Genomic DNA, 46,347 nt, shown 5'->3' with positions numbered 1-46,347 from the left:
GTAAATCATGGGATCCAAGGGTTTAAGACCCTTGGCGGATGGGGTTTGGGGAAGGTTTGAGCGTGAACCCAGGGAGGGCCTTGCCCTCCCCGGACCCCTCCCACCAGGGGTCAGGGACCCCTGGACCGCCATTGAGTAAATCATGGGATCCAAGGGTTTAAGACCCTTGGCGGATGGGGTTTGGGGAAGGCAGAGCCTTCCCCAAGGCCGCGCCCTTACCCCGCCAGCATGGCCTTCAGCAGTTCATTCACCGCCGCCGGGTTACCCTTGCCCGCCATGGCCTTCATCACCTGCCCCACGAAGAAGCCAAAGAGCTTTTCCTTGCCCGAGCGGTATTCCGCCAGTTTGTCGGCATTGGCCTCCATCACGGCGCGGATGGCGGCCTCGATGGCGCCGGTATCGGTCACCTGTTTGAGGCCGCGGGCTTCGACGATGGCGGCGGGCGCGCCCTCGCCGGAGAGCATGTGCTCAAAGACTTGCTTGGCGATGGTGCCGGAGAGCGTCTTATCGGCGATCAGGTCGAGCAATTCGCCCATGTGTTCGGCGCTGACCGGGGGGTCGGCGATGTCGCGCTTGAGGCGGTTAAGGGCGGCAAAGTAATCGCCGGTGAGCCAATTGGCGGCCAGCTTGGCATCGCGGCCGCGGGCCATGGTCTCGAAGAACACCGCCGTCTCACGGTCGAGTGTGAGCACATGCGCGTCATAGGGGGTGAGGCCCATGGCGACGTAGCGGGCGCGGCGGGCGTCGGGCAGTTCGGGCAGGCTGGCTTTGAGTTGCTCCACCCAGCCGGCATCGAGCACCAGGGGGGGGAGGTCGGGGTCGGGGAAGTAGCGGTAATCATGCGCGTCTTCTTTCGAGCGCATGGAGCGGGTGACGCCGCGGGCGGTGTCGAAGAGGCGGGTTTCCTGATGGACTTCCTTGCCGGATTCCCAGACGTCGATTTGGCGTCGCGCTTCGACCTCGACGGCCTGCATGACGAATTTGACCGAGTTGACGTTCTTGATTTCGCAGCGGGTGCGGAAGCCCTCGCCGGGTTTGCGGACGGAGACATTGACGTCGGCGCGCATCGAGCCTTCGTCCATATTGCCATCGCAAGTGCCGAGATAGCGCAGGATTTGCCGCAGTTTGGCGACATAGGCGCCGGCCTCTTCGGGGCTGCGCATATCGGGTTCGGAGACGATCTCCATGAGCGCCACGCCGGAGCGGTTGAGGTCGATGAAGGATTTGCTCGGGTGCTGGTCGTGCTGCGACTTGCCGGCATCCTGTTCGAGATGCAGGCGGGTGATGCCGATGGTTTTCTTCGTGCCATCATCGAGGGTGATCTCGATTTCGCCGGTGCCCACGATGGGGTGGGCGAATTGGCTGATCTGATAGCCCTGCGGCAGGTCGGCGTAGAAATAGTTCTTTCGGTCGAAGCGCGACCAGAGGTTGATCTGGGCGTTCAGGCCGAGGCCGGTGCGCACGGCCTGGGCCACGCATTCGGCGTTGATTGAGGGCAGCATGCCGGGGAAGCCGGCATCGATGAACGACACCTGGGAATTGGGCGAGGCGCCGAAGGCGGTGGCGGCGCCCGAGAAGAGCTTTGCCTGTGACGTCACCTGGGCATGGACTTCCAGGCCGATGACGAGTTCCCAGTCTCCGATCATATAGGTCATGCGATCACCCCTGGACGTGCCGAAAAGCCGGCCGCGCGCTCCACCGCGCCGGCCACTGCGAAAACGCCTTCCTCATCGAAGGGCTGGCCGATGATCTGCAGGCCGAGCGGCAGGCCCTGGCCGTCGAGCCCGGCCGGCACCGCCATGCCGGGCAGGCCGGCCAGATTGGCGGTCACGGTGAAGACGTCGTTCAGATACATCGCCACAGGGTCATCCTGTTTCTCATCCAACCCGAAGGCGGCGGAGGGCGTGGCGGGCGTTAGCAGCGCGTCGCATTGCGCCCAGGCCAGGTCGAAATCGCGCTTGATCAGGGCGCGAACCTGCTGCGCCTTGAGGTAATAGGCGTCGTAATAACCAGCACTCAGCACATAGGTGCCGATCATGATGCGGCGCTGCACCTCGGCGCCGAAGCCGGCGGCGCGGGTTTTTTCGTAAAGCTCCGTCAGGTCTGCACCGGGCACCCGGGCGCCGAAGCGCACGCCATCATAGCGGGCGAGGTTGGAGGAGGCCTCGGCCGGCGCTACGATATAATAGGTTGGCAGCGCGTATTTGGTGTGCGGCAGCGAGACATCGACGATGCTCGCCCCCGCATCGCGCAGCCAGGCGATGCCCTGCTGCCAGAGCGCCTCGATCTCGGCCGGCATGCCCGCCATGCGGTATTCCCGCGGGATGCCAATGCGCATGCCGCGCACCCCACGGCCCACGGCGGCGGCGAAATCGGGCACTGCCATATCGACGCTGGTGCTGTCCTGCGGGTCGAAGCCGCTCATGGAGCGCAGCAGAACGGCGCAATCCATCACATCGCGGGCGATTGGCCCGGCCTGGTCGAGCGAGGAGGCGAAGGCGACCACGCCAAAGCGCGAGCAGCGGCCATAGGTCGGCTTGATGCCGGCCACGCCGCAAAACGCTGCGGGCTGGCGGATGGAGCCGCCGGTATCGGTCGCCGTGGCGCCGAGCGCGAGGCGCGCCGCCACCGCCGCGGCCGAACCGCCGGAGGAGCCGCCGGGCACCAGACGGGTATCGGGGTCATTGCGGCGCGACCAGGGGTTTTCCACCGGCCCGAAGGCGGAGGTGGCGTTGGACGACCCCATGGCGAATTCATCGAGGTTCAGCTTGCCCAGAAACACCGCGCCATCGCGCAGCAACTGCCGGGTGATGGTGCTCTCATAGGGCGGGGTGAAATCGCCCAGAATGCGGCTGGCCGCCGTGGTGCGGGTGCCTGCCGTGCAGAATAAATCCTTGATGCCGAGGGGAATGCCCTCCAGCGGCCCGCCCTGGCCGGCCGCCAGTTTCTGGTCGGCGGCATCGGCGGCGGTGAGCGCGGCTTCGGCGGTGACGGTGATGTATGCGTTCAGGCGCGGATTGAGTGCGGCGATGGCATCCAGATAGGCCTGGGTCAGCTCGCGCGCAGAAATTTGCCGGGCATCGAGTGCCAGGCGGGCCTGGGCGAGGGAAAGATCGGTCGGGCGCATTATTCGACCACCTTCGGCACGCCGAAATACTCGCCCTCGCGGTCCGGCGCATTGGCCAGGACGGCTTCGGCCTGGCCGCCATCGGTCACCACATCATCACGCCAGCGCAAAGCCGTGGCCCCGCCGCCGGCCATGGGCTCCACGCCCGTGGTATCGACCTCGGATAATTGCTCGATCCAGCCCAGGATGGCGTTGATTTCCTGCGCCAGGCCGGGCAGCGCCGCAGGCTCGACATGGATGCGGCTTAAAGTGGCGACGCGTTTGATGGTGGCGATATCCACGCTCATGACAGTGCGGTGTCCTCAGGGCATAAGCTCAAGCATGGCCTTGTTCACCATGCTGCAACTGCGTGCAAGCCTGAAGCGCGATGCGCGGATTCTGGGGCTCGACCCTGGCTCGAAGACCATTGGCCTGGCGCTGAGCGATGTCTCGCTGATGCTGGCCTCGCCCTATGGCGCGATTGCGCGGGGAAAACTGGCGAGCAATGCGGCGGAGGTGGCGAAAATCGCCGCCAAAGAGGGGGTGGGCGGGCTGCTGGTGGGCCTGCCGCTGGGGATGGATGGCAGTTTTGGCCCGGCGGCGCAGGCGGCGAAGGATTGGGCCATGGCCATGGGCGGGGCCTGCGGCCTGCCGGTGGCTTTGTGGGATGAGCGGCTTTCCTCCAGCGCGGTGAACCGCATGCTGGTGCAGGAGATGGATATGACCAGGGCGCGGCGGGCGCAGGTGGTGGATGCCGCGGCGGCGGCCTATACGTTGCAGGCCGCGCTGGATGCCACGCGGGCCTCTGAGCAGCCCTGAGGATTTCAGGCGGCGGCCCGGCCTTCCTTCGTCGCCCGGCGCAGGCTAGGCTCGCGCCTTGTGAGCTTCTCCTATCCCATCCTCCCCGGCGGCCATCTCCTTGCGATTGAGGGGCTTGAGGCGCCACATATCGCGGCTCTTCTTGATTTGGCCGAGAGCTATGCCCTGCTCAACCGCCAGGGCAAGACCCAGCGCGACCTGTTGCGCGGCCGCACTCTGATCAACCTCTTCTTCGAGGACAGCACCCGCACCCGCACCAGTTTCGAGATCGCCGGCAAGCGGCTGGGCGCTGATGTCATTAATATGTCGGTGTCGAATTCGAGCGTGAACAAGGGCGAGACCCTGCTGGACACCGCCAGCACCCTCAACGCCATGAACACCGATTTGCTGGTGGTGCGCCACGGCCAATCCGGCGCGCCGGCGCTGCTGGCGCAGAAGGTGAGTGCCGCGGTGATCAATGCGGGTGATGGCACGCATGAACACCCCACCCAGGCGCTGCTCGATGCGCTGACGATTCGCCGCCACAAGGGTGATTTGCGCAATCTTGTGGTCGCCATTTGCGGCGATATCAGCCATTCCCGCGTGGCGCGCTCGAATATCCACCTGCTCAGCGCCATGGGGGCCGAGGTGCGGCTGGTGGCCCCGCCCACCTTGCTGCCGGCCGAGGTGGGGCGGCTGGGGGTCAGCGTGTTCCATGACATGCGCAAGGGCCTGGCGGGTGCGGATGTGGTGATGATGCTGCGGTTGCAGCGCGAGCGCATGGCCGCGGGCGGCCTAGTGCCGAGTGCGCGTGAATTTTTTCGGTTCTATGGCCTTGATGCCGAGAAGCTGAGCTTTGCCAAGCCGGATTCCATCGTGATGCATCCGGGGCCGATGAATCGCGGCATCGAGATCGATAGCGCCATTGCCGATCATCCGACGCGCTCGGTGATCGGCGAACAGGTGGAAATGGGTGTGGCCTTGCGCATGGCGGTGCTGGATGTGCTGGCCCGTGGGCTGAGGCGCAACGGTTGAGCCTGCGGCCGGCCCGGCCTGGGGATGCGGCCACCCTGCGCGCCCTGGTTCGCGCCGCCTATGCCCATTACGTGCCTCGCATGGGCCGCGAACCGGCGCCGATGGGCGATGATTACGAAGCGCGAATCGCCGCCGGCCAGGCCTGGCTGCTGGAGCAGGATAGCGTGGCCATGGGCGCTTTGGTGCTGGAGGACACGGCAGAGGGGCTGTTGCTCGACAATATCGCCGTGGCTGAAGCCGCGCGTGGCAAGGGCCATGGCCGCGCCATGATCGGTTTTGCCGAGGCCGAGACGCTTCGGCGCGGGCAAACCCGCCTTTGGCTCTATACCAACGAAAAAATGGTCGAGAATATCGCGCTCTATACGCGGCTGGGCTTTCGCGAGACGCATCGCGAGCAACAGGCTGGGTTTGCGCGGGTCTTTATGGAAAAGCTGCTGGCGGGGAAGGCAGGGTAACCCTGCTGGTCAATAGGCTGCCGCCATGACACCTTACGGGTCATGATTCCTGCGCCACTGCTCATCCACAATGCCCGGCTGATCGACCCCGCCTCAGGGCTCGATAGCCTGGGCGCGCTGTTGATCGAGAATGGCCGGATTGCCTCCTTGACCGGCGGCGCGGCCGATGGCGCCGAGAGGCTCGATGCCGGTGGCCAATGCCTCGCCCCCGGGCTGATCGATATGCGCGCCGCCCTGGGTGAACCGGGGGCGGAGCATCGGGAGACCATTGCCTCCGCCGCGCTGGCGGCGGCGGCGGGCGGCATCACCACCATTTGCGCGCTGCCCGATACCCAGCCGGTGCTGGACGACCCCGCTTTGGTCGAATTCATCGCCCGACGCGGCGAGGCGACCGGCAGCCTGACCATCCTGCCCTATGCCGCCGCCACGCGCGGGCTCAAGGGCATGGAGCTTTCCGAATTCGGCCTGCTGCGCGAGGCGGGGGCGGTGGCTTTCACCGATGGCGCCCATGCCATTGCCTCGGCGCGGACCATGCGCCTCGCCCTCAGCTATGCCCGCGCCTTTGGCACCTTCATTGTGCAGCATCCGGAGGAGCCGAGCCTGGCGCATGGCGCGGCCACCGAGGGCGAATTGGCCACCCGCCTGGGCCTGCCCGGCATTCCGATGGCGGCGGAGGCGATGATGGTGGCGCGCGATATCGCCCTGGCGCGGCTGAGCGGCGGGCATGTGCATTTTTCGCGCGTTTCCACCGCTGCGGCGCTGGGGTTGATCCGGGCTGCAAAGGCGGAGGGCCTTGCGGTCACCTGCGACACCGCGCCGCCCTATTTCGACCTGAACGAGAACGCCATCACCGGCTATCGCAGCTATGCCAAGCTCAGCCCGCCGCTGCGGCCGGAGGAGGAGCGCCGCGCCGTGGTGGCGGGCCTGACGGATGGCACGATCGATGCCATCGTCTCCGACCATCAGCCGCGCGATGCCGATGATAAGCGCCTGCCCTTTGCCCAGGCCGAGGCCGGCGGCGCGGGGCTGGCCACGCTGTTGGCGGTGACGCTGGCGCGGGTGCATGCGGGCGATATCGCCCTGCTGCCGGCGCTGGCCATGCTGACCTGCCGCCCCGCGGCGCTGCTGGGGATTGCGGCTGGGCGGCTGGCGGTCGGCACCCCGGCGGATCTAGTGCTGTTTGACCTGGACCGTGCCTGGCAGGTGAAGGATGGCCAATTGCCGGGCAAGGCGCAGAATTCCCCCTTTGATGGCCGGGCCCTCGAAGGCCGGGTGAGCGCCACTTTCAAAGCCGGCCGAAAGGTGTTTTCCGCATGATTCTCGAAGCCATCATGGCGGCGATTTTCGGGTTGCTGCTGGGCTCCATCCCCTTTGGCCTGCTGCTGACGCGCGCGGCGGGGCTGGGCGATATAAGGCAGATCGGTTCGGGCAATATCGGCGCCACCAATGTGCTGCGCACCGGCAATAAGGCGCTGGCCGCAGCCACCTTGCTGTTGGATGGGCTGAAGGGCCTGGTTGCGGTTTGGGCTGCCGGGGCGCTGCTGGGGCCGGGGCCGGATGTCGTTGCCGGCGTGGCGGCGGTGGTTGGGCATTGCTTTCCACCCTGGCTGGGTTTTCGCGGCGGCAAGGGCGTGGCCACGGCCTTGGGGGTGTTTCTGGCCCTGGCTTGGCCGGTCTTTGTGATCGCCATCGCGGTCTGGCTGGCCGTGGCGAAGATCTGGAAAATCTCCTCGCTGGGCGCGCTCTCGGCCATGGGGGCCTCGGTGATTGCCTCGGTGGTGGTCACCCCTGGGCCGGTGGGGATTGGCATTCTGGTCATCGCCGCCTTTGTGGCGATGCGCCACCAGGCGAATATCGAGCGGCTGGTGAAGGGCACCGAGCCGCGGATCGGCGAGGGCAAATGAGCGAGACGCTGGCCCGGCTTCGGCTGGCGCGCAGCGAGGGCGTCGGCCCGACCTATTATCGGAGGCTGCTGGAGCGTTTTGGCTCGGCCCGGGCTGCCATTGCCGCGCTGTCGCGCCATCCCGAGCGGTTCCGGGCTGCGTCAGAGGCCGATTGCGCCCGGGAAATGGCCGCCACCGCCGAGATGGGCGGGCGCTTCCTGTTTCTCGGCGAGCCCGATTATCCTCCGCTGATGGCGCTGCTGCCCGATGCGCCGCCGGTGCTCCTCACCCTGGGCGACCACGCGGCACTGGCGCCGCGGGCGGTGGCCATTGTCGGCGCGCGCAACGCCTCTGCCGCTGGGCGCCGGGTGGCTGAGGACCTGGCCGATGAGCTGGCGGGCATGGGGATTGTGGTGATCTCGGGCATGGCGCGCGGCATCGACGCCGCCGCGCATCAGGGCGCGCTCAACGCCAAGGGGCGGACCATTGCCGCCATCGCCGGTGGGCTCGACATCGCCTATCCGCCGGAGAACGCCATGCTGCAGGCGCGTATTGCCGATCAGGGCGGGTTGTTGATCACCGAGGCGCCGCTGGGCACCGCGCCTCAGGCCCGGCACTTCCCCCGCCGCAACCGTATTATTGCCGGCCTCGCACTGGGCGTGGTGGTGGTGGAGGCGATGGAAAAATCGGGCACGCTGATCACGGCGCGACTCGCGCTCGATTATGGCCGTGAGCTGTATGCCGTGCCCGGCAGCCCGGCCGATCCGCGCGCGCGTGGCTCCAATGACCTCATCCGCCAGGGCGCGCATTTATGTGAAAATGCAGCCGATGTGCTGGAATTTTTGCCCCAGGCACCGGCAGCGGCGCCGCTGTTTCGGCCCCGGCCCAAACCGGCAGAACACCCCGAGCCGCCGCCCGAAGCGCCGGAAGAGGCCGGTTCGGATGCCGCTCAAGTGCTTGAATTGCTTAGCACGACACCAATCTCTGTTGACGAGCTAGCCCGGCGCTGCCAGCTATCTGCCCCAAGCCTGCGCGCCATCCTGTTCGATTTCGAGTTGGAGGGGCGCGTCCAAACCCTGCCGGGTGACCGGGTGGCGCTCTCCTGACGGGGCCGCCCGAGCCCCTTTCTGGAATGCCGATGCCCGACGTCCTCGTCGTCGAAAGCCCTGCCAAGGCCAAGACCATCAACAAGTATCTGGGTGATGGTTTCACCGTGCTGGCCAGTTTCGGCCATGTGCGCGACCTGCCGCCCAAGGATGGCTCCGTCCGCCCGGACGAGGATTTCGCCATGGATTGGGAGGCCGATGAGCGCGGCCAGAAGCAGGTGCGCGCCATCGCCTCGGCGCTGCGCGGCGCCAAGCGGCTCTACCTCGCCACTGACCCTGACCGCGAGGGTGAGGCGATTTCCTGGCATGTGAAGGATATGCTGGCCCGCGCTGGCGCGCTTAAGGGCGTGCAGGTCAGCCGCATCACCTTCAATGAGATCACCAAGCGCGCCGTGCAATTCGCCGTGGCTCATCCGCGGGAGTTGGATACGCCGCTGATCGAGGCCTATCTGGCGCGGCGCGCGCTGGATTATCTGGTGGGGTTCTCGCTCTCGCCGGTGCTGTGGCGCAAGCTGCCCGGCAGCCGCTCGGCCGGGCGGGTGCAGAGTGTCGCGCTGCGGCTGATCTGCGAGCGCGAGGCCGAGATCGAGGTGTTCAAGGCGCGGGAATATTGGACGGTGGAGGGCCGCTTTCTCACCGCCATCGGCGCCCCCTTCCCGGCCCGGCTGACGCATCACGAGGGCAAGAAGCTCGACCAGTTTGACCTCAATACCGAGGCGCTGGCCGAGGCGGCGAAGCGCGCGGTGGAAGCGGCGCGCTTCGCCGTGGGCTCGGTGGAGAAGAAGCGCAGCCGGCGCAACCCGCCTGCACCCTTCACCACCTCCACCCTGCAGCAGGAAGCCTCGCGCAAGCTGGGCATGGGCGCGCAGGCCACCATGCGCCTGGCGCAGCAGCTTTATGAGGGTGTGGAGATTGCCGGCGAGACGGTGGGCCTGATCACCTATATGCGAACCGATGGCGTGCAGATGTCGCGCGATGCGATCATGGCCATTCGCGACCATGTGAAGAGCGAGTTCGGGCCGGATTACCTGCCCGGCGCCGCGCGTGAATACGCGACAAAGGCCAAGAATGCGCAGGAGGCGCATGAGGCGGTGCGCCCCACCGATGTGGGCCTGCGCCCGCAGGATGCGGCGCAGTATATCTCCGGGCCCCAGCTGCGGCTCTACGAGCTGATCTGGAAGCGGGCGGTGGCCAGCCAGATGCAGAGCGCCGAGCTGGACCAGACTGTGGTCGAGTTGGTTGAGCCCAGCGGCAAGACCCGCCTGCGCGCCAATGGCAGCGTCATTGCCTTTGATGGTTTCCTCAAACTCTACCGCGAGGATACCGATGACAGCGAGGCCGACCGCCGCGCCGGCGTGGCCAGCGCAGCCGCCAGTGCCGAGGATGATGACAACCGCACCCTGCCGCCGATGCGCCAGGGCGAGGCGGTGAAGACCCGCGATGTCAGCACCACCCAGCACTTCACCCAGCCGCCGCCGCGCTATTCCGAGGCCAGCCTGGTCAAGCGCATGGAGGAGTTGGGGATTGGTCGGCCCTCCACCTATGCCTCCATCCTGCAGGTGCTGCAGGACCGCGAATATGTGAAGCTGGACAAGCGCCGCTTCGTGCCCGAGGACCGTGGCAGGCTGGTCACCGCCTTCCTGGTCAGTTTTTTCGAGCGCTATGTCGACCCGGGCTTTACCTCGGGGCTGGAAGAGCAGCTCGACGATATCTCCGGTGGCCGGGCGGAATGGCGCGCGGTGATGCGCGCCTTCTGGGAGCATTTTTCCAAGGCGATCGAGGCGACCAAGGAGCTGAAAATCTCCGAGGTGATCGATCGGCTGGATGAGGATCTCGGCTCGCATTTCTTCCCCGCCGCCGATGACGGCAAGGACCCCAGGCTCTGCCCCGCCTGTTCGGCTGGCCGGCTGGGGCTGCGGCTGGGGCGCACGGGGGCCTTTATTGGCTGCTCGAATTATCCGGAATGCCGCTACACAAGGCCGCTGGCGGTGCCCGGGGCCGAGGGCGAGGGCGAGGGCGGCGGCGGTGATTTTGCCGATGGCCAGCGCAACCTGGGCGTGGACCCGACCTCCGGCAAGGAGATCACCATGCGGCGCGGGCCCTATGGCATTTACGTCCAACTGGGCGAGCCGGGCATCGATGAGAAGGGCAAGCCGACAAAACCGCGCCGGGCCAGCCTGCTGCGCGGGATGGACCCCGAGGGGATCACGCTGGAGCGCGCGCTGGCGCTGCTCTCCATGCCGCGCATCGTGGGTCTGCACCCGGAAAAGGGCGAGGAAATTATGGCCCATCTCGGCCGCTTTGGGCCTTATATCACCATGGGCGCGCTGTCGAAGACGCTCGATAAGGATGATGATGTGCTGAGCCTGGGCCTCAACCGTGCGGTGGCGCTGCTGGCCGATGCCAAGCCGCGCGGCTTGGTGGTGGGGATGCACCCCAAAGATGGCGAGAAGGTGGAGGTGCGGCGCGGCCGCTTCGGCCCCTTCCTGATGCATGGCAAGCGCGTGGCCAATCTGCCGCGCGGCACCGAGATGGAGGCCGTGACCTTGGATGAGGCGGTGAGCCTGCTGGCCGAGAAGGGCAAGGAATTGCCGCCGCTGAAGGGTGCCAAGGGCAAGGTGGCGAAAGCCAAGCCCGCCCGCGCCAAGCCGGTGGCCGAGGATGCGGAGGCGAAGGCCCCCGCCAAGAAAGCCGCCCCCAAGAAGGCCCCCGCCAAAAAGGCCCCGGCGAAAAAGCCCACGGCGCGCAAGGCGCCCGCGACAGCAAAAGCGGCAAAGGCGTGAAGCGCCCGGGGCCGCCGCCAAAGGGCAAGAAACCCTATACCGGCACCAAGCCGGCCAAGGGCCAGGAGCGCGATCCGCATGCCGGGCGCCGCAAGAAGACCGGCAGCACCGGCTATCCCCGCCCGCCGGAGGAGGCCGCCCAGGCCCGCGCCGCAGCACCCGAGGCCAAGCCAGCCCGCCCGCCGCGCGACCGGCGCGAGACCGGCTTTGAAACGGTGCAAAAGCCGATACCCGTCCGGGGCCGCAAGGCCGCCATCGCCGCCGCCGCTGAGGCCCCGCGCGCGCCGCGGCCCGCCAAGGCCCGGCCACCACGCCCGGTGCGCGAGACGCTCAGGGTGGTGGAGGATACCCATGCCCCCGCGCCGCTGCCGCCGCGGGAAAAACCCTCACGCAGCCAACGCCGGGGCGAGACCGGCGGGGCCGAGCCACGGCCGATGCCCAGCATCGCGCAATTGCAGGTCTTTCTCGGCGGCGCCCGAGCCAAGGTTGGCCGCAATGAAATCGCCCGGCATTTTGGCCTGACCAGCGAGCAGCGCCCGGCCTTGCGCGCGCTGCTGGCCAGCATGCAGGAGGCCGGCATTGCCGCGCCCGCTGGCAAGCGCCGCCCGGCCAACCCCGAAGGCCGACCAGTGGGTCGACCCGAGGCGAAACCCACCACCCGCCCAGGCGGGCGGCCAGAGGGGTGGCCAGAGGGGCGGCCAGAGAGGCGGCATGAGGGGCGGCATGAGGCCCTGCCGGAGATGCTGCCGGTGGAGGTGTTCGGCACCGATGCCGATGGCGAGCCCCTGGCCCGGCCGCTGAACTGGCAGGGCGAAGGCCGCCCGCCGCTGATCTATATGCGCCCCGAAGCCGCCGGCCAGCCGGCGCTGGCACCGGGCGAGCGCGTGCTGGCGCGTTTGAAACCCGTGGGCGGTGGCAAATATGAGGGGCGCAGCTTCAAGCGCCTTGGCGGGCCGGAGGATGCGCCGGCGCGCATTCTGGGCATCGTGCAAAACGGCCAGATCGTACCCACCGACAAGAAGCAAAAAGGCCATTGGCAGGTGGTGGGCGGCGAAGCGCGGGAGGGCGATATCGTTCTGGCCGAGCCGACGCCACAGGGCGCTGGCCGGCATTTTGGCCCCAAACCCGCCCGCGTGACCGAGGTGCTGGGGCGGATGGGCGAGGCAAAATCGGTCTCGCTGATCTGCATCCACGCCCATGGCATCCCCACGGAATTCCCTCCCGAGGCGGTGGCACAGGCCGAAGCGGCGCGCGGCACCGCGCTCGGCAAGCGCACCGATCTGCGCGCCACAGCGCTGGTGACCATTGATGGCGAGGATGCGCGCGATTTTGACGATGCGGTTTTTGCCGAGGAGGATGGCGGCGGCTGGCGCATCATCGTCGCCATTGCCGATGTGGCGCATTATGTCCGCCCCAGCACGGCACTGGACCTTGAGGCGCGGCGCCGCGGCAATAGCGTGTATTTTCCTGACCGCGTGGTGCCCATGCTGCCCGAGGCGCTGTCCAATGGCTGGTGCAGCCTGCGGCCGCGGGAGGATCGCGGTTGCCTCTTCGTCGAGATGCGGTTTACCGCGGATGGCGAGAAGATCGGCCATCGCTTCGGCCGCGGCCTGATGCGCTCGGTTGCGCGGCTGACCTATGAGGAGTTGCAGGCGGCGCGGGATGAGGCGCGCGAGCCGCAGGATTTGCAGCCGGGCCACACCGCCCGGCTCTATGGCGCCTTCGAGGCGCTGCTGGGGGCGAGGACCCGGCGCGGCACGCTGGAGCTTGATATTCCCGAAAGGCGGGTGGTTCTTAGCCCCGAGGGCCAGGTGCTGGGCGTCGCCCCCCGTCCGCGCCTGGACAGCCATAAGCTGATCGAGGAATTCATGGTCGCCGCCAATGTCTGCGCGGCGGAGGAACTGGAGCGGCTGGTGCAGCCCACCATGTACCGCATCCATGACCGCCCCTCGGACCAGAAGCTGGAAGGGCTGCGGCAATTCCTGCAGCAATTCGCCATCAATATGCCGCCGGGCAACCAGCTGCATCCGCGCAATTTCTCCCATGTGCTGGCGATGGTGAAGGGTGCGCCGCATGAGCGGCTGGTGAATGAGACGGTGCTGCGCAGCCAATCCCAGGCCGCCTATGCGCCGGATAATATCGGCCATTTCGGCCTGGCGCTGGCGCGCTACGCGCATTTCACCAGCCCCATCCGCCGCTATGCCGATCTGATGATCCATCGCGCGCTGATCCGTGGCCTCAAGCTTGGTGCCGATGGGCTGACCGAGGCCGAGGCCACAGAGATGCCCGCCATTGCCGATGCCATCACCAGCACCGAACGCCGGGCGGCGGCGGCGGAGCGCGATGCGGTGGACCGCTACCTCGCTGCCTTCATGAGCAGCCGGGTGGGCGAGACCTTCTCGGCGCGGATTTCCGGCGTCACCCGTTTTGGCATGTTCGTGGCGGTGGATGAGACGGGCGCCCAGGGCATGGTGCCGTTCTCCGCCATGCCGGAGGATCGTTGGGAGGAAGACCCCGCGACGCAATCGCTGGTTGGCCGGCGCACCGGGCTGCGCTTCACGCTTGGCGATGCGGTGGAGGTGGCGCTCCGCGAGGCCAATGCGATGACGGGGGCGATGCAGTTCCAATTGCGGCAGGGGGTGCCGCGGGCAGCGGGGGGTGGCCCCGGCGCTGCCAAGGGGCCGCACCGGCATAGGGGCAAGCCCGCGCGCGGGCGCCGGGGGTGAGAGAAACCACGCTTGCGGCAGAACCCGCTTGACCCCGCCGGCCCATCCGCTATGCATGGGCCCTTGTTCCGTGGGTGACCGCCCGCGGCTATACCCTTTTCCGTAGAGACGAGCATCATGGCCAAGTCCAACACCATTCAGATCAAGCTGATCTCCAGCGCCGAGACCGGCCATTTCTATGTGACGAAGAAGAACACCCGCACCGCCACCGGCAAGCTCGAACTGAAGAAGTACGACCCGGTGGTGCGCAAGCACGTCGTCTACAAAGAAGGCAAGATCAAGTAAGCCTGACAGGGCATCGGCCGGCGCAGGCCGGCTGAATATGCTGGGCCGCGCCCCAGGACGGCCTCTGCCGATGGCGTGCTGCTGAGGCGCCTGGGCGTGCTGAGATGGCTGGCCGTGGGTGGCTGATATGGGAGGCGGCTGGGTTCCAGGCGCCGTTAAAATCCACCGGCCTTTGGGTGCCGTTCATGGTCGCGCCTTGCGGCTTAGGCATGCTGAGCAAATTATACGGCATATCGCGTGGCGATTAATGCCAAGGATCATGACAACCAGAAGAATTGTGCTCGCGAAGGCGCTCGTGGCCCGCCGCAGGGCTTCCGCGCGACCATGTGCCGGCGCTAGGTCGTCTCCTTCACCCTGAAGCTGCGCCCCAGGGCAATCTCGGTTTCGCGGTGATGTTATCGACCATCGGGATGCGAGCCGCCACGCGCGCATCCCTCCCAACCGGCCGGCATTCCGCCGCCGGTCGCAGCAAGGATTACGGCATGTCGGCAAGCATCGGCGAGCACAGCGAGACCGCCAATAAATCGCTCTTCTTCAAGCGGTGGCTCGCCAATCCGCTGCAGATGGGCAGCATCATTCCCTCCTCGGCCACTTTCAGCCGGATGATCGCCGAGCGTGCGGTGCGCGGGCCGGATGAGGTGGTGGTGGAATTGGGTGCCGGCACCGGGGTGATCACCCGCGCCCTGCTGGCCGCCGGCGTGCCGGCCGAGAAACTCGTGGTGATCGAGATCGTGCCCGATATGGCCGCCCATCTGCGCCGCGCCCTGCCCGGTGTGCAGGTGATTTGCGGTGATGGCTTCGAACTGCCCAAGGTGCTGGAGCAGGCCAAGGCCGGCCGGGTGGGTGACGTGATCTGCGGCATTCCGCTGGTGATGCTGCCTTTCGAAGCGCAGCAGAAAATCGTCTCCGCCATGCTGGCGGCCAGCCCGGTGCGGGGCTTTCTGCATCTGAGCTACTGCATCACTTCACCGCTGCCCTCAGCCAAGCTGGGGCTGACGGGGCGCCGGCAGGCCTGGACGATCAAGAACTTCCCGCCCGGTGGCGTCTGGCGCTACGCGCCCATCAACCCCGCCAAAGCGGGCTGAGGGTTGGCCGGGGAGGGGCGCATCCCTCCCCGCAAAAGGACCGGTTATTCCGGCTCAATCCCCGCGGCGCGGATCGCCTGGGTCCATTTTACCGTCTCGCTGGCGGCGAAGGCGGTGGCCTGTTCGGGCGTGCCGGTGATGAGCGCCATGCCGAGATTTTCGCTGAGGCGTGATCGCAGCTCGGCATTTTGCGCCGCGGCGCGCACGGCGGCGTTCAGCCGGGCGATAATGGGTGCCGGCGTGCCGGCCGGGGCGGCCAGGATGAACCAGGCGAAGAGCTCATAATTCGGCAGATTGGCTGCCTCGGCCACCGTGGGCACATCGGGCAATTGTGCGCTGCGGCTGCGGGTGGTGACCGCCAGCACCCGGGCGCGGCCGGATTGGCTGGCCGGTAGGATCACCGCCTGATCGGCCACGAACATGTCCACCCGGCCGGCCAGCAGGTCCTGAATGGCGGCACCGGCGGCGCGATAGGGCACATGCAGCAGCCGCACCCCGGCCATGGAGGCCAGCATCTCGGAGGCGACGCGCTGGGAGGCGGAGGTGGAGGCATAGGTCACCGCCTCCGGCCGGGCGCGGGCGGCGGCCAGCAGGTCATTGAGGGTGCGATGGGGGCTGGCTTCGGGCACCGCCACCAGCAGCGGCACCGAGGCCAGCGTCGAGATCGGCGCAAAATCGCGCTCCATGTCGAAGGGAACCCGGCGGAACAGCGCATTGGCCGCGGCATTGGTGGAATTGGTGCCAAAGAGCAGGGTCATGCCATCGGCGGGCGCGCGGGCCACCGTCTCGGCACCGATCAGGCCAGAGGCGCCGGCACGGTTTTCGATCACCACCGGCTGGCCCAGCGTGTCGCGCATGCGCTCGGCAAAGAGGCGGGCGACGGTGTCGGTCGCGCTGCCGGGGGCGAAGGGGACAATGGCGCGAATGGGGCCGGTGGGCCATTCCTGCGCCAGGGCCAAGCCAGGGCTGGCCAATGTGGCCGCCAAAAATCCACGACGTTGCATATGCGCCTCCCGGTTGCAGCTTTGCTCGCGCATAGGACGCGCCGCGCGCCGGGGCAAGGCTTATCGGGCGGCGCGCTTCTTTCGTCGGGGTGCCGCCAGCGCGCCGTGCCGGGCCAGGATGGGGCCGAGGAAGCGGCCGGTATGGCTCTCCGGCGTGGCCGCCACATCCTCGGGCGTGCCCTGCGCCACGATGCGCCCGCCCCCCTCGCCACCCTCGGGGCCGAGGTCGAGCACCCAATCGGCGGTCTTGATGACCTCCAGATTATGCTCGATCACCAGCACGGTATTGCCGGTCTCCACCAGCGCGTGCAGCACCTCGAGCAGCTTGCGCACATCCTCGAAATGCAGGCCGGTGGTAGGCTCGTCGAGGATATAGAGGGTGCGGCCGGTGGCGCGGCGGGAGAGTTCCTTGGACAGTTTGATCCGTTGTGCCTCACCGCCCGAGAGGGTGGTGGCCTGCTGGCCGAGATGGATATAGCCCAGGCCCACTTCCTCCAGCGTTTTCAGCTTGTCATGGATGGCCGGCACGGCGGCGAAGAATTCGCGCCCCTCGGTCACCGTCATGTCCAGCACATCGGCGATGGACTTGCCGCGGAATTTTACCTCAAGCGTCTCACGATTGTAGCGCTTGCCTTTGCAGGTGTCGCAGGTGACGTAGACGTCGGGCAGGAAGTGCATCTCAATTTTGATGAGACCATCGCCCTGGCAGGCCTCGCAGCGGCCGCCCTTGACGTTGAAGCTGAAACGGCCGGGTTTGTAGCCACGGGCCCGGGCATCGGGCAGTTCGGCGAACCAGTCGCGGATCGGGGCGAAAAGCCCGGTATAGGTGGCGGGGTTGGAGCGCGGCGTACGGCCGATGGGCGATTGGTCGATGTCGATGATCTTGTCGAGATATTCCAGACCCTCGAGTTTTTCGTAAGGGGAGGGCACGGTGCCGGCCCCCATCAGGCGGCGGGCGACGGCATTGTACAGCGTCTCGATGATCAGGGTGGATTTGCCGCCGCCGGAGACGCCGGCGACGCAGCAGAAGGTGCCCAGCGGGATTTCGGCGGTGACGTTCTTCAGGTTGTTGCCGGTGGCACCGATCAGCCGCAGCATTTTCTTCTTGTCGAAGGGCCGGCGGGCGGCAGGCATGGGCACGCTGCGCCGGCCGGAGAGATAGGCGCCGGTGACGCTGTCGGGATGCGCCTCGACCTCGGCTGGGGTGCCCTGGGCGATGATGCGCCCGCCCCCGGCGCCGGCGGCGGGGCCGATATCGATCAGATGATCGGCCTGGCGGATCGCATCCTCATCATGCTCGACGACGAGGACGGTGTTGCCGATATCGCGCAGGCGCCTGAGCGTGCCCAGCAGGCGCTCATTGTCGCGCTGATGCAGGCCGATGGAGGGCTCGTCGAGCACATAGAGCACGCCGGTGAGGCCAGAGCCGATTTGCGAGGCCAGGCGGATGCGCTGCGATTCGCCGCCCGAGAGCGTGGCCGAAGCGCGGCCGAGCGAGAGGTAGTTCAGCCCGACATCGACGAGGAATTGCAGCCGCTCCTCAATCTCCTTGAGGATGCGACGGGCGATATCGGCGCGCTGCGGTGTCAGCGTGTCATTGACGGTGGCAAACCATTGCCGTGCATCGCTGATCGAGAGTTCGCAGACCTCGCCGACATGGCGCGCCGCGACCCTCACGGAGAGTGATTCCGGCTTGAGGCGGTAACCCTGGCAGATCTTGCAGGCTTTTTTCGCCTGATAGCGGGAGAGATCCTCGCGCACCCAGGGGTTGTCGGTCTCGCGGAAGCGCCGCTCCAGGTTCGGGATCACGCCCTCGAAGGGTTTTTCAACCTCATAGGCGCGCAGGCCATCCTTATAGCGCAGCGTCACCGCCTCCTTGCCCGTGCCATGCAGAATGGCGGTGCGGAAGGCTTCGGGCAGTTCGCCCCAGGCGGTGTCCATGCGCAGGCGAAAATGCTTGGCCAGGCTGTCCAGCGTCTGGTCGTAATAGGGTGAATTGGCGTTGACCCAGGCGGCGACGGCGCCGTCGCGCAGCGCCTTATTGTCATCGGGCACCACCAGGGCGGGGTCGAAAAACGTCTCGGTGCCCAGGCCGTCACAGGATGGGCAGGCGCCCTGGGGCGAGTTGAAGGAGAAGAGCCGCGGCTCGATTTCCTCGATGGTGAAGCCGCTCACCGGGCAGGCGAATTTCTGCGAGAAGACGGTACGGGCACCGGTTTCGGCATCCTCGACATAGGCAATGCCTTCGGCCAGGGCGAGCGCGGTCTCGAAGCTATCGGCCAGGCGCTGCGCCATGCCGTCGCGCACCACCACGCGGTCCACCACCACTTCGATATCGTGCTTGAGTTTCTTGTCGAGTTTTGGGGCATCGGCGATCTGGTAGAGCGTGCCATTCACCTTCACGCGCTCAAAACCCCGGCGCTGGAAATCCTGCAGCTCCTTGCGGTATTCGCCCTTCTTGTCGCGCACCACGGGGGCGAGCAGCAGAAGGCGCGTGCCCTCGGGCATGGCCGCCACCCGGTCCACCATCTGCGCCACGCTTTGCGCCTCGATGGGCAGGCCGGTGGCGGGCGAATAGGGCACGCCCACCCGCGCCCAGAGCAGGCGCATGTAATCGTAGATTTCCGTCACCGTGCCGACGGTGGAGCGCGGGTTGTGGCTGGTGGTCTTCTGCTCGATGGAAATGGCGGGGGAGAGGCCCTCGATGCTGTCCACATCGGGCTTTTGCATCAGTTGCAGGAATTGCCGCGCATAGGCGCTGAGCGATTCGACGTAACGGCGCTGGCCCTCGGCATAGATCGTATCGAAGGCGAGCGAGGATTTGCCCGAGCCGGACAGGCCGGTGATGACCGTCAGGCTGTCCTTGGGGATATCGACGTCGAGATTCTTCAGATTGTGTTCGCGCGCGCCGCGAATGCGGATGAATTTGCCATCCGGCTTCCCCTCGGGCCTGTCTCGCGGCATCGATTACTTCCAGAATGTTCGCGTTGCGTTCGCTTTAGGATATGGCAGAGCCACCGCCCAGAAGCTAGACTGGGATTCAGAATTGCAAGGAGTGACGTCATGGCAGGCAGTGTGAACAAGGTGATCCTGATCGGTCGCCTCGGTCGGGACCCCGAGGTCCGGAACTTCCAGAATGGCGGGAAGGTGGTCAATCTGCGCCTCGCCACCGGCGAGCGCTACAAGGACCGCGAAGGCAATATGCAGGAGCGCACCGAGTGGCACTCGGTTGCCATCTTCAATGAAAAATTGGGCGAAATCGCCGAGCGCTATTTGAAGAAGGGCAGCCAGGTCTATCTCGAAGGCCAGTTGGAAACCCGCAAATGGCAGGACCAGAGCGGCGCCGAGAAATACTCGACCGAGGTGGTGCTGCGCAATTTCCGTGGTGAATTGACCCTGCTGGATAGCCGCGGTGCCGGCGGCGGCGGTGCCTCGGATGATGATATGGGCGGCGGCGGCTATGGCGGTGGTGGTGGTGGTGCGCCGCCGGCCCGCTCGGGTGGCTATGGTGGCGGCGCGGCCAAGCCGGCCCCGGCGCGCGGTGGCTGGGACAATAACAAGAAGAGCGATCTGGACGACGATATTCCGTTCTAACAGGTCGCTGAAAAGCTCTGAGGGCGGAGATAAAGAGCGAAAGGGCTTTGCCCCTCGATCCTATTGTTTCTCGCCGTTCGTTTTCAGCAGCCTGGTGTCCCGCATCTGAACTGCGTTGCGACGTGCAGCGCTGACCCGCAATTCTCCGCAAAGACCCACCCCCCGCAACTTTCTAATAGGCCAAGGGTTTGATGGGTGTGGCGCAAGGCCACGATTTTGAGGAGAAATCAGAAGATGCGGCCTATCACTCTCAGCTTGGCATTGCTGGCATTGCCCGCCGTGGCGATCGCCCAGATCACGCCGCCTGCCATTGTGACCCCGCCCACCGCAACGGTGGCGCCGACGCTGCAGCCAGGCACGCCGCCTTCGGCAGCCACCGAAGCGGCGTTGCGCGGCGGCCTGCGCATGAGCAAGATTATCGGCTCCAATGTCCACAACGAAGCGGATGAGGATGTTGGCAAGGTGGACGAGATTATCCTTCCCACCGGCGGAGCACCAACCGCGATCTTGGCTGTCGGTGGCTTCCTGGGAATAGGGAGCCACTATGTTGCGGTCCCGCTCAGCCGCCTGCGCATGGGCCCGCGTGATCGCTGGGTGATGCAGGGGGCGACGAAGGAATACCTGCGCACGTTACCGCCCTTTACCTACGCAGCCGCAGCCCAGCGCTGAGGCCAACCAATAGCTTGCCCTGGAACCTCTTGGGGCTTGGCTTCCAAGCCGGCAGCGTCCCATGGGCGTCCCAGCGCATAACAAGTTGAAGTTAAACCCGACATATCCTGGACGACGTCGTCGTGCTTGCCGCAATGCAGGCGACTTCGCCCAGGCCAAGAGCCTGCCATGTCACACGGACAGGTAGGCTTGCCGCGCGGCCGTATCCGCCATCAGCGCCGCCATGCTGCCGGTCCAGCGTATCTGGCCGCGCTCGATGATGCTGGCGCGGTCGCTCACCGCCTGGGCGAGAAAGAGATTCTGTTCGGACAGCAGCACGCTCAGCCCCTCAGCCTTCAGAACGCGAATGGCCGCTGCCATGCGTTCGACGATCACCGGCGCTAAGCCCTCACTGGGTTCATCGAGCATGATCAGCTGCGGATTGCCCATCAGGCTGCGGCCGATGGTGAGCATTTGCTGTTCGCCCCCGCTCATCCGCCCGCCGGGGCGGCGGCGCATGGCGGCGAGGCTGGGGAAGAGTTCGTAAACCCGCTCCACACTCCAAGGGCGCAGGCCCGGGCGGGGCTTTTGCCGGCCGGTCTCCAGGTTTTCCTCCACCGTGAGTTCGGCGAAAATCCGCCGCTCCTCAGGCACATAGCCCAACCCGGCGCGGGCGATCTCGAAGGGTTCTCGGCCGGTGATATCCTGGCCGAGAAACTCCACCCGCCCGGCGCTGGGCGGCACCAGGCCCATAATGGCCTTCATGGTGGTGGATTTGCCGGCTCCATTGCGGCCGAGCAGCACATGCACCTGCCCCGCATGCACCGTAAGCGTCACGCCATGCAGGATATGCGCGCGGCCATAATGCGCGTGCAGGGCTTCGACATGCAGCATCAATGCCGCCCCTCATGGCCGAGATAGACCTCGCGCACGGCGGGGTTGGCGCGCACATCCTCGGGGCTACCCTCGGCCAGCATGCGGCCGCGGTCCAGCACCAGCAGCCTATCGGCATGGGTGAAGACCACATCCATGTCATGCTCGGTGAAGAGCACGGCAATGCCGCTCTCACGCGCGATGCGGGCGGTGAGCGCCATCAGCGCCACACGCTCGGCGGGTGCCATGCCGGCGGTGGGCTCGTCCATCAGCAGCAGGCGGGGGTTATTGGCGAGGGCGATGGCCAGTTCCACCCGCTTGAGGTCGCCATAGGCCAGCACGCCGCAGGGGCGCGCGGCCTGCTCCGCCATGCCCAGGCGCTCCAGCAGGGCCAGGGCCGGGGTCGGGTCCTCGGCGCTGAGCGGCGCCCAGAGACGCATCAGCCGCCGCTGATGGGAGAGCAGCGCCATTTGCACATTTTCCAGCACCGAGAGACTGGCGAAGGTTGCGGTGATCTGAAAGGTGCGGCCCACACCCAGGCGCCAGATGGCGCGCGGGGCGAGGCCGGTGATGTCCTGCCCAGCCAGCGTCACCCGCCCGGCATCGGGGCGGATCTGGCCATTGAGCATATTGAAGCAGGTGGATTTGCCGGCGCCATTGGGGCCGATCAGGGCCAAAAGCTCGCCCGCCGCCACGGCCAAGCTGACGCCCTGCACCGCCTTCACACCGCCGAAGGATTTATGCAGCCCCTCCACACGCAGCAGGCTCATGCGCGCGGCCCCATCCCAGCGAGGCCGCGGGGGAAGAACAGCACAAGGCCGATGATGATGGCGCCCAGCGCCGCGCGCCAGAATTGCGTCACGCGCAGCAATTGCTCATGCAGCCCGGTATAGGCCAGCGCGCCGATCAGAGGGCCCATCACCGTCTGCACCCCGCCCAGCAGCACCATCAGCAGCGCATCCACGCTGCGCGGAATGGCCATGGCGGTGGGGAAGACGCTGCCCTTGCCGAAGGCGAACACCGCCCCCGCCAGCCCGGCAAAACCCGCGGCGATGGCAAAGGCAAGCCAGCGCACCCGGAAGGCATCAATGCCAATCGCCTCGGCCCGCAGCGGGCTGTCACGCTGCGCGCGCATGGCGTAGCCGAGCGGGGCGAAAATGGCGCGGCGCAACAGCAGCGCCCCACCCAGGCACAGCGCCAACGACAGATAGGCATAGGCCAGCTTTGGCACAGCCCAGGCGCTGGGCCAGACGCCCAGAATGCCGTTATCGCCACCCGTCACCTCCACCCATTGAAACGCGGTGGACCAGGCGATCTGGGCAAAGGCCAGGGTAAGCATGGCGGCATATACCCCCGAAAGCCGCACGCAGAACCAGCCAAACACCAGCCCCAGCAGCCCTGCGGCAAAGGGCGCGGCCAAGAGCCCCAACTCCATCGGCGCGGCAAAATGCTTCACCAGCAGGGCGGCGGCATAGGCGCCGGCACCAAAATAGGCGGCGTGGCCAAAGCTCGCCATGCCGCCCGGCCCCATGATGAAATGCAGGCTGGCGGCAAACAGCACGGCAATGGCCAATTCGCTCAGCACCACCAGGGCGTAATCGCCCAGAAAGGGCGGCAGGGCGATGGCCAACAGCAGGGCCGCCAGCGCCACCGCGCGGCCTTTTGGCGAGAGTGCCCGCAAGGGCGGCTCGGGCGGCAGCACAATGGCTGCGGCATTCGCGCGCCCCAGCAAGCCATAGGGCCGCAGCACCAGCACCACCGCCATCACCAGGAACACCAGCACCAGGGTGATGCGCGGAAACAGCACAATGCCAAAGGCCTGCATCTGGCCGATGAGCAAGGCCGCCAGCGCCGCCCCCGGCAGTGAGCCCAGGCCGCCCACCACCACGACGACAAAGGCCTCGGAAATAATGGCCATGTCCATGTGCAGATTGACGCTCTCGCGCGGCAGTTGCAGCGCCCCGGCCAATCCCGCCAGCGCCGAACCCAGGAAGAAAACCCCGGTGAACAATCGCCGCTGATTGACCCCCAGCGCGCCCAGCATCTCGCGGTCCGCCGTGGCGGCGCGCACCAGCACACCAAAGCGGCTGCGCTGGAACAATAGCCACAACAGCAGCAGGATGGCCCCGCCAATGGCTATCAACACAAGGTCGTAGAGCGGGAAGCGCTCGCCCATCACATCCACCGCGCCGCGCAGGCCGGGTGCCCTGGGCCCCAGCAGATCCTGCGCCCCCCAGACCGCCAGGGCCACATCCTGCACCACCAGCACCACGCCGAAAGTGGCCAGCAACTGGAACAATTCGGGCGCCTTGTAGATGCGCCGCAGCACCAGCACCTCCACCACCACACCAATCAACCCCACCGCCAGTGCCGCCGCCAGGACACCGCCCCAGAAAGGGAAATGCCCGCGCGGCAACCAGGTGACCAGGCTGTAGGCGATATAGGCGCCCAGCATATAGAGGCTGCCATGGGCGAAATTGACGATGCGGGTGACGCCGAAAATGACCGTCAGCCCGGCGGCGACCAGGAAGAGCGAGGCGGCGCTGGCGAGGCCGGATAGGCTTTGGACGAGAATTTGGGTCATTTAGGTTTGCCCGGGGCAGGGCTTTGCCCTCCCCCGATACCCCCGGGTTCCAAGGGCCTCTCGGCCCTTGGTGGGGAGGGGCAAAGCCCCTCTCCGGGCAACCAGCCCCACCCCCTACCCCTGCGGCCTGAGCGTGCGCACCACCTCATCCGACGGCAGATAGGCCCTGCCATCCGCATAACGCCAATCCACCATCACCCCGCGGTTCCCCCGCAATGCCGTGCGCCCAATATAGGCGCCCAGGGTGGATTGATGGTCGATGGCGCGAAACTCCACCTCGTTTTCGCCAAAGGCGGTGGGGAATTTCAACCCGCGCATGGTCTGCACCATCGCGTCGGTCCCGGTGGAGCCGGCGGCTTTGAGCATGGTGGCGATGGCGGTCACCGTATCATAGGCCACGACCGAGCCCAGCTTCGGCGCCTCGCGGAAGCGGGCGGTATAGGCGGCGCGGAAGCGGCTGTGATGGGGGTTGTTGATATCGGCGGCGGGATAGCCGGAGACGATCCAATTCTCCGGCGCCTCATCGCCCAATGGGTCAAGATATTCCGGCTCGCCGGTCAGCATGGAGACCACGCGGCGGCGTTCGAATAACCCGCGGGTTGAGCCTTGGCGGACGAAATTCGTCAGGTCCGCGCCGAAGGTGACGTTGAAGATGGCTTCGGGGTTGGCGCCGGCCAGGGCCTGGACGGTGGCGCCGGCATCGATGCGGCCGAGTGCGGGGAATTGTTCGGCGACGAAACTGGTGCCGGGCACGGCCCGGGTGAGCAGTTCCTTGAACCAGCGCACGGCGGATTGGCCGTATTCATAATTTGGCGCGACGGTGGCCCAGCGGCGGGCCGGCAGTTTCGCCGCCTCCTCCACCAGCATCGCGCATTGCATGTAGGTGCTGGGGCGCAGGCGGAAGGTGAAGGGGTTGCCCCGGGCCCAGACCAGCGCATCGGTCAGCGGTTCGGAGGCGACGAAGAGCCTGCGATTCTGATTGGCGAAATCGCCAAGCGCGAGGCCCACATTGGAGAGGAAGCCGCCGGCCAGAAGATGGACGCGCTCATTGCTGATGAGTTCGCCGGCATGGCGCACCGCATCCTCGGGGCGGCCGGCATCGTCGCGAAAGATGGTCTCCAGCCTGCGGCCATGGATGCCGCCGGCGGCGTTGACCTCATCGAGCGCCAGCGCCCATGCATTGCGGTAGGGGGCGAGGAAGGCCGGCTGGGAGGTATAGCTGTTGATCTCGCCGATGCGAATCGCCTCCGCCTGGGCATGGGCGATGGCGGGCGCAGCGAGGCCGAATGCATGGATGGCGGCGCGACGGGTTACGGACATAGCGGTACACCTCTGAACTGAGGCATAAGCAACGCTATTCGAGGCTTTACCGCAACCGCCCATCAGGCGATTGGCGCGTCCATCGCGCAGCATTCAACCATTCAGGCCCTGACGGGCGCGGGTGCAGCCATGGCGGGCTATTCGAAGGGAAAAGGTGTGGGCTGCCAGTATTTTTGCAGCTTGTAGTGGTCGATGGTTGCTGCCTCCATGCCGCGCAGATGGGCGACGATGCGGGCGCGGTCCTCGGTGGCGAGGGTTTCGGCCAGGGCGCGGCAGACCACCAGATGTGAGGGCATTGGCCGGCCTCGGGGATTGGGTGCTGCCGCGAAGTGTGCCTCCATCCGAACGACGTATTTCAGCAGGATCGAGGCGGCGCGGGCGAAATCGCCGGCTATCATTGCGCACCAGCCTTCGGTCGGTTCTCGCGGCGGCCAGAGCCTTTCTATCCATCTTGGATCACCCACCCAATCGAGAATTTCCTCCCAGCTTTGGTGCGCATCGATGAAGGGCCGGGCCTTGGCGTTGAAACTCTCGATGAGATGGGGTGCGAATTCCGGTGCGAACATGTCGTAAAGGAACCGACTGGGCATGGTAGCGAGGAAAGGGTTTTGTGGCTTAGGGCTGCCGATCACGCGCTCAATATAGAGGAATATATTATAGCCTAGCGGGATTGGTCCTCCAGCCCGAGAAAGTGGCAAAATCGACAGAGAAAATTTTGGCGCCGCCGGATATGATTGTCCATCAATAAATATACCTATAATTGAATTGCGAATTGGTGGTTTGAAAAGCCAGCGACGATGAAGTACCAAATCAGGATTTTACGCCATAATTGGCGCGAATATTGATTTCAACTGCCGCATGGTGGCCATGATGTCAGGACCTCAATTCTATGGCGATGACACGAGGGTTAGGTAACGAATGCTCGCGGGCAAAACGCATTCCCTCGTTGAATATCCTCGTCGCCTGCTCGGCGCCCAGACCGGCTGCGCCTGTCTTCACGTCATAAACACAGATCTGGCTGGTGCCCGGCACGTGGTGAAGAATATCCAGGACGGAGGAGCCAGCAGCACCAGGCCGAGCCTCTTCGCCATTGAGGAGAGGATACTCCGCGAAGACGCGAACATCTGGATTTAAACCTTGTCTATCCAATTGCCTTTCCACTTCCTGATGCACCCTCACGCCCCATTGCTGCGGAGACATTGAACCGCGTTCCACGGTATTGGCAGCATTGGTTACAATATCCTGAAATTCAGCCGTCCGCGGACAAAATTCTTCGACGCGGTCATTGGGCAATACGCCCGCAACCGCCCGTTCCACCTCGCGGTCTCCCTCCAGGCCGCGATACTGCAGGAGGAAGGGGGTGCCGCCGCTGCTGCCTTGACCAAGCCCGCCACCACGCAGCGCCTCAAGCAGCCTGTTGTAGAGGCCGAGCGCGAGAGCATTTTCAAGCCTTGCGGCTTCGCAAGGCGACTCGGAAAATGCGGAAATACAAAAGCTAGAGCCGTTTCACCGTCTTCGCTTTCGGTGAAACGGCTCTAGCGGCGGCACCACGCGGGCAGCCCAGGGCAGGGCCTGCGCCTGGACGGGGATGAGCTGGCCATCCTCGGTCGCATCAAGGTGCTGAACAAATTCCTCGCCATCGGGCAGGATGATGGTACAGATCTGGCTGCCATCCAGATGCGCCTCGCATTGACCCAGCACCGCACCGGCTTCGTCGCGCACGGTATAACGACGCTGAATTCCCTCGCCGGGGCTTTCCTCGACGGAGACCATGGCGCTGCCCATCGGCGCGGCAGAGGGCTGAGGCCCAGTGTCATGCCCGTAGCGGTTGGAGCGGGTATGGGCGGAGACATGTTCCGCATGGCCGTCACGGGTGCGGGAATAGGCGCGCACATGAACAATGCCGACCGAGGCGCCGCCGCCCTCGCGCGGGTAGAGCCGCTGCCAGCGCTTGGAGCATCATCTGTTCAAACGGAATCGTTTGGGCGGATAAAGATGCTCAAAAAACAAAAGGCTGGAGCCTGTGCCGTGAGCCGTGGCGAACGGAACAGGCTCCAGCGACCCAGCCGTTGAACGCCGCGCGCTCGGGATGGCCCGCCTGCCAATATCGCGGGTCGCGCATGGCCTGGCGGAGATCGGCTTCGGTGATGGGCAGGCGGTCAGGCATAATTTGCTCCTATGTCTGGAGCATATGATCAGATTATTAGCCTATAATAACGCTCAAAATCCTAATTTCACCATCTCAGCCCAGCCGGGCCAGCACCTGATCCACAAACACCATCGCCTGGCCCAGATAATTTTCCGGTGCACAAAGCGCATGCACCTCGCCCGGCGGCATCCGTGCGCTGATCTGCGGGTCGGCCAACAGGGCCTCGGCCAGGGGGATGCCCTGGGCCAGCGCCACATCGCAGGCATGGTTGACGATGTGGTGCGCCTCGCCCCGCCCGAGCACCGGGGCGAGGCCCATCATCACCTGCTCGGCCGCGATCAGCCCGCCGGTGGAGGCGAGGTTGCGGGCCATGCGGGCGGGGTCCACCACCAGCCCCTCGGCGATGCTGCGGGCGCAAAGCAGCGCGCCATGGGTCAGGTTGAAGGCCTGGCCAATCGCCAGGGCCTCGGCCTGCCACGGGCCGGTGCCGCGTTCCAAATCCTGTGCCATGGCGGCCAGCATTTGCGGCACCAGGGCATGCACCCCGCGGGACTGGGCCAGGATGTATTCGCAGGAAATCGGGTTGCGCTTCTGCGGCATGGTGGAGCTGCCACCGCGGCCGGCCTGATGCGCCTCGGCCACCTCGGCCACCTCGGTTTGCATCAGCAGTATCACGTCGGTTGCAATCTTCGACAGCGCGCCGGCGAGCAGGCCGAGAAAGCCCACCGCCTCGGCAAAGCCATCGCGGGCGACATGCCAGGGGATATCCGGCAGCGCCAGGCCCAGCTCCTGGGCCAATTCGCGCTGCACCTGCAGCCCCTGCGTGCCCAGGCTGGCCAGGGTGCCGGCGGCACCGCCGAATTGCAGCCGCTCCACGCGCGGGCGCAACTGGTCCAGCCGCTCCACCATGCTGATCAGCGGGCTGAGCCAGACCGCCACCTTATAGCCGAAGGTGACCGGCAAAGCGTGCTGCAAATGGGTGCGCCCGGCCATCACGGTGGTCTTGTGGTGCCGCGCCATGCGGCCGAGTGCGGCGTTGAGCAGCAAAAGGTCCGCGCGGATCAGCGCCAGCCCCTGGCGCATTTGCAGCACGGTCGCGGTGTCCATGATGTCCTGGGTGGTGGCGCCCCAATGGGTCCATTTGCCGCCTTCCGCGCCGGCCAGGGCGGAGAGCTGCTTGACCAGCCCCACCACGGGATAGCCGGTATTGGCGGTGGCGCGGGCCAGTTCCCCAAGGTTCAGCCGGTCCACATCGGCGCCGGCGGCGATGGCGGCGGCGGCCTCGGCCGGCACAATGCCCAGGCGGGATTGGGCCTGGGCCAGCGCCACCTCCACCTCCAGCATGGCTGCCAGCCAGGCGCGCTCGCCCATCGCCGCGCGCATCGCATCGGTGCCGTAGAGCGCGCCCAGAACGGGGCTATCGGCGGGGTTCACGGCCATGGTTCAGATATCCAGAAAAACGGTTTCGTCGGCGCCTTGCAGGCGAATATCCAGCGTCCAGACCCCAGGCGCGGTTTCGCGCGCCAGCATGGTGGGGCGGCGGGCCTCGGGTACCAGGGCCAGGATGGGGTCGGCCTCGTTCAGCGGTTCGGCCGCAAAATAGGCCCGGGTGGTGACATGGTTCATCAGCCCGCGGGCGAAGACGGCCAGGGTGATATGCGGCGCCTGCAGGCTATTGCCCGGCCCCGGCACCGGGCCGGGCTTGAGGGTGGTGAAGCGAAACCGGCCCTGATCATCGCTGGCGCAGCGGCCAAAACCGTGGAATCCGGCCTCACAGGCGCCATCCGGCCCGGCCTGCCAGATCTCCACCATGGCATCGCCGCAGGGGGTGCCATCGCCATCGGTGATCTGGCCGGTGAGGGTGATGGTGGTGCCGGCCATAGCGGCATTCTCACCGCGCCGCAGATCGGCCCATTCCGGATGGTCGATGATATGCCAATAGGGCCCGGCGGTTTGAGAGGCGGTGGTGGTCACTTGTGGTCCTCCATCGGCGTCGCATTGCGGCCGCGCAGAACGATGTCGAAGCGATAGCCCAGGGCCCAGTTTTCCACCGCATAGTCCAGGTCGAATTTCGCGATCAAACGCTCCCGCGCCGCCGCATCGGGCGTGGCCATGAAGACGGGGTCGAGCGGCAGCAGCGGGTCACCCGGGAAATACATCTGGGTGATCATACGCTGCGCAAAGCCCTGGCCATGCAGGCCGAAATGAATATGCACCGGCCGCCAGGCCTTGGCGTGGTTGCCCCAAGGGTAGGCGCCGGGCTTGATCGTGGTGATCTGCCAGCGGCCCTCTTCATCGGAAAACACCCTCGCACTGCCGGCGAAATGCGGGTCGAGCGGCGCGTCATGCTGGTCGCGCATATGGTGGTAGCGGCCGGCGGCATTGGCCTGCCAGATTTCCAGCATTGCGCCCCGCACAGGGCGGCCATCCTCATCGAGCACCCGGCCGCCGACGATGATGCGCTCGCCCATCGCGGCCTGGCCCTCATGCACCGACATATCGGCGTAGGCCGGGTAGGCGCTGGGGGTAAAACGCGGCGCCGAGGTCTCGCTCAGCGTATGCGGAATGGCAATGGGCGGGTGCAGCGCGTGGCGCTTGCGGGTGCTGCCATAGGCGGGGGAATTCATCGGCGGCCAGCTGCCCGGCGCGGGGCGGGGGAATTCAGTCACTGAAGAATTTCCTTCACCAGTTTCAAGGCGTGATTGGCTTTTGGCACGCCGGCATAGCTCGCAACATGCAGCAGCGCCTCGGAAATTTCCTCCGGTGTCACGCCGGTATTGGCGGTGGCGCGGATATGCAGCTTGAATTCCTCATCGAGGCCGAGTGCCGCCAGCATGCTGAGCGTGATCAGGCTGCGGCTATGGCGGGAGAGCCCCGGCCGGGTCCAGACCCGGCCCCAGACGCCCTCCAGAATGAAATCACGGAAGGGCGCATCCATGGCGGTGAGATTGGCCTCGGAACGGTCAACATGGGCGTGGCCCAGCACGGCGCGGCGCACCGCCATGCCGGCCTCCGCCCCCACCGCATACAGCCCGGCCAGATGCCCCAGCACGGTGGCCGTCACCGCCTCCGCCGCCTCGAAATTCGGGATATGGCTGGCATGGGGGATGATCACGAGTTTCGCGCCGGCAATAGCCTCGGCGATCTCACGGCTTTTCGCCACCGGCGAGGAGGGGTCGGCCTCGCCCACCACCACCGTGGTCGGGCAGGTAATTGGCCCAGGCATGGTCGCATCGCGCAAGGCCGCCGAGCAGCCGAGATAGCCCATGGGGTCGGTGCGCAGCAGCATGCGCAGCAGGGCGCGGGAGGATGGCAGGGAGGGGTCAATCACCCAATTGGCCATCACCGCATCCTGCACCGCGGCCATGCCGCCGGATTTGACGCCCTCCATGCGGGTGATCCAGCGCTCCGGCGGGCCGGAGATGAAGGATGTGTCGCAGGGGATGATGGAGAGCACGCGCTCGGGATAGGAGGCGGCCAATTCCAGGCTCAGCCGCCCGCCGATGGACACGCCGGCGACATGCGCCCGCGCCACGCCGAGGGCATCGAGCACCGCCACCGCATCGGCGGCGAGCATGGCCATGGAATAATCGCCCTCTGTGGCCCCGCTCAGCCCATGGCCGCGCAAATCCATCCGAATCACCCGGTATTGCCGGGCGAGGGCGGGCAGTTGCGGCGCCCAAATCTCCATGGTGGTGCCGAGCGAATGCAGCAGCAGCAGGGCGGGGGCGCCAGGCGGGCCTTCCTCGCGCACATGGAAGACGGTGCCGTCGATATCGACAAAATTCATGTCAGAATTCTCACCAGCCAAAGGGATAGCCCGGGAAAGGCCACGCACAGCACGAGACGCAGGATATCCATCGCCAGATAGGGCATGACGCCGCGATAAATCGCCGCGATAGGCACTTGTTTGGCGATGGAGGAGATCACGAAGACATTGAGCCCAATGGGCGGCGCCGTCAGCCCAATGCCCACCACCACCAGCACCAGCATGCCGAACCATATGCCCACCTCCTCGGTCGGCATGCCGAAATCGAGGCCGGTGACGACGGGGAAGAAGACCGGCAGGGTGAGCAACATCATCGCCAACTCATCCATCACCGCGCCCAGCACGATATAGGTCAGCAGCAGCACCGCCAGCACGCCATAGGGCGGGAAGGATTGCTCGGTCACCCAGAGCGCCAGCAAATCCGGCGCCTGGGAGAGTGCCAGAAAGGCGTTGAAGATTTCCGCGCCGAGCAGAATCGCGAAAATCATCGCCGTGGTCTCGGCGGTGGAGAGCAGCGCGGCCTTGAGTTCCCGCCACGGCAGATCGCCGCGCATCCAGCCCACCACCAGCACGGCGACACAACCCACCGCGGCACTCTCGGTGGGGGTGAAAATACCGGCATAAATCCCGCCCACCACGACGAAGGCAATGAGCAGCACGGGAATGACCTCGCGGAAGGCGCGGGCGCGCTCGGCGGCGCTCATCGGGTCGCAGGGCGGCGCGAGTTGTGGCCGCTTTCGCACCAGCAGCCACACCGCCAGCATGTAAAGCGCCGTCGCCAGCAGGCCGGGGATCAGCGAGGCGATGAACAGCTTGGCAATATTCTGCTCGGTGGTGATGGCGTAAATCACCAGGATGACGCTGGGCGGAATGAGAATGCCAAGCGTGCCGCCAATGGCGATGGTGGCGGTGGCCAGCCCAGGATCGGTGCGATAGCGCAGCAGTTCCGGCAGCGCCGCCCGGCCGAATGTGGCGGTGGTGGCGACCGAACTGCCCGAGATGGCGGAGAAGGCCGAAGATGCGCCGATCACCGACATCAGCATGCCACCCGGCCGGCGGCCGACCAGCGCATTGCAGGCGGCGAAAAGCTCCCGCGCCAACCCGCCGCGCTCGGCCAGCGCGCCCATCAGGATGAAAAGGGGGATGACCGAAAGCGTGTAATTGGCAAAGAGGTGGTAAGGCGTGGATTTGAGGTAATTCAGCAGCGCCGTCCAATCGAGGATATGGACGTAGCCCAGCGCGCCCACCAGCAGCATGGCCAGCGCGATGGGCGCGCGCAGCACAATCAGCAGCAGCAGGATGGCAAAGCCCCAGCCGGCGATGATGAATTCGGGTGCCATCTAACAGCCGGTCCGTCGCGCAGCGAAAAAGCTGTTGATCATGTCCATCATCAACGCCCCCGGAGCAGGCGCGGCACCCAGGCCAGCGCGATCAGCGCCGTCAACCCGAAACACGCGGCCCCCACCGCAATGGCCCAGCCAAAGGGCAGCGCCAGCAGGCCGATGGTGCGGCTGCCATTGGCCATCGCCTCCGCCCCGCCCAGTGCCATGCGCCAGGCGATCACCCCCATCACCGCGGCCCAGACCAACTGCCAGAAGCCATCCACCACCTCGTTCCAGCGCCGGGGCAGCCAGGTGGAGAAACTATCCACCATGATGTTGCCGCGCTTGAGCGTGGTGAAACCCAGCGCCGCCAGCACGCCCAGGCCCGAGCCAATGGAAATCAGCTCAAAATCGCCGCGAATGGGCTGGCTTGTCAGCCAGCGCAGGCCGCCCGAGACCACGGTGAGGAAGGAGATCGCCAGCAGCACCAACCCGCCGGCGAGCGCCATGAACACCGCCGCACCGGCGAGAACCCCGCCGGGCGGCGCTATCTCGCCCTCCTGGCTCAAGCCACGCCCTGGCCGAATTGCGCCACCAGCGCGCGCGCCTCTTCCAATAGCGCGCCACCATTGATGTTGCGCTCACGCATCGCCGCCACCCAATTGGTGATCACCGGCTCGGTGGTGCGGCGGAAGCGGGCGGTTTCCTCGGGCGAGAGCGAGATGATCTGATTGCCGCGGCGGCGCACCATCTCCTCCACCTTCGGGCCTTCCTCATCCCAGGGGCGGGCGGCCATGCGGGCGGCGGCCATGCCGGAATTGGCATCGAGAATGGCGCGCAGATCGGGTGCCATCGCCTCATACTTCGCCTTGTTCATCGCCAGGATGAAGGTGGCGATGTAGAAGGTGGGCGAGCCCTCGAATTCGGTGTGGAAGCGCAGCGCCTCATGCAGGCGGATGGAGGGCACCACCTCCCACGGCACCACGGCGCCATCGATCACGCCCTGGGCCAGGGCTTCGGGCACTTGCGGCACGGGCAGTCCGATGGGGGCGGCGCCGAGTGCGCGCAGCGCCTCGCCGGCCTGGCGGGTGGGGAAGCGCAGCTTGAGCCCCGCCATATCCTCCTGCCGCCGCACCTCGCGCTTGGCATGGATGACGCCGGCATCATGGCCCCAGGCGGTGATGAGGTGGGTTTCGCTGAACTCCGCCCGCATCCGCCGCTCATAGAGCGTCTGCACCGCCTGCACATTCACGCTGGCCCGCTTATGGGCGACGAAGGGCAGTTCGAAGGCCTCGATGCTGGGGAAGCGGCCGGGGGTATAGCCGGGCAAGGTCCAGACGATATCGACCACGCCATCGCGCGCCTGATCATAAAGCTGCGGCGGCGCGCCACCCAATTGCATGGAGGGGAAGATCTGCACCCGCAGGCGGTTGTTGGAATCAGCCGCCAGCTTGGCCGCCCAGGGCTGCAGGAAGAAGCGATGCACATTGGAAATGGCGGGCAGGAAATGGTGCAGTCGCAGGGTCAATTCCTGCGCGCGGGCGGCTTGCGGGCGCAGCAGGGCGGGTGCTGCGAGGCCCGCGGCCAGGATGGTGCGGCGGTTTGTCATTGTTCTTGGTCTCTCCCGGATGCGTGGCTCCTGGGAGAGCATGTGCCTTGTTGCGGCCCGCGGCTCAAGCGGGGCGTTGCCAGCCTAAGACCGGCGAATATAAAAGGATTAAATTGACATTTAGGATTTAATTATGTATTTAAGCCGGGAAAGGAGAAGTCCTATGTCCTACCCTGTCCGCATAACCGACCACGAGCTCCGGGCCGCGATGAGAGACCCAAGATACTGGCAGCAGGGTCAACCGGAACGCAAAGCGTTCGTTACCTGGGTTACCCACGGCTGGAAGGCGCTGAATCCAGAAGGTGGCAGCGCCAAGACGCAGGTTTGGGTGAGAGCCTACATCAGGGAGGGCCATTCCGTCTCGTCGCATTGGCGAAGTCATTCACCGTCGCAAGAAAAGGTTCTTCTTACGAACGAGCGCGGGAGCGTGCCGCCGACATATGGCCAACGCTTGCCAAGCCCTCAGGACCCGGTTGGCCGATCCGGCAACCCGATCGAGATTTCACCCCGCACCAATTCTCCTGCGACCATAGACGGCCGGGGATACTCGGGGCACGCCCTTGATCGTATGCAGGGCCGAGGCCTGCCACCCATTGCAGTGGAGCAGGCAATACGTCCAGAAAATTTTGTTGGTTTGAGCCGCGGATTACGTCTCTATTGGGATAGTACAAATGGCGTTCAGGTCTTGGTCAACCCGCAAACCAATACCGTTGTGACTGCAACTTGGCGGAGCATCCCTCCACGCCTTCTCAGGAGCCCCGAATGACCAACGCCCCCAAACAACGCCATTATTCGGCGCCGCAGGATATTATTGAATCCATCAGCCGCTTTCGATTGGGAACATTATCTCTGGCAGCAACCCTGGATCGCCTATGGGCAGAAATTCATGATCTGCCCGAGGCACTCAGCGGGATTGTCGGTGACCTCGAAGACCAATGGAGCGAGATCGAAGCCGTCTATGCCCTCGCCGCAGAGGCAGAGCAGCCGAGGCTCGACCCAGGGCAGGCGAGCGATGTGCATGCATCGATGGACGCCATTATCGCCATTATGGAGCGTGCTTTGTGACGGAGCCTGCTGGCGGGGGGAAGCGCGCGATCACCCCACACCCGGACGCATAACGGAGAAAGCCATGACCTCAACCATTTATCGCTTGAACCATTACCACCCGCTTAGCATCGCTCAACCGGTGGACCGTGTTTCGTTCGACGGCAAAACCATCGGCAATTTCTCCACGCCGGAGCACGCGGCCCGCGCTCACGCCGCCGTCGCCGGGCAGGAGGGTTTCCGCGACTGGCCCGATGGGTTCAGGCTGCTGGAAATTCCGCTGGATCATGATTTTTTTGTTGAGGGCTTCATCCTTCATCCGGAAGGGGATATCGCATCGCGGGCGAGGGTTCCGGCGATGTCGGCAATGATACTGAAGTGGAGGAGTATGGCAGCGTCCCCCCCGAATACCCAGAAGAGCCGCTGCTGGGAGGACGGTTTCGTCAATGGCGATGAGGACTGAAAGCGGCAGGCCGCCGGCATGAAAGCCGCACCCTGGCTTTTCGTGCTGCTCTGGTCCGGCGGCTTCACCGCCGTGGCCATTGCCCTGCCCTATACCGAGCCGCTGACGCTGCAGGTTCTGCGCTATGCCGCGGTGGTTCTGCTGCTGCTGCCGCCGGTGCTGTTGCTGCGCCCGGCCTGGCCGGATGCGCGTGGGCTGCGGCACCTGGCCCGCATGGGGCTGGTGATACAGTTCAGCTATTTCGCCTGCACCAACCTGGCGCTGAGCTGGGGCATATCGCCGGGCGGGCTGGCGCTGATCGTGGCCTTGCAGCCCATCCTGGTGGCGCTGCTCTCGGCCCGGGTGACGGGCGATGTGGTGCCGCGCGCCGCCTGGGCCGGGCTGTTGATCGCCTTTTGCGGCGTGGCGCTGGTGGTGGTCTCGGGCTCGGCGGTGGCGGCGCGGGACTGGCCGGGGCTGGTCTTCGCCGTGATCTCGCTCGGCGCCATGACCACGGGCGCGCTGCTGGAACGGCGCGATGGTGCCCCCTGCCACCCGCTGGTCTCCAACCTCGTGCTCTATACGGTGGGGCTGGCGGCCACATTGCCGGTGGCCTGGGCGCTGGAAGACATGCGCGTGGTCTGGAGCACGGATCTGGCCTGGGGCCTGGGCTATCTCGTGCTGGTCAATTCCCTCATTTCGATGACGCTGCTGCTGGCCATGCTGCGGGCGGGCGAGGCGGCGCGGGTCTCCGCCCTGTTCTTCCTGGTGCCGCCCCTGGCCGCGCTGCTGGGCTGGGTGGTGCTGGGGCGCGAGGTGGCGCCGCTGGCCTGGCTGGGCACGGCGATTGTCGCGCTGGGGGTGATTTTGGCCCGCCGCGGAGCGGCTAGGTAACCCGCCGCGGAGCGGCTAGGTGACCCGCCGCGGAGCGGGCAAGTAACACGCCGCGGAGCGGCAAGGTAAACCTACCCCGCGATGGGCAGCCCAGCCCGTTGACCCAATCCGCCCGCACGTTCACGCTCACCCAAAAGGGAGAGCAAAGATGGCACATGCGGGTTTGAAGTTCGGCATCTTCATGGCGCCGTTCCATCGGTTGGGTGACAACCCAACCCTGGCCATCCACCGTGACCTCGAATTGATCGAACATCTCGACCGTCTGGGCTTTGACGAGGCCTGGGTGGGCGAGCATCACTCCGCCGGATGGGAGACCATTGCCAGCCCCGAGGTCTTCATCGCCGCCGCCATCGAGCGCACGCGCCATATCCATCTGGGCTCCGGCGTCACCTCCCTGCCCTATCATCACCCGCTGCTGGTGGCGCAGCGCTTTGTCCAGCTCGACCATATGTCGCGCGGGCGCGTCATGCTGGGCTGCGGCCCCGGCGCCCTGGCGAGCGACGCCTATATGATGGGCATCCCAGCCGAGACGCAGCGCCGGCGGATGGAGGAATCGCTCGCCGCCATCACCGCGCTCCTGGCCTGCGAGGCGCCGGTCTCCATGCAGACCGACTGGTTCACCCTCAAAGACGCGCGGCTGCACCTCGCACCCTATACCGCGCCGCGCTTCCCCATTTCGGTGGCCACCTCCACCACGCCCTCGGGTGCCATGGCCGCCGCGAAGCATGGCCTGGGCATGCTCAGCCTCGGTGCCGGCCTTCCCGGCGGCCCGCAGAAACTGGCCGAGCAATGGCGAATGGCCGAAACCGAGGCCGCAAAGCACGGCAAGACCATGGACCGGGCGAATTGGCGCCTGGTGGTCAACCTCCATGTCGCCGAGGATGACGAGACCGCCATCCGCCAGGTTCGCCTGGGCGAGCGTGCCGAGACCGAAACCTATTTCGGCGAGGTGCTGGCCCGGCCGCCCTCACGCTCGGAAAACCCGCTGGCCGATGGCCTGCGCGCCGGCACCACCCTGGTGGGCAGCCCCGATACGGTGGCCGATGGCATCGCCCGGCTGCTCAGCTTCACCGAAGGCGGCGCGGGCGGTGTGCTGTTCCGCGCGCATGATTGGGCCAATCGGCGCGACACCTGGGAAAGCTATGAGCTTTTTGCCCGCTGGGTGATGCCGCGCTTCCAGGGCTCACTTCGCATGCCCAGCGAAAGCCGGGAATGGTGCGTGGAAAACCGTGGCGGTATTTTCGCCCCCAATATCGCCGCCCTGCACAAGGCCTTTGCCGATGCCGGGCATGCAGTGCCGGAGACGGATAGGCTGAAGCTGCGGCAGGGTTAAACCTATAGCCGCGGCGAAACCCCGCTCACCCCGGTGGCCTGCTCCAATTGCGCCAGCGCCACCAGATAATTGGTCCGCGCCAGATTCGCCGCCAAACGTGTGGCGTTGAGCGTGCGCAGCGCGTCCAGCACCTCGAGCAGCGAGGAGCCACCGGCCGTATAGGCCTGTTCGGCCGAGCGATAGGCCGCTTCGGCCCGGCCCAGCGCGCCACCGGTATAGACGCGCAGAAGGTTGCGCGATTGTTCGACGGCGGACCAGGCAATGGCGAAATCCGCCCGGGCCTGCAGCAAGGCTGCGCGCGCCAGGGCATCGGCCTGGCCAGCCTGCCCGGCCGCCACACCCACATTCCCCTCGACGATGCGGCGGGTGAAGATCGGCACTGAAAGCTGCATGCTGAACTGGTCATTGGCCAGCAGCGGTATGGTGCCGGAGGGCACGTTCTGGTTCAGCCGGGTGCGGGCAAAGCCGGCATTGACGGTGACATCACGCCACCGCGTCGCCTCGACCAAGGCGAGATTTGCACCCGCTGCACTGGCCTGGCGCAGGGCGGCCACCACATCGGGGCGGTCCTGCACCGCAGCGCCCAGTTCCTCGCGGCCAATGCCCAGATCGGGGATGGTGTTGAAGCGGCCCTGCACGTCAAAGGCGATGGCGGAGAGCGTGGCGCGGACAGGGTCACTGCTCGTGGCGCCGCGGCGGGTGGGCACGGCTGGCGGCTCACCGGGGCGGAAATCCGCCGCATCGGCCGCCAGGGTCACCGCAATCTGCGCCACCGCCGCGGCATAGGCCTGGGCGTTGGTCACAACATCGTTTTCGAACACCACGCGGCTGGCCTGAAAGCGCAGCAGATCCCCCTCAGGGATGGCGCCATCGCGCAATTGCCGGCGCAGCAGCGCCTCGGTCCGGTCCAGTCCGGCGCGATTTGCCAGCGCTACCTCAAGATTGGCCCGCGCGCCCAGCGCGGTGAAAAAATTCTGCCGCAGCACATAAAGCTGGCTGCGCAGCGCATCGAGCACCTGCGCCTCGGCCGCGCCGATATTCTCCTCGGCCAGGCGGGTGCGCAGGGTGCGTTTGCCGCCCAACTCCACCAGTACCTGCAGCCCCACGGTCACATTGTTTTGCGGACCCAGGAAGCGCGCGCCGGTAATATTGGCGGTATTGGGCGAACCTGCGGCAGGCCGCCCGCCCTCATTGAACTGGCCGAAAGTATTGCCGGCCGACACCACCGCCGGCGGCAGCGAACTGGCCACCAGCCGCTGCGCCCGCGCCGAATCAACGCCGCGGCGGGCGGCGATGACCGCGAGATTGCGCTCCACCAGCAGCCGCTCGGCCTGTTCGAGGGTGATGACCTGGGTGCCGGGGGATAGCGGCATGGCAGCCTGGGCGGGCGTGGCCTGGCGCGGCGACTCGGCCCGGCCGGATGGGGCTGCGGCTGGCGGCTGTGGCTGTGCCAGCGCCGCGCCAGAGGCCACCAAAAGCATCAGTATCGGAAGTGATTTCATTCCGCCAACCCCGCCCGCGCCCTGCGCATTTGAATGAATTTTTCCGACTGGGCGAGGTCTCGCGGCCGGCCCAGCAGGTCGATCATCGCCGGAAACACCACCAGGATGAAGAACGGCACCAACCCGATGCCACCCACCACCACGATTGCCAAAGGCTTCTGCACATCCGAGCCGATGCCTGTCGAGAGTGCCATGGGCAGCAAGCCACAGAAGCTGGCGAAACAGGTCATCAGCACCGGGCGCATACGGTCCTCGCCCGCCAGGTCCAGCGCCTCGCGCCAGGGGTGGCCCTCGCTGCGGACATGGTTGAAATGCGAGAGGAAGATGATCCCCTCCATCACCGTGATGCCGAATAGCGCAAGGAAACCAATGGCCGCGGGGACCGAGAAATTCAGCCCCGCCAACGCCAGGGCCGCCACGCCACCTGAGATCGACAGCGGCACAATGCCTATCACCAGCAGCGTCTCGCGCAAATTGTTGAACTGCACATAGAGCAGCACCGCGATGAGCCCGAAGGCCACCGGCACGATGGTGGTCAGCCGCGCAATCGCCTCCTGCAGGTTCTTGAACTCACCCTCCCAGGAGAGGCGATAGCCCGGCGGCAGGGTTACCCGCGCAGCGACGGTGGCCTGCGCCTCCTGCACCGCACTCGAAGGGTCGCGCCCACGCACCGAGAAGCGCAGCGGCACATAGCGCGCCGAATCCTCGCGGTAGATATAGGCAACGCCGGCGCGCAACTCGATATCAGCCACATCGGCTAGCACCGCGCCACGCGGCCCACCCACCGGCACCCGGCCAATCGCCTCGACCGAATCGCGATAGGGCGCATCGAGGCGCACCATGATGGGGAAATTGCGGTCCGCCCCGCGCTCATAAAGCCGCCCCGCCTCGCGCCCGCCGATCGCCGCCTGCACGACATCATTGATGTCATCCATCTGCAGGCCGAAGCGCGCGGCGCGCGCCCTATCGATGGTAATCGCCACCGTGGGCTGGCCCAGGGTGCGGAAGACGGCGAGATCGGCAATGCCGGCCACCGGTTCGATGGCGCGGCGCACCTCCTCGGCGATGCGGGCCAGGATGTCCAGATCAGGGCCGAAGACCTTCACGGCATTGGCGCCCTTCACCCCCGATGCGGCCTCCTGGACATTGTCGGAGATCGCCTGGGCGAAGGCGAATTCAATGCCGATATAGCGCTGCATCAGCCGCGCATTGATCGCCGCCACCAGCCCGTCGCGGTTGGGTGCGGTGGTCCATTGATCGGGTGGCTTCAGCGGCACGAAGAATTCGGCGTTGAAGAAGCCCGCACTGTCGGTGCCGTCATCGGGGCGGCCCTGCTGGCTGGTCACCGTCACTGCCTCGGGGAATTCGGCCAGGATCTGGCGAATTCCCGTCACCGTGGCCTGGCCCTCTTCGAGGCTGATGGTGGCGGGCATGGTGGCGCGCACCCAGAGATTGCCCTCCTCCAGCGTGGGCAGGAATTCGGCGCCGAGCAGGCTGAACAGGAAGATGGTGGCGGCGAAAAGCCCGGCGGCCAGCACCAGGCACAGCGCGCGCGCCTGCATCGCGGCGGCATAGCAGCGCCGATGCACCCAGCGGCTGACGCGCACGATCAGCGTATCCTTCTCCGTGCTGTCCTCACGCAGCAGCACCGCCGCCAGCGCGGGGGTGATGGTGAAGGTGGCAAACAGCGCGCCGATGATGGCATAGGCATAGGTCTTGCTCATCGGCCCGAAGATCCGGCCCTCAATGCCGCCCAGGGTAAAGAGCGGGATGAAGGCGGCGATGATGATCAGCGCCGAGAAGAAGATGGCCTTATCCACCTCGGATGCGGCGCGCAGGATGGTCAATTGCACGCCCGAAAGCCCGGTGCCGCCGGAGACAGGCCCCTGATGCGGGTTGCGCCGGGCCAGGCCAAGATGGCGATAGATATTCTCCACCATGATCACGGTGGCATCCACCAGCAGGCCGAAATCCAAAGCACCCAGGCTGAGCAGATTGGCGCTCTCGCCGCGCACCAGCATGAGCAGGATGGCAAAGAAGAAGGCGAATGGAATGGTGGCCGCAATCACCACCGCGCCGCGGAAATCGCCCAAAAACAGCCATTGGATGATCAGGATGAACAGCACACCCTCGATGATGTTCTTCACCACCGTCTTGGTGGTGATCTTCACCAGATCCTCGCGGTCATAAATAGGCACGATGCGCACGCCAGGTGGCAGCACGCCGCCGGCATTGATCCGCGCCACCTCGGCCTGCACGCCATGGATGGTGGGCAGGGTCTGCTCACCACGGCGCATCAGCACGGTGGCCAGCACCACATCATCATCGCCCTCATGGCCAGCCACGCCCAGGCGCGGCAGGCTGCCGGTCTCCACCACCGCAATATCGCGCAGCAGGATGGGCGTGCCGCCGGTGCCGCTGCCGAGCACGATGTTGTTGATGTCATCGAGGCTGCGGATGAGGCCAATGCCCTGCACCACGGCCGATTGCGGCCCGATATTGATCGTGCCCGCCCCCACGGTGACATTGCCCAAGCGCACCGATTGGATCACCCGCGGCAAATCAAGCCCAAAGGCGTTCATCCGCGGCAGATCAATGACGACATTATAGGCCTTGGAGCGGCCGCCAAAGCTGGTCACATCCACCACACCGGGCACGCGCTTGAAGCGGCGGTCCAGCACCCAATCCTGCAAGGTCTTCAGTTCATCGGCGGAAAAGCCCGGCGGGCCGACCAGGCGGTAGCGCATGATCTCGCCAATGGGCGAGAGCGGCGAAATGGTGGGCGATACGCCCTCCGGCAGGCCCTGCAGCACGGCCAGGCGGTTGAGCACCTGCTGCAATGCCTGTTCATAGGTATAGGCGAAGGTGAACTGCACCCGCACATCGGACAGGCCAAAGAGCGAGGTGGAGCGGATGGTATTGAGGTTGGGCAGCCCCGCCATCGCCACCTCGATGGGGATGGTGACGTAGCGCTCGATCTCCTCAGCGCTCTGGCCGGTATTCTGGGTGATGATGACCACTTGCGGCGGTACCGGGTCCGGATAGGCCTCGATGTTCAGCCGCATGAAGCCGACAACGCCAGTGGCGATGAAAACGACGAACAGCAACAGCACCAGGGCGCGCCGCTGCAATGAAAAGGCCACTATCTGCCGCATGGTATTCTCCCGCGCCGCGAAGACGATTAGTCGATCCGCGCCGCACGATCGATGAACAAGGCGCCGCCAGTCACGATCCGCTCACCCGGCCGCAGGCCTTGCAGCACCTCCAGCGTATCACCGCTGCGATTGCCAATGCGGATGGAGCGCATGGCGAAGCGGTTGCCCTCCAGCGCCACCCAGACCGAGGCATCAGCGCCGCGATGGATCACCGCCAAGGCCGGCACCGCAGCATTGCGGGTCTCAGTCCCCACTGAAATCCTGAAGGTTGCGAACATCTCAGCACGCAGCACGCCGTCAGGGTCCTGGATTTCGGCCTGCACCATCATGCGCCGGGTTGCGGGGTCGAGCCCCGCGCCCATGCGCACGATGCGCGCGGTGAAGCTGCGCTCCGGCAGCGCGCCCAGCGCCACCTGCACCTCCTGGCCCAGGCGGATCAGCGGCACATCCAATTCACGCACCGCCGCCACCAGCCACATGGTGCTCAGATCGCTGATGGTCACCGCCGGGTCACCCTGGCCCGCGGTCAGCCACATGCCGGGCGAGACGCGGCGCTGCGTCACGGTGCCGGCGAAGGGTGCGCGCACCATCACCACGCCGCTGACCTGACGGCTGCGCTCGATTTCGGCAATCGCGGCAGCGTCACGGCCCAGCACACGCAGCTTGTCGCGCGCCGAATCAAGGCTGGCCTGGGCGATCGACACATCAGAGGTGGCGGAATTCAACGCCGCGCGCGCCTGCTCCACATCGCGCTGCGAGGAGGCGCGGGCGGCCAGCAGGTTCTGCTGCCGGGCATCCTCACGCCGGGCCTGGGCGAGGGTGTTCTGCGCTTTGGTCACGCCATCCAGTGCCGCCAGAAGGTCATTGGCCGCCTGGGTGACGTCTTGGGTTTCGACCTCGAAGAGCGGCGCGCCCTGCGCCACCCGCTCACCCAATTGGGCGAAGGTGCGGGTGACGCGGCCGGTGAAGGGCGCCAGCACCGGGGTGCTGCGGTCCTCATTGATCGAGATGCGGCCCTCGGCCACGCGCTCGGCCCGAAAATCACGGGCGATGACGGGTTCGATCCGCAGCGCGCGCATCTCATTGTCATTGAGGCGGAATTCACCCGCCGGCAGGGCCGGCGCTGCGGGGGCAACCGCCACCCGCGGCGCCTCCTGCTGCGGCCCCTTGAGCACCATGAAACCACCCGCCGCCGCCCCCACGCCCAGCACCAGCAGGCCAATCCACAGCCAGGGCTTGCCGGTGGCGGTATCGCTCACCGCCGCGGCATCATCCGCCCGGACCTCGGGCGCGGGGCTGGCCCGGCTGGCATCGGGCTTATTCGGCGATTCAATGGTGTTCATGGCGGTTCCAGGCAGAAACAACAGCGATCAATTCCATCACAAGCCCCGATTGCGCCGGCAAAATGGCGCCGCCAGGGCCTTTCCGCAGCGCGAAGCCGCGGGCCCGGTTCAGCTCCGCGTCAGGAAGCTGAACCATAGCTGAATGGGTCTCTATCGCATTCCTTCGCGAAAGGGAATTACAATCGCGCGCCTGAAGGTTACATCCTGATCAGATCACGAGTTCGATCAGGAAGGGGCCGGATTGGGTGAGGCTTTGCGCCAGCAAATCGCCCACCTGCTCGAGCGTCGTCGCCGTTGCCGCCTCCACGCCCAATGATTTGGCGAGGCTGGCCCAGCCGATATCAGGGTTGCCCAGATCCATCATATCCAGCGCCGTGCGGCCCGGATTGGCCCCCACACCCTGATATTCTCCCAGCAAAATCTGATATTTGCGGTTGGAGAGGATGATGGTGGTGATGGGCAGCTTCTCGCGCGCCTGGGTCCAGAGCGCCTGCACGGTGTACATCGCACTGCCATCGGCCTGCAGGTTGATCACCCGGCGGCCGCCGCCACCCACCGCCGCCCCGGTCGCCAGCGGTAGGCCACAGCCAATGGCTCCGCCGGTGATCTGCAACCATTCATGCGGCGCTGCGGCATAGGTGTGGGGGAAGAAACCGCGCCCATAGCTCACCGCCTCATCAACGATGATGGCATCCTCGGGCATCAGCGCCGCCACGGTGCGGGCCAGGCCTTCCGGCGTGGGCGGGCCGCGCTCCACCGAGGGCTTGGGCCCCGGGTCGGGCATGGCCACCGCCGCCGGGCAGCCCAGTTCATCGGCCAGCGCCCGCAGCGCGCTCTCGGCATCCTGCTCCGGGCGCGTCAGCACCGTGATGCCGGCATCCTCCGGATAATGCTTCGAGGGCTTGTTGGGATAGGCGAAAAACCCAATCGGCGCCTTGGAGCCAACCAGGATGATCTCCCGCACCGAGGCCAGCGCCGCAATCGCCTGATCCGCCGGATAGGGCACCCGCTCCAGTTGCAACCGCCCCTGGCCGCGCTGAAACCGGCTATTCGAGGTCTCAGCCATCAGCCGCACGCCGGTCTTGGCATGGATGCGCTGGGCCTGCTTTTGCGCGGCTTCCGAAATCGCCATATTGCCGCCCAGCAGCAGCAGCACATTGCTCTTCTCCCGCAGCACCCGCGCCGCGGCGCGCACCGCCGAAGGGTCGGCCTGCGGCACCGCCGGCACCGGCAGCGGCGCCGCCACCACGCCGCCGGGGTTCCAGCAGGTGTCGGAGGGCAGGATCATCGTTGCGATCTGCCCGGGCGAGGAGCGCGCCGCCTGCACCGCCACCATCGCATCGCGGCCCACATCCTCCGCCCGTTGCGAGGTGCGCACCCAGCCCGAGACACCGCGGGCAAAACCCTCAGTGTCGCCGGTCAGCGGTGCGTCATATTGCCGGTGATAGGTCGCATGGTCGCCCACGCAATTGACGATGCCGCTCTTCGCCCGCTTGGCATTGTGCAGATTGGCCAGGCCATTCGCCAGGCCCGGCGCGCAATGCAGCAAGGTGACCGCGGGCTTGCCCGCCATGCGCCAATAGCCATCGGCCGCGCCGGTCACCACATTCTCCTGCAGGCCCAGAATGCAGCGCATGCCCGGCACCCGGTCGAGTGCGGCCACGAAATGCATCTCGGAGGTGCCGGGATTGCTGAAGCAGACATCCACCCCCGCGCCCAGGAAACTATGCACCAGGCTCTCGGCGCCATTCATGTCGCTCACGCGTTCTCTCCCTAAAATTCCGCGTGAGCCTGCCCAGCCCAGGCCAGTTGGGCAAGAGGCGGCGGTGGTATTCCACCAAATGCCAGCTATGGTCTCAGGCATGCAAAAAGCGCTCACCCTTGGTTTCATCGCCGGTATCCTGGCCGTGCTGGTCTTCCACCAGGGCACGGCCTTCCTGCTCAATACTTATGGCAATGATATGCCGGGGGTGGTGGCCATTTTCGGCCGCACCGGCCCGGCCTTTAACATGAACCCCTTGCCGCCACTTGGCGTGCCCACCGTGGCGAGCCAGGCCTTTTGGGGCGGGGTTTGGGGCATCATTCTGGCGATGATCCTGCGCGCAACCCCGGTGCCGGATGCGCTGTTTGGCTTTGTCTTCGGCGCCCTGGCGCTGAGCCTGGTGGCCTTTACCCTGGTGGCTTCACTGAAAGGCCTGCCCAGCTTCGCTGGCGGTAACCAGCAGGTCTGGGCCAGGGCGGCCTTGCTGAATGGTGCCTGGGGATGGGGCACGGCGATGCTGCTGCGGCCTTTGGCGCTGCGTGGCTAGGCGCATTTTCAAGCCTTGCGGCTTGGCAAGGCGAACCAGAGAATTCGATAAAACAAAGGCTTGCGCATCATCCGTTCAAACGGAATCGTTTGAGCGGATAAAGATGCTCGACAAACAAAAGCTCAGAGCCTGTGCAGTGAGCCGAGGCGAAAGGAACAGGCTCTATAGCCGTTTCACCGTCTTCGCTTCCG

41 protein-coding genes are annotated in these 46,347 nt (G+C 66.1%); 17 read left to right on the top strand and 24 right to left on the bottom strand.

Translation table 11 applies throughout. From position 1 onward, the window contains the following. Positions 1-215 precede the first annotated feature (215 nt). The 3 genes from gatB to gatC are packed head-to-tail and all read right to left on the bottom strand — an operon-like array spanning position 216 to position 3,414. A complete protein-coding gene (gene gatB / locus ABWP84_RS06780; protein ID WP_353211251.1) occupies positions 216-1,655 on the bottom strand; it encodes an Asp-tRNA(Asn)/Glu-tRNA(Gln) amidotransferase subunit GatB in 1,440 nt (479 codons plus the stop codon). Then, positions 1,652-3,127 carry an Asp-tRNA(Asn)/Glu-tRNA(Gln) amidotransferase subunit GatA gene (gene gatA / locus ABWP84_RS06775; protein ID WP_353211250.1) on the bottom strand — a complete coding sequence of 492 codons (1,476 nt, stop codon included), beginning with the start codon at positions 3,125-3,127 and terminating at the stop codon, positions 1,652-1,654. Before gatA ends, gatB begins: the two co-directional genes overlap by 4 nt. Continuing rightward, the gene (gatC, locus tag ABWP84_RS06770) at positions 3,127-3,414 is read right to left on the bottom strand and encodes an Asp-tRNA(Asn)/Glu-tRNA(Gln) amidotransferase subunit GatC (RefSeq protein ID WP_353211249.1); all 288 of its coding nucleotides are present in this window, start codon (positions 3,412-3,414) and stop codon (positions 3,127-3,129) included. The genes gatA and gatC overlap by 1 nt, the downstream gene beginning before the upstream one ends. Positions 3,415-3,448: 34 nt before the next feature. Between gatC and ruvX the strand changes: the two genes are divergently transcribed. From ruvX to ABWP84_RS06720, 10 genes are all read left to right on the top strand, one after another. Further along, a complete protein-coding gene (ruvX, locus tag ABWP84_RS06765) occupies positions 3,449-3,925 on the top strand; it encodes a Holliday junction resolvase RuvX (protein WP_353211248.1) in 477 nt (158 codons plus the stop codon). Positions 3,926-3,985: 60 nt separating this feature from the next. Continuing rightward, positions 3,986-4,939 (top strand): aspartate carbamoyltransferase catalytic subunit, encoded by a 954-nt coding sequence (locus ABWP84_RS06760; RefSeq protein WP_353211247.1) that lies wholly within the window; start codon positions 3,986-3,988, stop codon positions 4,937-4,939. Next, positions 4,936-5,394: a GNAT family N-acetyltransferase gene (locus ABWP84_RS06755; protein ID WP_353211246.1), complete on the top strand. Its 459-nt coding sequence runs from the start codon at positions 4,936-4,938 to the stop codon at positions 5,392-5,394. The genes ABWP84_RS06760 and ABWP84_RS06755 overlap by 4 nt, the downstream gene beginning before the upstream one ends. A gap of 42 nt (positions 5,395-5,436) precedes the next feature. Next, on the top strand, positions 5,437-6,711 hold the full coding sequence (gene pyrC, locus ABWP84_RS06750) for a dihydroorotase (protein ID WP_353211245.1): 1,275 nt from the start codon (positions 5,437-5,439) through the stop codon (positions 6,709-6,711). After that, positions 6,708-7,298 (top strand): glycerol-3-phosphate 1-O-acyltransferase PlsY, encoded by a 591-nt coding sequence (plsY, locus tag ABWP84_RS06745; protein ID WP_353211244.1) that lies wholly within the window; start codon positions 6,708-6,710, stop codon positions 7,296-7,298. The genes pyrC and plsY overlap by 4 nt, the downstream gene beginning before the upstream one ends. Further along, positions 7,295-8,383 (top strand): DNA-processing protein DprA, encoded by a 1,089-nt coding sequence (dprA, locus tag ABWP84_RS06740; protein WP_353211243.1) that lies wholly within the window; start codon positions 7,295-7,297, stop codon positions 8,381-8,383. Before plsY ends, dprA begins: the two co-directional genes overlap by 4 nt. Positions 8,384-8,415: 32 nt before the next feature. After that, the gene (topA, locus tag ABWP84_RS06735; protein WP_353211242.1) at positions 8,416-11,166 is read left to right on the top strand and encodes a type I DNA topoisomerase; all 2,751 of its coding nucleotides are present in this window, start codon (positions 8,416-8,418) and stop codon (positions 11,164-11,166) included. Further along, the gene (gene rnr / locus ABWP84_RS06730; protein WP_353211241.1) at positions 11,163-13,892 is read left to right on the top strand and encodes a ribonuclease R; all 2,730 of its coding nucleotides are present in this window, start codon (positions 11,163-11,165) and stop codon (positions 13,890-13,892) included. The genes topA and rnr overlap by 4 nt, the downstream gene beginning before the upstream one ends. A 117-nt stretch (positions 13,893-14,009) precedes the next feature. Then, positions 14,010-14,177 carry a 50S ribosomal protein L33 gene (gene rpmG, locus ABWP84_RS06725; RefSeq protein WP_353211240.1) on the top strand — a complete coding sequence of 56 codons (168 nt, stop codon included), beginning with the start codon at positions 14,010-14,012 and terminating at the stop codon, positions 14,175-14,177. Positions 14,178-14,659: 482 nt separating this feature from the next. Continuing rightward, positions 14,660-15,262, top strand: a complete 603-nt coding sequence (locus ABWP84_RS06720) for a methyltransferase domain-containing protein (RefSeq protein WP_353211239.1) — start codon at positions 14,660-14,662, stop codon at positions 15,260-15,262. 44 nt (positions 15,263-15,306) lie between these two features. On the opposite strand, the gene ABWP84_RS06715 is transcribed toward ABWP84_RS06720, so the two are convergent. Further along, positions 15,307-16,266: a tripartite tricarboxylate transporter substrate-binding protein gene (locus ABWP84_RS06715; RefSeq protein WP_353211238.1), complete on the bottom strand. Its 960-nt coding sequence runs from the start codon at positions 16,264-16,266 to the stop codon at positions 15,307-15,309. Positions 16,267-16,326: 60 nt separating this feature from the next. Further along, positions 16,327-19,230 (bottom strand): excinuclease ABC subunit UvrA, encoded by a 2,904-nt coding sequence (uvrA, locus tag ABWP84_RS06710; RefSeq protein WP_353211237.1) that lies wholly within the window; start codon positions 19,228-19,230, stop codon positions 16,327-16,329. 99 nt (positions 19,231-19,329) lie between these two features. Between uvrA and ssb the strand changes: the two genes are divergently transcribed. Then, a complete protein-coding gene (gene ssb, locus ABWP84_RS06705) occupies positions 19,330-19,860 on the top strand; it encodes a single-stranded DNA-binding protein (protein ID WP_353211236.1) in 531 nt (176 codons plus the stop codon). A gap of 195 nt (positions 19,861-20,055) precedes the next feature. Further along, the gene (locus ABWP84_RS06700; RefSeq protein ID WP_353211235.1) at positions 20,056-20,529 is read left to right on the top strand and encodes a PRC-barrel domain-containing protein; all 474 of its coding nucleotides are present in this window, start codon (positions 20,056-20,058) and stop codon (positions 20,527-20,529) included. 171 nt (positions 20,530-20,700) lie between these two features. On the opposite strand, the gene ABWP84_RS06695 is transcribed toward ABWP84_RS06700, so the two are convergent. The 15 genes from ABWP84_RS06695 to ABWP84_RS06625 form a co-directional block, all read right to left on the bottom strand. Then, positions 20,701-21,402, bottom strand: coding sequence for an ABC transporter ATP-binding protein (locus ABWP84_RS06695; protein WP_353211234.1), 702 nt, complete (start codon positions 21,400-21,402; stop codon positions 20,701-20,703). Further along, the gene (locus ABWP84_RS06690) at positions 21,402-22,151 is read right to left on the bottom strand and encodes an ABC transporter ATP-binding protein (protein WP_353211233.1); all 750 of its coding nucleotides are present in this window, start codon (positions 22,149-22,151) and stop codon (positions 21,402-21,404) included. Before ABWP84_RS06690 ends, ABWP84_RS06695 begins: the two co-directional genes overlap by 1 nt. After that, complete coding sequence (locus ABWP84_RS06685) at positions 22,148-23,965, bottom strand: ABC transporter permease (protein WP_353211232.1); 1,818 nt, start codon at positions 23,963-23,965, stop codon at positions 22,148-22,150. Before ABWP84_RS06685 ends, ABWP84_RS06690 begins: the two co-directional genes overlap by 4 nt. A gap of 114 nt (positions 23,966-24,079) precedes the next feature. Next, positions 24,080-25,285, bottom strand: a complete 1,206-nt coding sequence (locus ABWP84_RS06680; protein WP_353211231.1) for an ABC transporter substrate-binding protein — start codon at positions 25,283-25,285, stop codon at positions 24,080-24,082. A 137-nt stretch (positions 25,286-25,422) separates the two neighbouring features. After that, the gene (locus tag ABWP84_RS06675) at positions 25,423-25,875 is read right to left on the bottom strand and encodes a hypothetical protein (RefSeq protein WP_353211230.1); all 453 of its coding nucleotides are present in this window, start codon (positions 25,873-25,875) and stop codon (positions 25,423-25,425) included. A gap of 283 nt (positions 25,876-26,158) precedes the next feature. Beyond that, entirely contained in the window at positions 26,159-26,602 is a 444-nt protein-coding gene (locus ABWP84_RS06670) for a hypothetical protein (RefSeq protein WP_353211229.1), read from the bottom strand. 189 nt (positions 26,603-26,791) lie between these two features. Beyond that, the gene (locus tag ABWP84_RS06665) at positions 26,792-27,178 is read right to left on the bottom strand and encodes a hypothetical protein (protein ID WP_353211228.1); all 387 of its coding nucleotides are present in this window, start codon (positions 27,176-27,178) and stop codon (positions 26,792-26,794) included. 106 nt (positions 27,179-27,284) lie between these two features. Further along, entirely contained in the window at positions 27,285-27,452 is a 168-nt protein-coding gene (locus ABWP84_RS06660; protein WP_353211227.1) for a hypothetical protein, read from the bottom strand. 75 nt (positions 27,453-27,527) lie between these two features. Further along, a complete protein-coding gene (locus ABWP84_RS06655; protein ID WP_353211226.1) occupies positions 27,528-28,874 on the bottom strand; it encodes an adenylosuccinate lyase family protein in 1,347 nt (448 codons plus the stop codon). A gap of 3 nt (positions 28,875-28,877) precedes the next feature. Then, entirely contained in the window at positions 28,878-29,408 is a 531-nt protein-coding gene (gene pcaG / locus ABWP84_RS06650) for a protocatechuate 3,4-dioxygenase subunit alpha (RefSeq protein ID WP_353211225.1), read from the bottom strand. Then, entirely contained in the window at positions 29,405-30,103 is a 699-nt protein-coding gene (gene pcaH, locus ABWP84_RS06645) for a protocatechuate 3,4-dioxygenase subunit beta (RefSeq protein ID WP_353211224.1), read from the bottom strand. Before pcaH ends, pcaG begins: the two co-directional genes overlap by 4 nt. Beyond that, on the bottom strand, positions 30,100-31,224 hold the full coding sequence (gene pcaC, locus ABWP84_RS06640) for a 4-carboxymuconolactone decarboxylase (protein WP_353211223.1): 1,125 nt from the start codon (positions 31,222-31,224) through the stop codon (positions 30,100-30,102). Before pcaC ends, pcaH begins: the two co-directional genes overlap by 4 nt. Next, positions 31,221-32,543 carry a TRAP transporter large permease gene (locus ABWP84_RS06635; RefSeq protein WP_353211222.1) on the bottom strand — a complete coding sequence of 441 codons (1,323 nt, stop codon included), beginning with the start codon at positions 32,541-32,543 and terminating at the stop codon, positions 31,221-31,223. Before ABWP84_RS06635 ends, pcaC begins: the two co-directional genes overlap by 4 nt. Before the next feature lie 50 nt (positions 32,544-32,593). Continuing rightward, the gene (locus ABWP84_RS06630; RefSeq protein WP_353211221.1) at positions 32,594-33,094 is read right to left on the bottom strand and encodes a TRAP transporter small permease subunit; all 501 of its coding nucleotides are present in this window, start codon (positions 33,092-33,094) and stop codon (positions 32,594-32,596) included. Further along, on the bottom strand, positions 33,091-34,134 hold the full coding sequence (locus tag ABWP84_RS06625; RefSeq protein ID WP_353211220.1) for a TRAP transporter substrate-binding protein: 1,044 nt from the start codon (positions 34,132-34,134) through the stop codon (positions 33,091-33,093). Before ABWP84_RS06625 ends, ABWP84_RS06630 begins: the two co-directional genes overlap by 4 nt. Positions 34,135-34,896: 762 nt before the next feature. On the opposite strand from ABWP84_RS06625, the gene ABWP84_RS06620 reads away from it, so the two are divergent. From ABWP84_RS06620 to ABWP84_RS06605, 4 genes are all read left to right on the top strand, one after another. Continuing rightward, on the top strand, positions 34,897-35,199 hold the full coding sequence (locus ABWP84_RS06620) for a hypothetical protein (protein WP_353211219.1): 303 nt from the start codon (positions 34,897-34,899) through the stop codon (positions 35,197-35,199). A gap of 64 nt (positions 35,200-35,263) precedes the next feature. Beyond that, complete coding sequence (locus ABWP84_RS06615) at positions 35,264-35,641, top strand: hypothetical protein (protein WP_353211218.1); 378 nt, start codon at positions 35,264-35,266, stop codon at positions 35,639-35,641. An 18-nt stretch (positions 35,642-35,659) separates the two neighbouring features. Then, the gene (locus ABWP84_RS06610; protein WP_353211217.1) at positions 35,660-36,514 is read left to right on the top strand and encodes a DMT family transporter; all 855 of its coding nucleotides are present in this window, start codon (positions 35,660-35,662) and stop codon (positions 36,512-36,514) included. 148 nt (positions 36,515-36,662) lie between these two features. Next, the gene (locus ABWP84_RS06605) at positions 36,663-37,847 is read left to right on the top strand and encodes an LLM class flavin-dependent oxidoreductase (RefSeq protein WP_353211216.1); all 1,185 of its coding nucleotides are present in this window, start codon (positions 36,663-36,665) and stop codon (positions 37,845-37,847) included. Positions 37,848-37,849: 2 nt separating this feature from the next. On the opposite strand, the gene ABWP84_RS06600 is transcribed toward ABWP84_RS06605, so the two are convergent. From ABWP84_RS06600 to ABWP84_RS06585, 4 genes are all read right to left on the bottom strand, one after another. Continuing rightward, positions 37,850-39,349 (bottom strand): TolC family protein, encoded by a 1,500-nt coding sequence (locus ABWP84_RS06600; protein ID WP_353211215.1) that lies wholly within the window; start codon positions 39,347-39,349, stop codon positions 37,850-37,852. Next, positions 39,346-42,504: a CusA/CzcA family heavy metal efflux RND transporter gene (locus ABWP84_RS06595; protein ID WP_353211214.1), complete on the bottom strand. Its 3,159-nt coding sequence runs from the start codon at positions 42,502-42,504 to the stop codon at positions 39,346-39,348. Before ABWP84_RS06595 ends, ABWP84_RS06600 begins: the two co-directional genes overlap by 4 nt. Positions 42,505-42,530: 26 nt before the next feature. Next, a complete protein-coding gene (locus ABWP84_RS06590; protein ID WP_353211213.1) occupies positions 42,531-43,847 on the bottom strand; it encodes an efflux RND transporter periplasmic adaptor subunit in 1,317 nt (438 codons plus the stop codon). Positions 43,848-44,055: 208 nt separating this feature from the next. After that, the gene (locus ABWP84_RS06585) at positions 44,056-45,600 is read right to left on the bottom strand and encodes an acetolactate synthase large subunit (RefSeq protein WP_353211258.1); all 1,545 of its coding nucleotides are present in this window, start codon (positions 45,598-45,600) and stop codon (positions 44,056-44,058) included. A gap of 109 nt (positions 45,601-45,709) precedes the next feature. On the opposite strand from ABWP84_RS06585, the gene ABWP84_RS06580 reads away from it, so the two are divergent. Beyond that, positions 45,710-46,156, top strand: a complete 447-nt coding sequence (locus ABWP84_RS06580; protein ID WP_353211212.1) for a hypothetical protein — start codon at positions 45,710-45,712, stop codon at positions 46,154-46,156. Positions 46,157-46,347: the final 191 nt, after the last annotated feature.

The organism is Rhodovarius sp. (assembly GCF_040399605.1).
In the GTDB taxonomy this organism is placed as follows: domain Bacteria; phylum Pseudomonadota; class Alphaproteobacteria; order Acetobacterales; family Acetobacteraceae; genus Rhodovarius; species Rhodovarius crocodyli_A.
This window is presented reverse-complemented; position numbering and strand designations above follow the sequence as displayed.

What these genes read in the sequence shown, in the direction of transcription:
- ABWP84_RS06595 (WP_353211214.1), bottom strand. Translation starts at nt 42,504, where the DNA reads ATGCGGCAGATAGTGGCCTTTTCATTGCAGCGGCGCGCCCTGGTGCTG.
- ABWP84_RS06695 (WP_353211234.1), bottom strand. Translation starts at nt 21,402, where the DNA reads ATGCTGCATGTCGAAGCCCTGCACGCGCATTATGGCCGCGCGCATATC.
- ABWP84_RS06600 (WP_353211215.1), bottom strand. Translation starts at nt 39,349, where the DNA reads ATGAAATCACTTCCGATACTGATGCTTTTGGTGGCCTCTGGCGCGGCG.
- ABWP84_RS06625 (WP_353211220.1), bottom strand. Translation starts at nt 34,134, where the DNA reads ATGACAAACCGCCGCACCATCCTGGCCGCGGGCCTCGCAGCACCCGCC.
- dprA (WP_353211243.1), top strand. Translation starts at nt 7,295, where the DNA reads ATGAGCGAGACGCTGGCCCGGCTTCGGCTGGCGCGCAGCGAGGGCGTC.
- ruvX (WP_353211248.1), top strand. Translation starts at nt 3,449, where the DNA reads ATGGCCTTGTTCACCATGCTGCAACTGCGTGCAAGCCTGAAGCGCGAT.
- ABWP84_RS06680 (WP_353211231.1), bottom strand. Translation starts at nt 25,285, where the DNA reads ATGTCCGTAACCCGTCGCGCCGCCATCCATGCATTCGGCCTCGCTGCG.
- rpmG (WP_353211240.1), top strand. Translation starts at nt 14,010, where the DNA reads ATGGCCAAGTCCAACACCATTCAGATCAAGCTGATCTCCAGCGCCGAG.
- ABWP84_RS06720 (WP_353211239.1), top strand. Translation starts at nt 14,660, where the DNA reads ATGTCGGCAAGCATCGGCGAGCACAGCGAGACCGCCAATAAATCGCTC.
- pcaC (WP_353211223.1), bottom strand. Translation starts at nt 31,224, where the DNA reads ATGAATTTTGTCGATATCGACGGCACCGTCTTCCATGTGCGCGAGGAA.
- ABWP84_RS06585 (WP_353211258.1), bottom strand. Translation starts at nt 45,600, where the DNA reads ATGAATGGCGCCGAGAGCCTGGTGCATAGTTTCCTGGGCGCGGGGGTG.
- gatA (WP_353211250.1), bottom strand. Translation starts at nt 3,127, where the DNA reads ATGCGCCCGACCGATCTTTCCCTCGCCCAGGCCCGCCTGGCACTCGAT.
- ABWP84_RS06580 (WP_353211212.1), top strand. Translation starts at nt 45,710, where the DNA reads ATGCAAAAAGCGCTCACCCTTGGTTTCATCGCCGGTATCCTGGCCGTG.
- ABWP84_RS06635 (WP_353211222.1), bottom strand. Translation starts at nt 32,543, where the DNA reads ATGGCACCCGAATTCATCATCGCCGGCTGGGGCTTTGCCATCCTGCTG.
- plsY (WP_353211244.1), top strand. Translation starts at nt 6,708, where the DNA reads ATGATTCTCGAAGCCATCATGGCGGCGATTTTCGGGTTGCTGCTGGGC.
- gatB (WP_353211251.1), bottom strand. Translation starts at nt 1,655, where the DNA reads ATGACCTATATGATCGGAGACTGGGAACTCGTCATCGGCCTGGAAGTC.
- ABWP84_RS06660 (WP_353211227.1), bottom strand. Translation starts at nt 27,452, where the DNA reads ATGCCTGACCGCCTGCCCATCACCGAAGCCGATCTCCGCCAGGCCATG.
- ABWP84_RS06620 (WP_353211219.1), top strand. Translation starts at nt 34,897, where the DNA reads ATGACCAACGCCCCCAAACAACGCCATTATTCGGCGCCGCAGGATATT.
- ABWP84_RS06715 (WP_353211238.1), bottom strand. Translation starts at nt 16,266, where the DNA reads ATGCAACGTCGTGGATTTTTGGCGGCCACATTGGCCAGCCCTGGCTTG.
- ABWP84_RS06610 (WP_353211217.1), top strand. Translation starts at nt 35,660, where the DNA reads ATGAAAGCCGCACCCTGGCTTTTCGTGCTGCTCTGGTCCGGCGGCTTC.
- ABWP84_RS06690 (WP_353211233.1), bottom strand. Translation starts at nt 22,151, where the DNA reads ATGAGCCTGCTGCGTGTGGAGGGGCTGCATAAATCCTTCGGCGGTGTG.
- ABWP84_RS06615 (WP_353211218.1), top strand. Translation starts at nt 35,264, where the DNA reads ATGACCTCAACCATTTATCGCTTGAACCATTACCACCCGCTTAGCATC.
- ABWP84_RS06590 (WP_353211213.1), bottom strand. Translation starts at nt 43,847, where the DNA reads ATGAACACCATTGAATCGCCGAATAAGCCCGATGCCAGCCGGGCCAGC.
- pyrC (WP_353211245.1), top strand. Translation starts at nt 5,437, where the DNA reads ATGATTCCTGCGCCACTGCTCATCCACAATGCCCGGCTGATCGACCCC.
- ABWP84_RS06675 (WP_353211230.1), bottom strand. Translation starts at nt 25,875, where the DNA reads ATGCCCAGTCGGTTCCTTTACGACATGTTCGCACCGGAATTCGCACCC.
- uvrA (WP_353211237.1), bottom strand. Translation starts at nt 19,230, where the DNA reads ATGCCGCGAGACAGGCCCGAGGGGAAGCCGGATGGCAAATTCATCCGC.
- ssb (WP_353211236.1), top strand. Translation starts at nt 19,330, where the DNA reads ATGGCAGGCAGTGTGAACAAGGTGATCCTGATCGGTCGCCTCGGTCGG.
- ABWP84_RS06605 (WP_353211216.1), top strand. Translation starts at nt 36,663, where the DNA reads ATGGCACATGCGGGTTTGAAGTTCGGCATCTTCATGGCGCCGTTCCAT.
- gatC (WP_353211249.1), bottom strand. Translation starts at nt 3,414, where the DNA reads ATGAGCGTGGATATCGCCACCATCAAACGCGTCGCCACTTTAAGCCGC.
- topA (WP_353211242.1), top strand. Translation starts at nt 8,416, where the DNA reads ATGCCCGACGTCCTCGTCGTCGAAAGCCCTGCCAAGGCCAAGACCATC.
- ABWP84_RS06655 (WP_353211226.1), bottom strand. Translation starts at nt 28,874, where the DNA reads ATGGCCGTGAACCCCGCCGATAGCCCCGTTCTGGGCGCGCTCTACGGC.
- ABWP84_RS06685 (WP_353211232.1), bottom strand. Translation starts at nt 23,965, where the DNA reads ATGACCCAAATTCTCGTCCAAAGCCTATCCGGCCTCGCCAGCGCCGCC.